Origin of the sequence: Endozoicomonas sp. SCSIO W0465 (assembly GCF_023716865.1) — a bacterium.
Taxonomy (GTDB): domain Bacteria; phylum Pseudomonadota; class Gammaproteobacteria; order Pseudomonadales; family Endozoicomonadaceae; genus Endozoicomonas.
The window spans coordinates 3153857-3208764 of the sequence record NZ_CP092417.1 but is presented as its reverse complement, the minus strand read 5'-3'; the positions used below and the strand labels follow the sequence as shown (position 1 = coordinate 3208764).

The 54908-nt window shown below is 48.7% G+C and carries 66 protein-coding genes, 4 tRNA genes and 4 pseudogenes (1 of these 74 cut by a window edge); 40 read left to right on the top strand and 34 right to left on the bottom strand.

Features of this window, described 5'->3' with window-relative positions; genetic code table 11:
- Together phhA and hppD are read right to left on the bottom strand one after the other, a co-directional pair.
- On the bottom strand, nt 1–516 hold the 5' portion of the coding sequence (gene phhA / locus MJO57_RS14155; protein WP_252026208.1) for a phenylalanine 4-monooxygenase. Its footprint begins 285 nt before the window's first position; the window shows 516 of its 801 coding nt (coding positions 1–516); its start codon is at nt 514–516; its stop codon lies beyond the left edge, outside the window.
- A 168-nt stretch (nt 517–684) separates the two neighbouring features.
- On the bottom strand, nt 685–1764 hold the full coding sequence (gene hppD, locus MJO57_RS14150) for a 4-hydroxyphenylpyruvate dioxygenase (protein ID WP_252026207.1): 1080 nt from the start codon (nt 1762–1764) through the stop codon (nt 685–687).
- 250 nt (nt 1765–2014) lie between these two features.
- On the opposite strand from hppD, the gene MJO57_RS14145 reads away from it, so the two are divergent.
- Nucleotides 2015–2491: an Lrp/AsnC family transcriptional regulator gene (locus tag MJO57_RS14145; protein ID WP_252026205.1), complete on the top strand. Its 477-nt coding sequence runs from the start codon at nt 2015–2017 to the stop codon at nt 2489–2491.
- Nucleotides 2492–2602: 111 nt separating this feature from the next.
- Here the strand turns inward: MJO57_RS14145 and MJO57_RS14140 are convergent, their stop codons facing one another.
- The 7 genes from MJO57_RS14140 to lon form a co-directional block, all read right to left on the bottom strand.
- Nucleotides 2603–3805: a hypothetical protein gene (locus tag MJO57_RS14140; RefSeq protein ID WP_252026203.1), complete on the bottom strand. Its 1203-nt coding sequence runs from the start codon at nt 3803–3805 to the stop codon at nt 2603–2605.
- Nucleotides 3806–3835: 30 nt separating this feature from the next.
- A complete protein-coding gene (locus MJO57_RS14135; RefSeq protein WP_252017330.1) occupies nt 3836–5350 on the bottom strand; it encodes an IS66 family transposase in 1515 nt (504 codons plus the stop codon).
- 157 nt (nt 5351–5507) lie between these two features.
- Entirely contained in the window at nt 5508–6347 is an 840-nt protein-coding gene (gene fghA, locus MJO57_RS14130) for an S-formylglutathione hydrolase (protein ID WP_305881918.1), read from the bottom strand.
- A gap of 75 nt (nt 6348–6422) precedes the next feature.
- The gene (locus MJO57_RS14125) at nt 6423–7553 is read right to left on the bottom strand and encodes an S-(hydroxymethyl)glutathione dehydrogenase/class III alcohol dehydrogenase (RefSeq protein WP_305881917.1); all 1131 of its coding nucleotides are present in this window, start codon (nt 7551–7553) and stop codon (nt 6423–6425) included.
- 233 nt (nt 7554–7786) lie between these two features.
- A complete protein-coding gene (locus MJO57_RS14120; protein ID WP_252026201.1) occupies nt 7787–9688 on the bottom strand; it encodes a SurA N-terminal domain-containing protein in 1902 nt (633 codons plus the stop codon).
- 231 nt (nt 9689–9919) lie between these two features.
- Nucleotides 9920–10192 (bottom strand): nucleoid-associated protein HU-beta, encoded by a 273-nt coding sequence (hupB, locus tag MJO57_RS14115; protein WP_020583377.1) that lies wholly within the window; start codon nt 10190–10192, stop codon nt 9920–9922.
- Between the two features lie 716 nt (nt 10193–10908).
- Nucleotides 10909–13332, bottom strand: a complete 2424-nt coding sequence (gene lon / locus MJO57_RS14110) for an endopeptidase La (RefSeq protein ID WP_252026199.1) — start codon at nt 13330–13332, stop codon at nt 10909–10911.
- A 446-nt stretch (nt 13333–13778) separates the two neighbouring features.
- On the opposite strand from lon, the gene MJO57_RS14105 reads away from it, so the two are divergent.
- A tRNA-Pro gene (locus MJO57_RS14105) sits at nt 13779–13855 on the top strand.
- A 171-nt stretch (nt 13856–14026) separates the two neighbouring features.
- Here MJO57_RS14105 and clpX read toward each other — a convergent pair.
- From clpX to MJO57_RS14065, 8 genes are all read right to left on the bottom strand, one after another.
- Complete coding sequence (clpX, locus tag MJO57_RS14100) at nt 14027–15325, bottom strand: ATP-dependent Clp protease ATP-binding subunit ClpX (RefSeq protein WP_252026197.1); 1299 nt, start codon at nt 15323–15325, stop codon at nt 14027–14029.
- A gap of 416 nt (nt 15326–15741) precedes the next feature.
- Nucleotides 15742–16392 (bottom strand): ATP-dependent Clp endopeptidase proteolytic subunit ClpP, encoded by a 651-nt coding sequence (gene clpP, locus MJO57_RS14095; RefSeq protein WP_252026195.1) that lies wholly within the window; start codon nt 16390–16392, stop codon nt 15742–15744.
- 191 nt (nt 16393–16583) lie between these two features.
- Nucleotides 16584–17927, bottom strand: a complete 1344-nt coding sequence (gene tig, locus MJO57_RS14090; RefSeq protein ID WP_252026193.1) for a trigger factor — start codon at nt 17925–17927, stop codon at nt 16584–16586.
- 393 nt (nt 17928–18320) lie between these two features.
- Nucleotides 18321–18405, bottom strand: a tRNA-Leu gene (locus MJO57_RS14085).
- 74 nt (nt 18406–18479) lie between these two features.
- Nucleotides 18480–18555: transfer RNA gene (locus MJO57_RS14080), tRNA-His, on the bottom strand.
- A gap of 179 nt (nt 18556–18734) precedes the next feature.
- A complete protein-coding gene (locus MJO57_RS14075; RefSeq protein ID WP_252026191.1) occupies nt 18735–19439 on the bottom strand; it encodes a site-specific integrase in 705 nt (234 codons plus the stop codon).
- Nucleotides 19440–19616: 177 nt separating this feature from the next.
- On the bottom strand, nt 19617–20153 hold the full coding sequence (locus MJO57_RS14070; RefSeq protein WP_252026189.1) for a hypothetical protein: 537 nt from the start codon (nt 20151–20153) through the stop codon (nt 19617–19619).
- Between the two features lie 16 nt (nt 20154–20169).
- Nucleotides 20170–20730 (bottom strand): XRE family transcriptional regulator, encoded by a 561-nt coding sequence (locus tag MJO57_RS14065; RefSeq protein ID WP_252026187.1) that lies wholly within the window; start codon nt 20728–20730, stop codon nt 20170–20172.
- A gap of 125 nt (nt 20731–20855) precedes the next feature.
- On the opposite strand from MJO57_RS14065, the gene MJO57_RS14060 reads away from it, so the two are divergent.
- The 4 genes from MJO57_RS14060 (at nt 20856) to MJO57_RS14045 (ending at nt 23913) form a co-directional block, all read left to right on the top strand.
- On the top strand, nt 20856–22370 hold the full coding sequence (locus tag MJO57_RS14060; RefSeq protein WP_252017330.1) for an IS66 family transposase: 1515 nt from the start codon (nt 20856–20858) through the stop codon (nt 22368–22370).
- Nucleotides 22371–22515: 145 nt separating this feature from the next.
- The gene (locus MJO57_RS14055) at nt 22516–22971 is read left to right on the top strand and encodes an AlpA family transcriptional regulator (protein WP_252026185.1); all 456 of its coding nucleotides are present in this window, start codon (nt 22516–22518) and stop codon (nt 22969–22971) included.
- Between the two features lie 2 nt (nt 22972–22973).
- Nucleotides 22974–23462, top strand: a complete 489-nt coding sequence (locus MJO57_RS14050; RefSeq protein WP_252018121.1) for a transposase — start codon at nt 22974–22976, stop codon at nt 23460–23462.
- Nucleotides 23431–23913, top strand: a complete 483-nt coding sequence (locus MJO57_RS14045; RefSeq protein WP_252026893.1) for an IS1595 family transposase — start codon at nt 23431–23433, stop codon at nt 23911–23913. Before MJO57_RS14050 ends, MJO57_RS14045 begins: the two co-directional genes overlap by 32 nt.
- Nucleotides 23914–23955: 42 nt before the next feature.
- On the opposite strand, the pseudogene MJO57_RS14040 reads toward MJO57_RS14045, so the two are convergent.
- From MJO57_RS14040 to MJO57_RS14025, 4 genes and pseudogenes are all read right to left on the bottom strand, one after another.
- Nucleotides 23956–24224 (bottom strand): annotated as a pseudogene (locus MJO57_RS14040) (type II toxin-antitoxin system YafQ family toxin).
- The gene (locus MJO57_RS14035) at nt 24224–24487 is read right to left on the bottom strand and encodes a type II toxin-antitoxin system RelB/DinJ family antitoxin (protein WP_252026181.1); all 264 of its coding nucleotides are present in this window, start codon (nt 24485–24487) and stop codon (nt 24224–24226) included. Before MJO57_RS14035 ends, MJO57_RS14040 begins: the two are co-directional and overlap by 1 nt.
- Nucleotides 24488–24526: 39 nt before the next feature.
- Entirely contained in the window at nt 24527–24817 is a 291-nt protein-coding gene (locus MJO57_RS14030; RefSeq protein ID WP_252026179.1) for a type II toxin-antitoxin system RelE/ParE family toxin, read from the bottom strand.
- Nucleotides 24810–25031: a ParD-like family protein gene (locus tag MJO57_RS14025; protein ID WP_252026177.1), complete on the bottom strand. Its 222-nt coding sequence runs from the start codon at nt 25029–25031 to the stop codon at nt 24810–24812. The genes MJO57_RS14030 and MJO57_RS14025 overlap by 8 nt, the downstream gene beginning before the upstream one ends.
- Before the next feature lie 431 nt (nt 25032–25462).
- Between MJO57_RS14025 and MJO57_RS14020 the strand changes: the two are divergent.
- From MJO57_RS14020 to MJO57_RS14000, 5 genes and pseudogenes are all read left to right on the top strand, one after another.
- Nucleotides 25463–25711: pseudogene (locus tag MJO57_RS14020) on the top strand (Rha family transcriptional regulator); the annotation flags it as partial.
- Between the two features lie 39 nt (nt 25712–25750).
- Entirely contained in the window at nt 25751–26383 is a 633-nt protein-coding gene (locus MJO57_RS14015) for a hypothetical protein (protein ID WP_252026176.1), read from the top strand.
- Nucleotides 26383–26709 (top strand): hypothetical protein, encoded by a 327-nt coding sequence (locus MJO57_RS14010; protein WP_252026174.1) that lies wholly within the window; start codon nt 26383–26385, stop codon nt 26707–26709. Before MJO57_RS14015 ends, MJO57_RS14010 begins: the two co-directional genes overlap by 1 nt.
- Nucleotides 26710–26769: 60 nt before the next feature.
- A complete protein-coding gene (locus MJO57_RS14005) occupies nt 26770–27696 on the top strand; it encodes a hypothetical protein (RefSeq protein ID WP_252026172.1) in 927 nt (308 codons plus the stop codon).
- A 71-nt stretch (nt 27697–27767) separates the two neighbouring features.
- Nucleotides 27768–28022, top strand: a complete 255-nt coding sequence (locus tag MJO57_RS14000) for a type II toxin-antitoxin system Phd/YefM family antitoxin (protein WP_252026170.1) — start codon at nt 27768–27770, stop codon at nt 28020–28022.
- 26 nt (nt 28023–28048) lie between these two features.
- Here MJO57_RS14000 and MJO57_RS32775 read toward each other — a convergent pair whose 3' ends face one another.
- Nucleotides 28049–28183, bottom strand: a complete 135-nt coding sequence (locus tag MJO57_RS32775; protein WP_256493296.1) for a hypothetical protein — start codon at nt 28181–28183, stop codon at nt 28049–28051.
- Between MJO57_RS32775 and MJO57_RS13995 the strand changes: the two genes are divergently transcribed.
- Together MJO57_RS13995 and MJO57_RS13990 are read left to right on the top strand one after the other, a co-directional pair.
- Nucleotides 28182–28337, top strand: a complete 156-nt coding sequence (locus MJO57_RS13995) for a hypothetical protein (RefSeq protein ID WP_252026168.1) — start codon at nt 28182–28184, stop codon at nt 28335–28337. The genes MJO57_RS32775 and MJO57_RS13995 overlap by 2 nt on opposite strands.
- A gap of 115 nt (nt 28338–28452) precedes the next feature.
- Nucleotides 28453–29865 carry an IS66 family transposase gene (locus MJO57_RS13990; RefSeq protein ID WP_252026166.1) on the top strand — a complete coding sequence of 471 codons (1413 nt, stop codon included), beginning with the start codon at nt 28453–28455 and terminating at the stop codon, nt 29863–29865.
- Here MJO57_RS13990 and MJO57_RS13985 read toward each other — a convergent pair.
- From MJO57_RS13985 to MJO57_RS13975, 3 genes are all read right to left on the bottom strand, one after another.
- Nucleotides 29852–30124 carry a type II toxin-antitoxin system RelE/ParE family toxin gene (locus tag MJO57_RS13985; protein ID WP_252026164.1) on the bottom strand — a complete coding sequence of 91 codons (273 nt, stop codon included), beginning with the start codon at nt 30122–30124 and terminating at the stop codon, nt 29852–29854. The genes MJO57_RS13990 and MJO57_RS13985 overlap by 14 nt on opposite strands.
- Nucleotides 30114–30359, bottom strand: a complete 246-nt coding sequence (locus tag MJO57_RS13980) for a CopG family ribbon-helix-helix protein (protein WP_252026162.1) — start codon at nt 30357–30359, stop codon at nt 30114–30116. The genes MJO57_RS13985 and MJO57_RS13980 overlap by 11 nt, the downstream gene beginning before the upstream one ends.
- 103 nt (nt 30360–30462) lie before the next feature.
- The gene (locus tag MJO57_RS13975) at nt 30463–30816 is read right to left on the bottom strand and encodes an Arc family DNA-binding protein (protein ID WP_252026160.1); all 354 of its coding nucleotides are present in this window, start codon (nt 30814–30816) and stop codon (nt 30463–30465) included.
- Nucleotides 30817–31016: 200 nt separating this feature from the next.
- Here MJO57_RS13975 and MJO57_RS13970 point away from each other — a divergent pair, with 200 nt between their 5' ends.
- Nucleotides 31017–31274, top strand: coding sequence for a hypothetical protein (locus tag MJO57_RS13970; protein WP_252026158.1), 258 nt, complete (start codon nt 31017–31019; stop codon nt 31272–31274).
- Here the strand turns inward: MJO57_RS13970 and MJO57_RS13965 are convergent.
- Nucleotides 31252–31512 carry an ogr/Delta-like zinc finger family protein gene (locus tag MJO57_RS13965; RefSeq protein WP_252026156.1) on the bottom strand — a complete coding sequence of 87 codons (261 nt, stop codon included), beginning with the start codon at nt 31510–31512 and terminating at the stop codon, nt 31252–31254. The two genes, MJO57_RS13970 and MJO57_RS13965, sit on opposite strands and share 23 nt — an antisense overlap.
- Before the next feature lie 148 nt (nt 31513–31660).
- On the opposite strand from MJO57_RS13965, the gene MJO57_RS13960 reads away from it, so the two are divergent.
- Nucleotides 31661–31981, top strand: a complete 321-nt coding sequence (locus MJO57_RS13960; RefSeq protein WP_252026154.1) for a HigA family addiction module antitoxin — start codon at nt 31661–31663, stop codon at nt 31979–31981.
- A gap of 223 nt (nt 31982–32204) precedes the next feature.
- Here MJO57_RS13960 and MJO57_RS13955 read toward each other — a convergent pair.
- Nucleotides 32205–33246 (bottom strand): annotated as a pseudogene (locus MJO57_RS13955) (IS1595 family transposase).
- Between MJO57_RS13955 and MJO57_RS13950 the strand changes: the two are divergent.
- Together MJO57_RS13950 and MJO57_RS13945 are read left to right on the top strand one after the other, a co-directional pair.
- Entirely contained in the window at nt 33241–33432 is a 192-nt protein-coding gene (locus MJO57_RS13950) for a hypothetical protein (protein WP_252026152.1), read from the top strand. The pseudogene MJO57_RS13955 and the gene MJO57_RS13950 sit on opposite strands and share 6 nt — an antisense overlap.
- Before the next feature lie 24 nt (nt 33433–33456).
- Complete coding sequence (locus MJO57_RS13945) at nt 33457–33873, top strand: type II toxin-antitoxin system HicB family antitoxin (protein ID WP_252026150.1); 417 nt, start codon at nt 33457–33459, stop codon at nt 33871–33873.
- A gap of 55 nt (nt 33874–33928) precedes the next feature.
- Here the strand turns inward: MJO57_RS13945 and MJO57_RS13940 are convergent, their stop codons facing one another.
- The 4 genes from MJO57_RS13940 to MJO57_RS13925 form a co-directional block, all read right to left on the bottom strand.
- On the bottom strand, nt 33929–34156 hold the full coding sequence (locus MJO57_RS13940; RefSeq protein ID WP_252026148.1) for a type II toxin-antitoxin system RelE/ParE family toxin: 228 nt from the start codon (nt 34154–34156) through the stop codon (nt 33929–33931).
- Between the two features lie 51 nt (nt 34157–34207).
- A complete protein-coding gene (locus MJO57_RS13935; RefSeq protein ID WP_256493345.1) occupies nt 34208–34411 on the bottom strand; it encodes a type II toxin-antitoxin system prevent-host-death family antitoxin in 204 nt (67 codons plus the stop codon).
- A gap of 217 nt (nt 34412–34628) precedes the next feature.
- A complete protein-coding gene (locus tag MJO57_RS13930) occupies nt 34629–35606 on the bottom strand; it encodes a phage portal protein (RefSeq protein ID WP_252026144.1) in 978 nt (325 codons plus the stop codon).
- A gap of 53 nt (nt 35607–35659) precedes the next feature.
- Complete coding sequence (locus tag MJO57_RS13925; RefSeq protein ID WP_252026143.1) at nt 35660–37429, bottom strand: terminase large subunit domain-containing protein; 1770 nt, start codon at nt 37427–37429, stop codon at nt 35660–35662.
- A 160-nt stretch (nt 37430–37589) separates the two neighbouring features.
- Between MJO57_RS13925 and MJO57_RS13920 the strand changes: the two genes are divergently transcribed.
- From MJO57_RS13920 to MJO57_RS13845, 18 genes are all read left to right on the top strand, one after another.
- Entirely contained in the window at nt 37590–38480 is an 891-nt protein-coding gene (locus MJO57_RS13920) for a GPO family capsid scaffolding protein (RefSeq protein ID WP_252026141.1), read from the top strand.
- 31 nt (nt 38481–38511) lie between these two features.
- Entirely contained in the window at nt 38512–39576 is a 1065-nt protein-coding gene (locus MJO57_RS13915) for a phage major capsid protein, P2 family (RefSeq protein ID WP_252026139.1), read from the top strand.
- Between the two features lie 35 nt (nt 39577–39611).
- Nucleotides 39612–40277, top strand: coding sequence for a phage terminase small subunit (gpM, locus tag MJO57_RS13910; protein ID WP_252026137.1), 666 nt, complete (start codon nt 39612–39614; stop codon nt 40275–40277).
- Between the two features lie 105 nt (nt 40278–40382).
- On the top strand, nt 40383–40847 hold the full coding sequence (locus tag MJO57_RS13905; protein WP_252026135.1) for a head completion/stabilization protein: 465 nt from the start codon (nt 40383–40385) through the stop codon (nt 40845–40847).
- A complete protein-coding gene (locus MJO57_RS13900) occupies nt 40844–41362 on the top strand; it encodes a phage tail protein (RefSeq protein WP_252026133.1) in 519 nt (172 codons plus the stop codon). The genes MJO57_RS13905 and MJO57_RS13900 overlap by 4 nt, the downstream gene beginning before the upstream one ends.
- Entirely contained in the window at nt 41359–42045 is a 687-nt protein-coding gene (locus MJO57_RS13895) for a virion morphogenesis protein (protein ID WP_252026131.1), read from the top strand. Before MJO57_RS13900 ends, MJO57_RS13895 begins: the two co-directional genes overlap by 4 nt.
- Before the next feature lie 21 nt (nt 42046–42066).
- Nucleotides 42067–43194 (top strand): DUF2586 domain-containing protein, encoded by a 1128-nt coding sequence (locus MJO57_RS13890; protein WP_252026129.1) that lies wholly within the window; start codon nt 42067–42069, stop codon nt 43192–43194.
- Nucleotides 43195–43196: 2 nt separating this feature from the next.
- Nucleotides 43197–43649 (top strand): phage protein, encoded by a 453-nt coding sequence (locus MJO57_RS13885; protein WP_252026127.1) that lies wholly within the window; start codon nt 43197–43199, stop codon nt 43647–43649.
- Nucleotides 43649–44107, top strand: coding sequence for a hypothetical protein (locus MJO57_RS13880; RefSeq protein ID WP_252026125.1), 459 nt, complete (start codon nt 43649–43651; stop codon nt 44105–44107). The genes MJO57_RS13885 and MJO57_RS13880 overlap by 1 nt, the downstream gene beginning before the upstream one ends.
- Complete coding sequence (locus tag MJO57_RS13875) at nt 44065–44394, top strand: hypothetical protein (RefSeq protein WP_252026123.1); 330 nt, start codon at nt 44065–44067, stop codon at nt 44392–44394. Before MJO57_RS13880 ends, MJO57_RS13875 begins: the two co-directional genes overlap by 43 nt.
- A complete protein-coding gene (locus tag MJO57_RS32770) occupies nt 44381–44503 on the top strand; it encodes a hypothetical protein (protein ID WP_256493295.1) in 123 nt (40 codons plus the stop codon). Before MJO57_RS13875 ends, MJO57_RS32770 begins: the two co-directional genes overlap by 14 nt.
- A complete protein-coding gene (locus MJO57_RS13870; RefSeq protein WP_252026121.1) occupies nt 44488–44670 on the top strand; it encodes a putative phage tail assembly chaperone in 183 nt (60 codons plus the stop codon). Before MJO57_RS32770 ends, MJO57_RS13870 begins: the two co-directional genes overlap by 16 nt.
- On the top strand, nt 44631–44828 hold the full coding sequence (locus MJO57_RS33280) for a hypothetical protein (protein ID WP_371924878.1): 198 nt from the start codon (nt 44631–44633) through the stop codon (nt 44826–44828). The genes MJO57_RS13870 and MJO57_RS33280 overlap by 40 nt, the downstream gene beginning before the upstream one ends.
- A 91-nt stretch (nt 44829–44919) precedes the next feature.
- A complete protein-coding gene (locus tag MJO57_RS13865; protein WP_252026119.1) occupies nt 44920–46656 on the top strand; it encodes a phage tail tape measure protein in 1737 nt (578 codons plus the stop codon).
- Nucleotides 46653–47009, top strand: coding sequence for a DUF2590 family protein (locus MJO57_RS13860; protein ID WP_252026117.1), 357 nt, complete (start codon nt 46653–46655; stop codon nt 47007–47009). The genes MJO57_RS13865 and MJO57_RS13860 overlap by 4 nt, the downstream gene beginning before the upstream one ends.
- Nucleotides 47006–48202, top strand: coding sequence for a baseplate J/gp47 family protein (locus MJO57_RS13855; RefSeq protein WP_252026115.1), 1197 nt, complete (start codon nt 47006–47008; stop codon nt 48200–48202). The genes MJO57_RS13860 and MJO57_RS13855 overlap by 4 nt, the downstream gene beginning before the upstream one ends.
- Nucleotides 48199–48750 (top strand): phage tail protein, encoded by a 552-nt coding sequence (locus MJO57_RS13850; protein ID WP_252026113.1) that lies wholly within the window; start codon nt 48199–48201, stop codon nt 48748–48750. The genes MJO57_RS13855 and MJO57_RS13850 overlap by 4 nt, the downstream gene beginning before the upstream one ends.
- Nucleotides 48743–49966, top strand: a complete 1224-nt coding sequence (locus MJO57_RS13845; protein WP_252026111.1) for a phage tail protein — start codon at nt 48743–48745, stop codon at nt 49964–49966. Before MJO57_RS13850 ends, MJO57_RS13845 begins: the two co-directional genes overlap by 8 nt.
- On the opposite strand, the pseudogene MJO57_RS13840 reads toward MJO57_RS13845, so the two are convergent.
- Nucleotides 49945–50283: pseudogene (locus tag MJO57_RS13840) on the bottom strand (IS701 family transposase); the annotation flags it as partial. The gene MJO57_RS13845 and the pseudogene MJO57_RS13840 overlap by 22 nt on opposite strands.
- A 71-nt stretch (nt 50284–50354) precedes the next feature.
- Between MJO57_RS13840 and MJO57_RS13835 the strand changes: the two are divergent.
- Complete coding sequence (locus tag MJO57_RS13835) at nt 50355–51389, top strand: transposase (protein WP_252026884.1); 1035 nt, start codon at nt 50355–50357, stop codon at nt 51387–51389.
- 3 nt (nt 51390–51392) lie between these two features.
- Here the strand turns inward: MJO57_RS13835 and MJO57_RS13830 are convergent, their stop codons facing one another.
- The gene (locus MJO57_RS13830) at nt 51393–51674 is read right to left on the bottom strand and encodes a hypothetical protein (protein ID WP_252026109.1); all 282 of its coding nucleotides are present in this window, start codon (nt 51672–51674) and stop codon (nt 51393–51395) included.
- Between the two features lie 4 nt (nt 51675–51678).
- On the bottom strand, nt 51679–52131 hold the full coding sequence (locus tag MJO57_RS13825; protein WP_252026107.1) for a transposase: 453 nt from the start codon (nt 52129–52131) through the stop codon (nt 51679–51681).
- A 49-nt stretch (nt 52132–52180) separates the two neighbouring features.
- Between MJO57_RS13825 and MJO57_RS13820 the strand changes: the two genes are divergently transcribed.
- From MJO57_RS13820 to MJO57_RS13805, 4 genes are all read left to right on the top strand, one after another.
- Nucleotides 52181–52486 (top strand): hypothetical protein, encoded by a 306-nt coding sequence (locus tag MJO57_RS13820; RefSeq protein WP_252026105.1) that lies wholly within the window; start codon nt 52181–52183, stop codon nt 52484–52486.
- Nucleotides 52487–52529: 43 nt separating this feature from the next.
- Nucleotides 52530–52715, top strand: a complete 186-nt coding sequence (locus MJO57_RS13815) for a hypothetical protein (RefSeq protein WP_252026104.1) — start codon at nt 52530–52532, stop codon at nt 52713–52715.
- A gap of 474 nt (nt 52716–53189) precedes the next feature.
- On the top strand, nt 53190–54704 hold the full coding sequence (locus MJO57_RS13810) for an IS66 family transposase (protein WP_252017330.1): 1515 nt from the start codon (nt 53190–53192) through the stop codon (nt 54702–54704).
- A 111-nt stretch (nt 54705–54815) separates the two neighbouring features.
- Nucleotides 54816–54892 (top strand) — tRNA-Pro (locus tag MJO57_RS13805).
- Nucleotides 54893–54908: the final 16 nt, after the last annotated feature.

Below are 54908 nucleotides of genomic sequence, written 5' to 3'. Positions count from 1 at the left end.
GGTATTCAATAAGCCAAACTCAACAGTCATCCAGTAAAGCCTGGCAAGGTAAACCCTTTCTTCTTTGCTGGCAGCCAGACCAAGCCTGCCATAGGTTTCCGTAAAGTCGGCAAAATCCTGATTGGTCAGTAAAGGACAGTGACCAAATATTTCATGAAAAATATCCGGCTCCTGAAGATAATCCAACTCATCCCTGACCCGAATAAAGGTAGCAACCGGGAATTGTTTGTCGGCTAACAGCTGAAAAAACCGATCAAAGGAGATCAGCGCCGGTACCCTGGCAACGCCCCAGCCGGTTTTGTCCCTGAGCACCCTGCTTATTTCATCCAGCTGTGGGATACGCTCTGATGGCATGGCCAGCTCATTGATGCCATCCATGTATTCATCACATGCCCGGCCTTTCAATAGCTCAATCTGTCGGTGATACAGAATACTCCAGGTTTCATGCTCCTCTTCCGTATATTCAATAAAGCCCGACTCATCAGGTTTTCTTGCCTGATATTTGGATGACTTCATAAATACTCTCCCCGACCTTGTAGGCGAGGTAATGAATTACCCACTACCTCTCGAGATTGCAGGCTCATTCCCTGAAAAGCCCCGGAACAATGGGTCGGCAGCCCGTAATGCCGGGTCCCTGATTGAACCAGACTGATCGGTTATCAGCCATTAACTTCAAAGAAAAAACTACAACACTCCTCTTTTCATCTGATCCCTTTCCATGCTTTCAAACAGCGCAGTAAAGTTACCTTCACCAAACCCTTCATCCCCTTTGCGCTGGATAATTTCAAAAAATATCGGGCCAATAACAGTTTCTGTGAAAATCTGTAACAGTAATCCACCGTCCTCTGTAGGCGCCCCATCCATGAGAATGGCACTGGCCTTCAGCTTATCAACATCTTCACTGTGCCAAGGCAGTCTCTCTGCAAGCATTTCATAATACGTATCCGGAGGGGGCGTCAGGAAAGTAGTGCCATTGGACCTCATCTTTGGAATCGAGTGATAGATATCGTTGGAGTACAGAGCAATATGCTGGATGCCTTCACCATTATACTGGTGCAGGTACTCTTCAATCTGGCTCTTGTCATCAGAAGACTCATTGATAGGAATTTTGATCTTGCCACAGGGACTGGTCATTGCCCGGGATTTCAACCCCGTCAGCTTTCCTTCAATGTCAAAATAACGAATCTCGCGGAAGTTAAAAATGTCCTCGTAGTAAGATGCCCAGTTATCCATGTTACCACGCTGTACATTATGGGTAAGATGATCAATAAACGTCAGGTCAACACCGACAGGTTTCTGATCAACTCCCTCGATAGGTACGAAGTCCACATCATAAATCGAACCTTTGTCGCCATATCGGTCAACCAGATAAATAAGGCTGCCACCGATGCCCACAATGGACGGGATATTCAGCTCCATGGGACCACTCTGGGTTGGTCCAGGTTCACAGCCCAGTTGCATGGCTCTCTCAAAGGCAACAGCCGCATCTTCTACCCGAATGGCAAATGCACAGGCACAGGGACCATGCTCACGGGCAAATTTCTGGGCAAATGAGTCAGGCTCGCCATTAACGATAAAGTTAATTCCCCCCTGGCGATACAATGTCACCTCTTTGGATCGATGGCGCGCTACCGGAACAAAGCCAAATTGCTTGAAGAGGCTGTCCAGTGCCACCGGATCAGGCGCTGCGTATTCGACAAATTCAAACCCATCGGTTCCCATCGGGTTCGTGCTGGTAATCTTTGACATTTTGTTCGTTGTCATGCTTCGTCCTCTTTCACATTCCAGCCACAGTATAGAAAAGTATACGATTGCCCTGATGCAAAAGCCTTGCGATCTGCAGCCTTCTTAAGCAAGATGATACAAAAGGTTTGCATCAGATGAATTGGCAGAGCGATTTAACCGGGCTTACACTAGCTGACATAAGCCGCCAGACCACCTGTTTTTATGGTTTCTGCCAATAAATTTCTATGTTGAACAAAAGTGCAGCCAAACGGTAGTGAGGGATCAGTAGATGGGCAAAAATGTATTGGATACTTACGACATAAGGCTGTTATCTGCACTCCAGCAGGAGGATGCGCTATCCCTGCAATGTCTTGCAGAGCTGATCAGCCTCTCGGCATCACAATGCTCGCGCCGTATCAGCCGGCTGAAAGCAAAAGGCTATATTCAAAAACAGGTAACTCTACTGAACCCTCAGGCTGTTGGTCTGGATGTAGAAGCTTTTGTCACCGTTTCTCTGGATTATCATACCCCGGACTCTGCAAACCATTTCAAAGAGGCCATTCTGAAAATGTCTCCGGTCATGGAGTGTCACGCCATTACGGGCAGTGATGGCGATTACCTATTGAAAGTTGTTGCCAAAAATCAGCAGGCACTCTCTTTTTTTCTAATGGAAGAATTGATGAAAATCCCTGGTGTCAGCAAGATCAAAACCGCACTGGCACTCTCTGCCATTAAATCCACCACGGCACTACCGCTCAGTTTATAGAGGATTTTATATTGACTGTACAAGCTGTTAAACCGGATAATTTCTCAACATATACTGTAACGATATGCCTACTTTCACTTTATGTTAAGGCAAACACTGCTCAGGATTCCCTTAAACTTGCTCGAAACTCAAACTTGCACCAATGTCCATCCAGCTTTTAATTAAATGTGTACGATTATTAGTTATTGCTCTTAGTAATCCAGCATTCAGCTGAGCTTGAATATCAGAGCTAACCTCTGCACCTAATTCAAGGAAGAATCTTGCTAAAAAAGGTTGATCTTTCCGGACTTCCGTTTGGAACATTGTATTAAGTTCATCCTGACTGTATGGACTGTTTGCGCCTAAATCTACCCATGCTTTTACACGATAAGCATTACTTTGATCAGCACAGCGTTGAGCTGCAAGATTTATTAATCGTTTGGCCTCATCCGTTTGGTTTGCACCCAGTTCCAGCCAACACTCAAACTGCAAAACATTATTTTCTCTGGCAACCCTTTCCAAATTCGAATCAAGAATAGTTTGAAACTCAGGTTTGATATTTGCACCTAATTCTTTCCAGGTAACAAGATCCCCTGAATCAGGTTTATTTTCAAGAAGCATGCTGGTCATACAATCATCAAGCTGTTGCTGAAGGTTTTCTGTTGTTGCCCCCATTGACAAACACGCCCTTACTCCCAACCCATCTCTTTTCTCCAGGTAACCTTTTAACCATTCATTTAATTTCAGTTGAACGTTATTATTAATTGGTGCCCCCAGATCGTGCCATTCCCTAACCCTGAATACTGTTCTGGCTTGCTGTAAACCCTGATCAATTTTATGCTGAAAGTCGGGTATCATACCTCCCATTGATAACCAGGCTTTTGCAAAAATAGGCTTATTATCCTCTATCGTTCTTTTCAAAGCTGAATCTATTATACTTTTACCTTCAGTGTCTATTTTTGCCCCCATATCCAGCCATACTTTTACTTCAAATGGATTTAAATCATCTTTACCCAACTCTCTTCTCAAGGCGTTATTCAGCTTAAACTGAATATCAAAACCATAAAAACCTGAAATATTAAGATCCATTTTTAATATATTGGGTAATTCCAGACGATCTATGTGAGGATTATTGATATAACGACAGTCGGCAACAGCGGCAACGCTTTGATTAATACATTTAATTGAATACTCCCGAAGAGATTTAACCTGTGATCTTTCTATTTTCTCAGAGAGATACTTAACAAATTCTGGAATTACGTGATTGCTATCCTTATCAATCTCTTTATTCAACATTTCCAAAATATAATCTCGAGAAGCTAAATTATTCAGCATAGCGATTCCCTCTAAATACTTTTTTTGTAACTATTCAGCACTGAGCAAAGGCATATTACAGTAATTCCGAACAGCTCTATGAAGTGATTGATATATGTCCATTCCCTGTTTTCTGGCAGACGACAAATAGCTGCGAATCCGTGCAAACATAGAACCACCGTCTGCACTCCTGAAGCAGCCTGAGATTTTCTGCTTTAACTTGGCCATTCGAACATCCCGCTCACTGCCATTGTTATCGAAGGGAATGGTAAAATCTGACATGAAGCGCAGTGTCTCAGCCTTGAACTCAGTGAGTCGTTTGAAGAGATTGTAAGCTTTAGTATTCTTGACTTTCTTGCGCTTAAGCTCCTCTCGTTGCTTCTCCATATAGACGACTTCTTTCATTAGAGCCCGCTGAAGCAACCGGTCATAAATCTTCTCGATTCGTTCACAGACAACACTTGGCATCTGTAGCATACCTATGGTCTTAAAGCCCTTGCAGTAATGCCAGGAAAGCCTCAGTAGCTTCATCAATCGCAACGCCAGTTGATTGCTGTCCCTATCAACAACACCCAAAAGCTCCCTCAGGTGATGGGCATTGCAAAGTACGTGAGTTGCCGCATATGCAAAATAGGATTTCCAATGATCATGAACCAGAACGCCTGCAAATGTTAGCAGTATGCCCATCGTGTCCATGGCCTCACGACCTCGCTTTTCAGACAAGTAGTAGAGCGTCCATTGTTCATCCCGCATAACGTGTAGCCAGTGCAAAGAGCCCTCGGCCCGCATACCCGTTTCATCGGCTCCGGCAACAGACGATTCCCGCAAGGCGTCACGAATAACCTCTTCAGTAGAAGCCAGATTTTCATAGGTTCTGGCCACAAAATTGGCGACAGTGCCTGCACTTACACTCATTTTATAGAGAGTATTAAAATACTCTGACACGCGCTTAAAAGGCAGGAAATGGTATTGGTTAAGATAGACGGCCATAGCCTGTGTGGCTGAGCCATATTGTGCGGCAGCGGTAACACCTTCCGGGAATTCAGCCTGATTCCGACAACCACAAGTGCAGATTTTTACTTCAGCTCTATGGGCCGTTACTTCAAATTCACCCGGTCTCCCTGGTTCAAACACCTGTCGTTCAATATATTTGACCGGCTCACTATCAAGAAGAGACGCCTGACATTTATTGCATTCTTTAACCGGAAGGTACTCAATATAGTCAGGGATATCGACCTGTTTAAGACAAGTGCCCTGATGCCCTTTCTTTCCACCGGCTTTATTACCAGAAGACTGTCTCAGACTTTTAGGATTGGGTTTTTCATCCGATGGATCGGTACCTTTATCTGCGGAAAGGTCGTCAGAATGATCTGGAGAATTACTGTTTTTACAAGGTTTTTGATAACCATCAGACGATGGCGGCTTGCTGCTGTTTTGACTGTTCTTGCCAACCTTTTCTTCCAATTCTCGACATCGCTCTTCCAGACAGGCAACTCTCATCCGCAGCTCTGCATTCTCTTTCAAGAGAATCTCAGCCGACATAGTTGCGGGTAGTTCTGGAATCATGCTGGCGAATATTGTGGAAAAATGGTGCTTAAGAGGATGGTATAAAAATCAGAAAATTCCAGATTTATGTGGGGGTGCTGAACAGTTACCTTTTTTTATTAACAATTGATATAGATAATTTAATTTAAATGCAGTCTGCGGCTGCTTTTTCAGTCAGTTATAGAAGACTTTCTGAGTGAAACCTTAACTGATCTTCAATAAACGTGGCAATAAAATAATAGGAATGATCATATCCTCCCTGCATCCTTATCATCATGGGATATCCTGTGTCTTCAACCACTTTTTTTAACGCATCCAGGTGCAACTGTTCGTACAAAAAAGCATCCTGACTGCCCTGATCGACCAACGCCGGAACCGGTTCAAGCGACATTTTCAGCAACTCACTGGCATCATAGCTTTTCCATTGCTCACGATCATTGCCAAGATAGCCCATAAAAGCTTTTTGTCCCCATGGACTCTTTATCGGATTACAGATCGGGCTGAAAGCAGAAACCGATGAGTAACGATCCGGGTTTTTCAAAGCCATCACCAGCGCACCATGCCCTCCCATGGAGTGACCGGCAATACTGCGTTTATCATTAACCGTAAAATAGTGTTCAATGAGTTCTGGTAGTTCAGAAACCACATAATCATACATTTGATAGTGCTGACTCCATGGCTGCTGCGTGGCATTCACATAAAACCCGGCACCGAGCCCAAAGTCATAGGCAGAATCAGGATCATCCGGAACCAGATCCCCCCTGGGACTGGTATCCGGCGCAACAATGGCAATTCCCAGCTCTGAAGCAACACGCTGAGCGCCTGATTTCTGCATAAAATTCTCATCCGTACAGGCAAGCCCGGACAACCAGTACAGAGTAGGAACTGCTTTATTCTGGCTTTGAGGAGGCAGGTAGATGGAAAAACGCATGTTACAGTTAAGGGTTTCTGAGTCGTGGGTGTATTGCTCATGCCAGCCACCAAACAGTTTATTGCTGCTGATATTCTCCAGAGACATAGTTCTTGCTCAATACAATAGGGACCGACTGAAAAAAGTAATACCCCAGTGAAAAGAAAATAACCGATGGCGCAGTTATTGCGGGTAATGGATCACAGAGCGAATACTTTCCCCTTTATGCATCAGATCAAACGCCTTATTGATCTCCTCTAATGCCATGGTATGGGTGATAAAATCGTCGAGCCGGAATTTACCCGCCAAATATTGCTCAACAATGCCCGGCAGCTCAGAGCGACCTTTCACTCCTCCAAATGCTGATCCACGCCATACACGCCCGGTCACCAGCTGGACTGGACGAGTGGCTATTTCCTCACCAGCCCCAGCGACTCCGATGATAACCGACTCCCCCCAGCCTTTGTGACAGCACTCAAGTGCAGAGCGCATGACATTAACATTTCCGATACACTCAAATGAAAAGTCAACACCTCCCCCGGTCATCTCAACGATCACGTCCTGAATTGGCTTATCAAACAACGTTGGATTGACACAATCAGTTGCTCCCAACTTTCTGGCCAGCGCGAATTTTGTCTTATTTATATCAATCCCAACGATTCTGCCAGCACCAGCCATCCTGGCCCCCAGGATGGCTGATAGACCAATAGCACCAAGACCAAAAACCGCAACTGTGTCCCCTGTCTGCACTTTTGCTGTGTTTAATACAGCCCCTATACCGGTAGTCACCCCGCAACCGAGAAGACAGACTTCTTCCAATGGTGCACCACTGCTCACTTTTGCCAGTGAAATCTCGGGCAACACTGTATATTCGGAAAACGTTGAACAGCCCATATAGTGATAAATTGGCTGACCATCCTGATAAAATCGTGTCGTGCCATCCGGCATCAGCCCTCTTCCCTGCGTTTCTCGTATTTTCTGACACAGGTTGGTTTTACCCGAATGACAAAACGTGCAGTCACCACACTCCGGCGTATAAAGGGGGATGACATGATCGCCAACGGCTACACTGGCCACGCCTTCACCCACTTGCTCCACAATGCCTCCGCCCTCATGACCAAGAATGGCAGGAAATACACCCTCCGGATCATTACCCGACAGGGTAAATGCATCGGTGTGACAGACTCCAGTAGCAATGATGCGGACCAGCACCTCTCCCGCCCTTGGTAACATGACATCGACTGCTTCTATCGACAGGGGTTGACCAGGTCCCCAGGCAATGGCGGCTTTTGATTTGATAAACTGATCTGACATCAATACGCCTCAACTTAAAATCATTTCTGACTGAGTGCAATCTGGAAGGTATTACCGATGTGGTAACCGTAGCTGAAACCGGCAGTTTGACAATGGCAGGGAATAACGCAGGAAATGAGAGTCTTATGATTGTCCGGATATTATGCTGACAATCCTGTATGCTCCGCTCTCCCTGAAAGAAAAAGGCCACCTTTCGGTAGCCTTACAGAAGTTAACATCCAATGTTCAAATAATTATTCACTGTCGAGCAGAACTTTCACCTCACCACGTTCTTTAAGACTGGCAAGGTACTCATCAAACGTAACACGCCCATTACTGCTTGCAATAAACTGACCCAGTCCTTTGAGCCGCTCGTTATTGGCGATAGCCTCACCCGGATTGATGGCGCTCAGACCAACAACAGCATAATCACCGTTTGCCAACATGACTGAGCGATAGGAGACACTATTTCCCGGATGTGGCATTTTAAATGCTTCCTGCAAGAGTTGAGCAGGCACATCTGCCATATTTCTACTGGTTTCAGGGCTCTCAACCACATCCAGCTGCTGTTCATCTGCCAGTAGGTTCAGTGTTTTTCCAGACTGCAGCATCGTTACCATTTCTTCCGCACGGTTGGCCAGCTGTTGCTGTGCACGGCTGTTTTTCAGGGCAGTAACAATGGCATCTTGCACATCAGCCAGAGGTATTGGCTCTGGTTTTTTATGCTCTTTAACCCGGACAACAACAGCCTGTTCAGGTGTAACCTCTATCAGCTCACTGTTGGCACCCAGATTCAGTACATCATCACTAAAGGCCGCTGCCGGTATTCGAGCGTCTGCGGCAATACCCGATGCAGTACCCTTGCGTCCAAATGGCTCGCTGGTCATCACTGTCAAACCCAGCTGCTCGGCAGGCTGATCCAGATCAGAAGCCTCAAAGCTGATATCAGCAAGCTGCCTTGACTGCTCAATAAACAGCGAGTCGACTTCATTCTGTTTCAATGCCGCTGCAATGTCCGCTCGCATCTCACTCAACGTTGGCAAATCTGCCTCGTCACGGGAAGTCACTTTCAGGATCTGTACACCAAAGTCAGTTTCCATAGGGTCAGAGACCTCGCCAACTTCAAGACCTGCAACCGTCTGGTCAAAATCGTCCCCAAAGAAGCCGGGTTCAACCACACCCAGGTCACCACCTTTCTCAGCAGTCATGGGGTCATCAGAATAGGATTTGGCCAATTCGGCAAAACTCGTTCCAGCTTTCAGCTGCGAGACAACGTCACTTGCACGTGCTTTCGCCTCATCAAGGGTGCGATCCTCACCTGCCTGAATCAATATGACGGAGACCTGGGCATTATTGCCAGACTGTCGCTTTAACTGCTCTACACGATACTGGTATTCAGCTTCGATATCCTCAGCAGAGACTTCGATATCCCTGGCAATATCGCCCTTATTCAAAACCAGGTAGTTGATGACAACCTGTTCAGGCGTCATAAATTGATCCGAGTTAGCCTGGTAATAATTGGTAATCTCTTCATCGGACGGCGTAATTGCTTTACGAACCGGTTCCGCCGGCAGCACAACCCAGGCAAGGTCACGAGTCTGGCCTTCAAGGCTCTGCAGTCGCTTGAGCTCCTCCATAGTAACAAACTCGGTATTGGCAACCCCGGCACGTAACTGCAGCAAGAGTGTTTCTTCACGGATGGCAGCACGGAACTGCAATGGTGTCATACCGTAACTGCGCACCATCATTTGAAAACGATCGGCATCAAAGCGACCGTTTTGCTGGAACTGTGGCATGGAGACAATCAGTTTATCGACCTGGGCTTCGCCAATACCCATTTTCTGATCTTCTGCACTCTGAAGCAGCAGCTGGCGATCAATCAGCGCGTCAAGAACCGAGCTTTGTAATAACTGGTCGTCCAGCATAGAGGGGTCAAACTGTCCACCCATCTGCTGAATTAAAACGCGCCTCTGCTGATCTACAGCCTGAGCCAACTCTGCCCGAGTTATTTCCTTGCCATTGACTGACGCCACTTCCGGGTTGTTTGGATTGGGCGCCAGCGTTTCCAGGCCAGTGATGGCCATCATAAAAGCGATGATGCCGACGACAACAAATGTCACCCAGCTCTTCGCTTTGTCCCTCATCGATTGCAGCATAAAAACCTCAGGGCTGAGACAGCAGAGTATATCCCTTGCTCTTCGCACCCAGTCTTCTCATCAACTCTCATCAAAAGCGAAGACCGGGTTTAAAAAAAAAGCGCATCATCGGATGCGCTTTCTGGTGAACCGGCAGACAACTCCCCTGGAATAATTCATGTGGAACCCTGCCTTGTCCACCTGATGAAATAGAACCGATTAAAGCACTAAATAACAGTGAACCGCACCAAATCAGTTCACGGCATCCTTAAGAGCCTTACCCGCTTTAAAACTTGGGATTCTGGCAGCAGCGATTTCAATCGGCTCACCTGTCTGCGGGTTGCGGCCGGTACGGGCAGCCCGCTCTTTCACAGAAAAGGTGCCAAAACCTACCAAGACAACCTGCTCACCATCTTTCAATGCACCAGTGACAGAGTTAATCACGGCGTCCAGGGCTCGACCAGCGGCAGCCTTAGAAATGTCGGCAGATGCAGCGATAGCATCAATAAGCTCGGACTTGTTCACTCTATTCCCCTTCTAAGTAGGATGCGTTTTCAATCATTAACAGAGGATAGACACAGAAAGCGTGCTGGCAACTGAGTAATTTGCCGGTCTTCTATCATCTACCCAAAAAGATGCGAACGATATGCTGCTGCATTTTCATGTGAAAAACAAGCACTAAACAAGCACCTTCGTACTTAATAGCCTGCAAACCAGTCAATTTGATCTATGACTACTACAAAGAATTACCAGAATTCAATTTGCCGATAAAAATAGCCCTATCGAACACTTAAAGCGAGCGATAACGCCGAGGCAGTATGATGTCTGATAACCTGCCGTCACACAAATTGTCCGGCGAAATTCAAGAAGTCTGGCGATAAAACCGCCCTCCCCGGGAATGACTGAAAAAGGCACAGTATTCCTGAAGGCTGTTCAAATCGGGGAAGCAGAGCAATTCCTGCGTTTCCTATCTGGAGGGTCATAACAAGGCAAATCACCGGTTACAGCCTTAACCGTTCGATCATTCCGGCAAAAGAAGTCTACTTTTATCCGCATTAGCAAAAGGCTGTCTATCAATTGACCTGACAACCCTGACGCTATGACCTCGACCTAACTCCTGATCCGAAGTAGCGGCAATTTATACCAACCGTCCGACTGTCATGTCAACTGAAGAATCCACCGGAAAGCCCCGCCATTACTGAACGACCTCCCAACCCAGGGAGGTCGTTCACATTCGGCGATCAGTGCGTATTGACGCGCTCATCATTTTTCTGAACGATTTTTTGTTCGGATTCGGCAACTTCCAGCACTTTTTCTGGCAGGGCTTCAGGCATATAAGACAGAGCCACCTCCAGAACTTCATCGATCCACTGAACGGGAATAATCTCCAGGTCATCCTTGATATTATCAGGAATTTCCTTCAGATCACGGCGGTTCTCCTCAGGAATCAGAACCTTCTTGATACCACCACGATGCGCTGCCAGAAGCTTTTCTTTCAGGCCTCCGATGGCGAGAACCTGTCCCCTGAGGGTAATTTCACCAGTCATGGCAACATCCGCCCGGACCGGAATCCCTGTCAGAATGGAGACAAGGGCGGTACACATACCAATACCCGCACTGGGACCATCTTTTGGTGTCGCGCCTTCGGGAACGTGAATATGCAGATCGTTCTTCTGATGAAAGTCAGGCTCAATGCCCATAGCGGCGGCACGAGAGCGAACCACCGTCAATGCTGCCTGAATCGACTCCTGCATGACATCGCCCAGAGAACCGGTTTTGATAATCTGCCCTTTACCGGGAACCGCTACCGACTCGATGGTCAGTAACTCGCCACCAACCGATGTCCAGGCAAGCCCGGTTACCTGACCAATCTGATCCTGTTCCTCAGCTCGCCCATAGGTAAACTTGCGAACCCCCAGGAAGTCTTCAAGCACTTCTGTGGTAACTGCACTCTTACGGTCCTTTTCAGACAGCGCTTCCTGTTTTACCGCCCGGCGGCAGACCTTGGCAATTTCCCGCTCAAGTCCACGAACCCCTGCTTCTTTGGTGTAGTAACGGATAATATCCAGGACTGCATCATCTTCAAAGGAGAGCTCGTCCTTGCGAAGCCCGCTGCGCTTGACTTGCTTGGGTATCAGATAACGTTTGGCAATATTAAGTTTTTCATCCTCGGTGTAACCCGGTATGCGAATCACTTCCATACGGTCCAGCAACGGACCGGGTATATCCATTGAGTTGGATGTACAAACAAACATGACATCTGAAAGATCGTAATCCACTTCCAAATAGTGGTCATTGAATGAGTTGTTCTGCTCAGGATCAAGCACCTCCAGCAATGCTGAAGCCGGATCACCGCGCATATCAGAACCCATTTTGTCGATCTCATCCAGCAGAATAAGCGGGTTTTTCACTTCAACCTTGGCCATCTTCTGAATCAGTTTACCCGGCATGGAGCCGATGTAAGTCCGGCGGTGACCACGGATCTCAGCCTCATCACGAACACCACCCAGCGCCATACGGACAAACTTGCGATTCGTAGCCCTGGCCAGCGACTCACCCAGTGACGTTTTACCAACCCCGGGCGGGCCAACCAGACAGAGAACGGGGCCCTTCAGTTTACGAACACGCCTCTGCACAGCAAGATACTCAAGGATACGCTCCTTGACCTCCTCCAGCCCATAATGATCAGCCTCCAGAATATCCTGGGCACGCTTCATATCATGACGGACTTTACTGCGCTTTTTCCAGGGGACACTGAGCATCCAGTCAATATATCCCCTGACAACCGTAGCCTCTGCAGACATTGGCGACATCATTTTCAGCTTGGCCAGTTCCGCCAAAGTCTTATCCCTGGCTTCCAGGGTCATCCCCGCCTGATCAATTTTTGCTTTCAGCTCTTCCAGCTCATTAGGGGCATCATCCATATCCCCCAACTCTTTCTGAATGGCTTTCATCTGTTCATTCAGATAATACTCACGCTGGCTGCGTTCCATCTGTTTCTTGACGCGACCCCGAATTTTCTTTTCGACCTGCAGAAAATCCATCTCGCCCTGCATAATGCCAATCAGATACTCCAACCGGTCTCCCAGATCTTCGATCTCAAGCATCTTCTGCTTGTCTTCAATTTTCATCGGCATATGGGCACTGATGGTATCCACCAGCTTGGCAGGATCCTTGATACCGGATAATGAGCTGAGTACCTCATTCGGTACTTTCTTACTCAATTGAACATACTGCTCAAACTGAGACATGACAGAACGTACCAGCAGCTCACCTTCCCTATCACTGATCTGCTCGGACAGCTGTTCATGCACTTTCGCCTTAACCAGCCCATCGTCTTCAAAGATTGAGTCAATCGTTACCCGAGTCTCACCTTCAACCAGAACTTTTACCGTTCCGTCTGGCAACTTCAATAATTGCAGAATACTGGCAACAGTACCCACAGAAAACAGGTCCTCTACCTGGGGATCATCGGTCTGTGCACTTTTCTGAGCTACCAGCAGAATTCGCTTATCACCTGACATTGCCAGGTCCAGCGCCTGGATGGATTTTTCCCGACCAACAAACAGCGGGATCACCATATGCGGATAGACCACCACATCACGGAGGGGCAACAACGGCAGCTCATAGTGCTCAGATGGTTGCAGGGTATCTTTATTATCCATAGCTCAGCCCCTATACGTTCAATATCAATAAAACCTGCCATCCGCCAGCCTGTTAGCTGGCTGAAAAGAGAAGGGTGAAAACCTGGCAGGTATTCAGGACACGATCTATTACGTGCTTAATCCATAGTCAGCTCACAGCAGAATATACCTGAATACTGTCTCAAGCATCTGTAAAACTGGCCATGGTTTCTAAGATGGGGCTTTTCCGGCTAAATTACAATAGCCACGTCTTTTCATCCTGTGTAAACCGATAATGCCACGCGCTAATACCGGTTATAACATAACCAGAGAAGCGCTTGCCAATGCCAAGTCCACGAATGCATAACGGGCTTTCGACATACAGGAGTGCATAAACGACATAAACTATCAAGTACTTGTAAAAAATCAGCTTTAAGGTAACATGCCATTCGTTGAGAAGAGACGTTGCATCGACTCTTCAGGCGAGTCGGAGCGTAGCGCAGCCTGGTAGCGCACCACAATGGGGTTGTGGGGGTCGGAGGTTCAAATCCTCTCGCTCCGACCATAAACTTTTTCCCCACCTTTTTACTTCCCCTAAAGTCTATTACAATCATTCTCCTGACTGTTTAACAGACAAACTTAGCCAGAGATCTGATTTTTTATCCATAACAGGGTAAAATTGCAGCACATAGAAAAAACCCTGCCAAGCAGGGTTCTTATTGAAAACAACAATACATCACTTTTCAGAAAGTATCGCCTTTGGAGTTTCAGAATTCTCGTAAATCAATAGCGGCTCAGAGTCGCCATTGATAACTGAGGCATCAATCACCACCTTGGAAATGCTCTCATCGGAAGGAATCTCATACATTGAGTCAAGTAATACCGCCTCAAGTATTGAGCGCAAGCCACGGGCACCAGTTTTACGATCCATTGCTTTTTTGGCAACCGCACGAAGCGCATCCTGACGAAAGTCGACCTCCACCTCTTCCATATCGAAGAGTTTACTGTACTGCTTAGTCAGCGCATTCCTGGGTTCCACGAGAATGCGCACCAACGCCTCTTCATCCAGCTCTTCAAGGGTGGCAATGACAGGCAGACGGCCAACAAACTCAGGGATAAGACCGAATTTCACCAAATCTTCCGGCTCAACCTCTTTAAAGGTTTCACCCAGATCCTTCTTGTCATCCTTACTGCTGACCTCTGCAGAGAAGCCAATACCAGACTTGTCAGTACGCCCACGAATCACTTTATCCAGGCCGGCGAAAGCACCGCCACAGATAAAAAGAATATTGGAGGTATCAACCTGCAGGAACTCCTGCTGAGGATGCTTGCGTCCACCCTGGGGTGGAACGGATGCTACCGTACCCTCAATCAACTTAAGCAGAGCCTGCTGAACGCCCTCACCAGAAACATCACGGGTGATGGATGGGTTATCAGACTTACGGGAAATCTTGTCGATTTCATCAATGTAGACAATACCCATCTGGGCTTTTTCTACATCGTAGTCGCACTTCTGCAGCAGTTTTTGAATAATATTTTCAACGTCTTCACCAACATAACCCGCTTCCGTCAGAGTAGTGGCATCAGCAATGGTGAACGGCACATTGAGCATGCGCGCCAGCGTTTCAGCCAGCAACGTCTTGCCACTTCCGGTGGGACCAATCAGAAGGATATTACTTTTACCCAGTTCGACGTCATCTTTTTTGTCGCCTTTGGTATCACCAAAACGCAGACGCTTGTAGTGGTTGTATACCGCTACAGATAAGACTTTTTTTGCACGGGGTTGGCCAATTACATACTCGTCGAGAGTTTCCTTGATCTCGCGAGGGATCGGCAGCTTATCAGAAGACTCTTCACCACTGCTGTCCTGAATTTCTTCACGGATGATATCGTTGCATAAATCAACACATTCATCACATATAAATACGGAAGGGCCGGCAATCAGCTTGCGCACTTCATGCTGACTCTTTCCGCAGAAAGAGCAGTACAACAACTTGTTGCTGTCTTCACCCTTGCCGCTTGTTTCGTCGGTCATTCGATTACCCTGTTATACGGACAATGCCTGCCCTGCACTCTCCAGTGAAAATAGACAATGAAAGCAGACCTGAGAATCAAACTGATCAAAGCCCATTTCATGATTCACTTATACATGCCTGGATAAGATGTAGCCATCAAGGCATGTTTTCAAGTGCTTGATCCGCGTAATACCAGAATTCATGCCCTGACCATCCGGGATCATGCATGTTTCTGGAAAGCTATTCTGATAGGGTCCTCCATCTCAAGAGAACCCAGACAATAAGTTAGTGTTCAACGACTTCGGATAAAAATCAACCTGCAGTAATCATTTAACAATGAAAATAGCACACAGGACAGAGGCTATTTTCATTGATTGCAGGATGGCATTTCGCTGGAGATCACAAAGAGCCCTCAGCTCATTACCAGCCGTCCGGTTTATTCTTTGTCTTTCTTACCGCCTTCACCGCGACGATTCATGACCTTATCAATCAGGCCATACTCAACCGCCTCATCGCCATTCATAAAGTTATCGCGATCCGTATCACGCTCAATAACCTCCAGCGGCTGGCCGGTATGATGAGCAAGAACCTGGTTCAGCTTACTCCGGATACTCAGGATTTCCTTGGCATGAATTTCGATATCCGATGCCTGACCCTGAAAGCCACCCAGCGGTTGATGAATCATCACCCTGGAGTGCGGCAGACAGTAACGCTTACCTGCTGCACCACCAGCCAGAAGCAACGCCCCCATACTGGCAGCCTGGCCAATACACATGGTTGAAACATCTGGCTTGATAAATTGCATGGTATCATAAATTGACATCCCGGCAGTTACCGACCCGCCCGGTGAGTTGATGTACAGGTGAATATCCTTGTCCGGATTTTCGGATTCAAGGAACAACAGCTGAGCAACTACCAGATTTGCCATATGATCTTCAACCTGGCCAACCAGAAAAATCACTCGCTCTTTAAGGAGGCGGGAATAGATATCGTAAGAGCGCTCACCTCTGGCTGATTGTTCAACAACAATAGGCACCAGTCCTGAGCTGGTGATCGCGACGGCGTGCGGGTCTATCAGATTGGACATATCCTGTCTTAACTCCTTGCCAAGTCGAAGAAAAGCGACTGCTCTGCCAGTCATATAAACAGACAGATTAGCCGCTTGCATACCAGATTAAAACGACCGGAGCCGGTAAAACCTTAGCTGCCTGTCAGGGTAACTGGCGAACCAGCCACCCATTCCCACGCTCTTCATAAAGAGCTCTTCTACAAGCGAAATCAGGCAGTCTCTTCCTGCTCTGTCTCTTCTGCTTCAGTTACACGCTCAGCAGGCTTGATGGCGTCCTGATAGCTGCATACTTTTTCTGAAACCTGAGCCGCTTCCAGAATAGTATCTACTACCTGCTCTTCCAGAACAACATACTTGATTTGAGACAGCTGCTCATCATTGCTGTAGTACCAGTCGATCACCTGTTGCGGCTCCTGGTAAGCGGATGCCATTTCCTCGATCATGGCGCGCACACGTTCATCATCAACCTTGATTTCACGCTGCTTAACCACTTCACTGATCAACAGCCCCAGCGCAACACGCTTTTTGGCATCGGCTTCAAAGAGCTCTGCTGGCAGCTGCTTTGGATCAAAACCGCCTTTCATACCGCCGAACTGCTGCACGGCCTGTTCGCGCATACGATCAATTTCCTGAGCAGTCAGAGCAGAAGGCACTTCCACTTCATGAATCTTCAGCAGGCCATCCATTACCTGATTCTTGACCTTGTTCTTAACCGCCTGACGCAGTTCACGCTCCATGTTTTTGGAAACTTCCGTACGGAAACCTTCCAGACCACCTTCACTTACGCCAAACCGAGCAAAGAATGCATCATTCAGTTCTGGCAATGCAGGTGCGGCAACCTTGTGAACCTTGCAGGCAAACTCAACAGACTGACCAGCCAGATCTTTCGCCTGATAATCTTCCGGAAACGTCAGGGAAAGCACTTTCTCTTCACCGGCAGAGACACCCACCAGGCCGTCTTCAAAACCGGGAATCATTCGACCAGATCCCAGTTCCAGAGTAGAGTTTTCTGCACTGCCACCTTCGAAAGCTTCTCCGTCCCTGGTGCCAACATAATCAAAGGTCACGCGGTCACCCGACTCGGCAGCACGCTCAACCTCTGCAAACGTTGTGCTCTGCTTACGCAGGGTTTCGATCATTTCATCAACATCAGATTCCTGAACCTCAGCAACCGGACGTTCAACGGAAATGCCGCTGAACTCATTGAGAGCAATTTCAGGATAGATTTCAAAGGTAGCAACGAAAGTGAAACCTTCCTCATTATCAGACTGAGCTTCAACGGATGGCGCACCAGCAGGGTTCAATTTCTGTTCCACAATGGCGTCAACAAAGGAAGACTGCATCATCTCACCGAGCACTTCCTGCCTGGCGCCCGCACCATAACGGCGCTTGACCACTTTCATTGGAACCTTTCCTGGACGAAAGCCATCCAGACGAACACGTCGGGACAGATCTTGCAGACGCTTATTCACTTCACCATCGATGTCAGCAGCCGGGATAGTGATCGTCAGCTTGCGCTCAATACCGGAAGTCGTTTCAAGTGAGACTTGCATTTTTGTTCCTCAACACCAAACCTGTGTAAACAATGGGCCAAAAGGCGCACAGACTAGCAAAGTACCCAGAAAATGATGAACACTTTTCTGTTACACTGGATCCAGGCAAGGCAAAGGAACAGTTTTTATTAAAACGTTCCAGATCCCTACAGGACTTGCACCACTCTCACTTCTCAACGGTATAAACCAATGATTAGAACAGACCTTTAATGAAAAGCATATTTAAAAGACCCGAAACACAGCAGCCCTGGCTCAGCCTTTCATATCCGTAATATTCATACATGTTTCCCCGAAGCTAAGGACTAGCGGGTCTATACACCCCCCATCAGGGCAGTTTTTCTTTGGATGAAACGTACAAAAACGGGGATAAGCATGCTTATCCCCGTTAATGACTGGTGCGGAAGGAGAGACTCGAACTCTCACGCCTTGCGGCACTGGAACCTAAATCCAGCGTGTCTACCAATTTCACCACTTCCGCTCACAGTGCTTCTACGAAGCACGCAAAACACTGTATTTTTCAGGGCACTTTATAATCGAGACAACCCTTTAAACTGGGGTGGGCGAAGGGGCTCGAACCCTCGACCGCCGGAATCACAATCCGGAGCTCTGCCAACTGAGCTACGCCCACCATTAACTGCTATAAAGCCTATTCAAATTAGGCCAGTGAAGCAAGGCCTAAAAAAATCAACAGACATCTGAATATGCCGCACCCGGCAGGATTCGAACCTGCGACCATCCGCTTAGAATAGAAGCATTTCAGGGTACTGTCTTTCTAGGCCGCACACTATAAGGATTTATAAAATCCTGTCAAGCCTCTGAACGCCGATGATACACAAAACGGGACACTTTCGGGTCTGATTGAGGCCGATTTTTCCGGAGTTCCGAGATGCTGTCAACAGCATTTTTTTGCTGAATTTTTCGCCGGTTCAGATAGAGCATGGTGGTCTCAATATTATCATGATCGGCTAATTCCTGGACAGCATATGGGTTGCAACCGGATAACAAAAGCTCGGTTATCATTGTCGCTCTCATTCCCCAGTGAAAAGGTTTTACCGAAGGCAAATTTAATTCCCGAAAAATTTTAGTGGCCAGCTTTGATATTTCCCCCTGATCATAGAACCATGGTTTTCCATTACCCTTATCCAGATAGCACCTCTCTTTAGACTTACGTTCTGATAGATCCTTTTGTAAAAAATCATATAACTCCTTGTTGATTGGTTTGTCCGGCGTCTTGTAAAATTTGTTTTTCCATTTCAGTTCCTTATTATCACGGATGTAAATCAACCCGGAAGCTAGATCAATATTCTCCAGCTTCAAAGACCAGATTACTCCCAATCGGGCGACAATTTGAGTTGCCATCATGTAAGCTCGCAACATATTTTTCATATTACGAATAGCTCTTGAATCACGTTCCCGCTCCGCTATTTCCAGATTATTCAACAAATACCGTTCCAACCGGTCCAGGTCATCCAACGTCAAAGTTCGCATATCCTTTTTGGGCAGCTTTGGCATTTTAATCCGGTGCAGTGAATCAATAATCTGCTTGTCACGACAAAACAATAAGAAATTTGGCTCTTGTAGGATTTCAGACTGCTACTGGGTTGAACATTGCTGAAGCCCTTTATCTACAAAGGTTGTCAGCATATTGTCCGGTAATGTTGCTCAATCCTTGTTTTTCGTGACCTACAGTCAGTTTTCACTGTAGAGCAGTTCGTAATCAAAATAGAGCCAGAAATTTTTCAGATGGCGGGTATGAGTGTGTTTTGTCGTATCAGCCAACAACCGCCCCCGGTATTTTGCCTGCGTGTTGAGATACCTCTGAAACGCATTGTATTTTGTCTCATCATAATCCTGCATTTCATGATTACCACAAGCCGTAATGTACAAATCCAGGCTACGTCCATACATAATGGCGGTCTTTTCTGCACAGGTGGAACGGACTGAATCCAGCCAGAACGCTTTAGCCTGCTTTACCGTCCACAATTTACGTTGCTTTTTCTTCTTACGCTCAATCTCTTTCTGGTGATTCTCGTCAGTGATCTCCCTGGCTTTCCTGGAATACAGCTCGGTTAACCGGATATTCCTTTCCAGTTCAGAGAGGTGTTCCATCTCTGCAATGGAACAAAGTGTTCGCCGAATCCCCCTCCGCCCATTCTGCCAGCCGCCTTCAGGGGCAAACAGGCCAACGTAGTTCCCCCGGTATTTCTCATACAGTCTTCTTGCCATGCGTCAATCCCTGTCATTACTGCCTGATACCAGCCCAAACCACCCGGCCAATAATATTCAGATCTGCCACCGGAATTTTATTGGCACCATAATTATCACTGATGACATCCACCAACCCACCGGGCAGCCAGGCCAAACGACGCACGGAAGGACCACCGCCAAAGTCAACCAGATAGACCCCATCCCCCATGTGACACTTCAGGTGGATCAGCAGCAAATCCCTGGGCTGATATACTGTCAAGGCATCATTCTGCACGGTAAAAGTACGGCATTCAGAAGCCTCAACCCCCAGACCGACCAACAGGGCACGGTCAAAATAGAGCGAGCTCAATCCATTGAGATCCGATACCGAATCCGCCAAACGCTCCTCCGCACCGGTTCCGGTCAGTAGATAGTCCACCGAAACATTCCCGGCTTCAGCGATGCGTACCAGCTGAAGGCTACCGGGGTTATCAATCACCCCATTCATTAACCGGGACAAATAACTCTGACTGATCCCGGTGGCTTCCGCCAATAGCCGGGTGCCACCCAGCTGGTCACGTACTTTGCAGATCCGCAAAGCTAGACCTTTCTGCATACTTTTGTTCATATCTGCATTAACCTAAAAACAAACGTAACTGTTCAGCACCCCCACATAAATCTGGAATTTTCTGATTTTTATACCATCCTCTTAAGCACCATTTTTCCACAATATTCGCCAGCATGATTCCAGAACTACCCGCAACTATGTCGGCTGAGATTCTCTTGAAAGAGAATGCAGAGCTGCGGATGAGAGTTGCCTGTCTGGAAGAGCGATGTCGAGAATTGGAAGAAAAGGTTGGCAAGAACAGTCAAAACAGCAGCAAGCCGCCATCGTCTGATGGTTATCAAAAACCTTGTAAAAACAGTAATTCTCCAGATCATTCTGACGACCTTTCCGCAGATAAAGGTACCGATCCATCGGATGAAAAACCCAATCCTAAAAGTCTGAGACAGTCTTCTGGTAATAAAGCCGGTGGAAAGAAAGGGCATCAGGGCACTTGTCTTAAACAGGTCGATATCCCTGACTATATTGAGTACCTTCCGGTTAAAGAATGCAATAAATGTCAGGCGTCTCTTCTTGATAGTGAGCCGGTCAAATATATTGAACGACAGGTGTTTGAACCAGGGAGACCGGGTGAATTTGAAGTAACGGCCCATAGAGCTGAAGTAAAAATCTGCACTTGTGGTTGTCGGAATCAGGCTGAATTCCCGGAAGGTGTTACCGCTGCCGCACAATATGGCTCAGCCACACAGGCTATGGCCGTCTATCTTAACCAATACCATTTCCTGCCTTTTAAGCGCGTGTCAGAGTATTTTAATACTCTCTATAAAATGAGTGTAAGTGCAGGCACTGTCGCCAATTTTGTGGCCAGAACCTATGAAAATCTGGCTTCTACTGAAGAGGTTATTCGTGACGCCTTGCGGGAATCGTCTGTTGCCGGAGCCGATGAAACGGGTATGCGGGCCGAGGGCTCTTTGCACTGGCTACACGTTATGCGGGATGAACAATGGACGCTCTACTACTTGTCTGAAAAGCGAGGTCGTGAGGCCATGGACACGATGGGCATACTGCTAACATTTGCAGGCGTTCTGGTTCATGATCATTGGAAATCCTATTTTGCATATGCGGCAACTCACGTACTTTGCAATGCCCATCACCTGAGGGAGCTTTTGGGTGTTGTTGATAGGGACAGCAATCAACTGGCGTTGCGATTGATGAAGCTACTGAGGCTTTCCTGGCATTACTGCAAGGGCTTTAAGACCATAGGTATGCTACAGATGCCAAGTGTTGTCTGTGAACGAATCGAGAAGATTTATGACCGGTTGCTTCAGCGGGCTCTAATGAAAGAAGTCGTCTATATGGAGAAGCAACGAGAGGAGCTTAAGCGCAAGAAAGTCAAGAATACTAAAGCTTACAATCTCTTCAAACGACTCACTGAGTTCAAGGCTGAGACACTGCGCTTCATGTCAGATTTTACCATTCCCTTCGATAACAATGGCAGTGAGCGGGATGTTCGAATGGCCAAGTTAAAGCAGAAAATCTCAGGCTGCTTCAGGAGTGCAGACGGTGGTTCTATGTTTGCACGGATTCGCAGCTATTTGTCGTCTGCCAGAAAACAGGGAATGGACATATATCAATCACTTCATAGAGCTGTTCGGAATTACTGTAATATGCCTTTGCTCAGTGCTGAATAGTTACAAACAAACAATCAATATTATGCACAAACGCACATCAATAGCGTCAATTGATGTCACTAGCGCAAAATATTAAGCATTTGCGCATATTTTTTAAAGTTATTAATCACTATCGGAATATTTTATTAGACTAAGGTGCAAAAAAATGAGCCGCCATGCAATAGGTGAAATTCTCAATGATCTGTTCCAGGCCATCGGGCAACTGGCCGAACCCACATCGTCCTTTGACATCAACCGTGACGAATTGTTAAGCACAGAGGAAGTCTGCCAGCGATTCCGAATCACCCGCAACACCCTCAACAAATGGATCAAAAAAGGTGAATTTCCGGAACCCATAAATATTGGCAAAGTGAAACTTTGGCCAACGTCCATCATTAACGCCCGCATCTATGAGGACAACCCACAATTGAGAGCCCGTGAAAACCTGATGCTTCAGGCCAGACGGGTAGCCGGTTCCGACGCCACCAAAACCAAAGGGCAACTTGATCATGAGCGACTGCTGGCCGAAGCCCGACGCATTGCCAAATCTGAGAAGGCTCTTTTCGAATTCCGAACTGCTGAACTATCCTTGGTGGATATAATTAGCCATCGCCAGCATTGACCATGAATATAGGCCGAATCTCAGATCTCATCAGTAATGACACCTGCTTTGAGATGATCCGTGAGAACCGCTGGCCAGATGGCACTGTTCTCTGTCCGCACTGTGATTCTGAGAATGTCAAAAAGAATGGACACGACAATGTGCAGGTAGAGTGCCAGCACTATTACTGTAAGTCCTGTAAGCGCTACTTCGATGACCTGACAAATACGGTTTTCGCAGGACACCACCGACCACTCAAAGTCTGGATTGCCTGTCTCTATTTAATGGGGCTGAACGTCTCCAACAGCCAGATAGCTCAGGAACTTGATCTGTGTGTCAGTGATGCACACCATATGACCACAGTCTTACGAAATGGTGTTGTTGACCGAAAGCCTGAAGTGATTCTTGATGGCGAAGTTGAATTCGACGAGGTCTACATTGTAGCTGGTCACAAGGGACACCCTGAAGCATTAAAAAAATCTGGATCGTCCACCGAGAAAAAGAAGGCTTAAAGGCGCTCCGGGCCGTGGGACTCTTGAAAAAGACAAACCGCCGGTATTGGGAATGATTCAAAGGGGAGGTCAGGTCATTATCAACATGCTGTCGAACGTTAAGAAGGCGACAATCGAACCATTTATCAAGAAACACGTAGCCCCACAGAGCCAGATTTATACCGATGAATACAACATCTATGATGACCTTGAAAGCTGGGGCTTCAGACATAAAACGGTCTGTCACGGCAAAGGTGAGTATGCCCGTGATGATGACAAAGACGGTATTTACGAGGTGCATGTTAATACTATGGAGGGGTTTTGGTCACTTCTACGCTCGTGGCTAAGGCCTCACAGGGGAATATCCCAAGAGGCTTTACCCCTTTACCTTGGCTTTTTTGAGTTTTTGCATAATATTGGCCGAAGAGGCAAAAGTCTTCTTCAGCCCTTAGTCAACTTGCTGGTTACATAGCAGTCTGGAATTGGAAAAGAGCCACTCATGAAATGCACTCAATCACCTGAACAAAGCAGAATACGATCCTGTTCTTTCAAAAAAATCTCATCTCCGACCACTTGATAAATTAATAACCAATCCGGTTCTATGTGGCATTCCCTGCGCCCTTTATAGTTTCCGGCCAGTACGTGGTCTTTATGCTTGAAGTCAAGCGGCTCATTTTGAGCGAGCTGAATCATGACCTTTTTGAGCTTTTTTAAATCTTTTCCCTGACGTTCAACTCTTTTGTAATCTTTTTTAAACTGGGTTGTTCGTACTGGAGCAAGCATTAATCACTATCCAGATCATCAAACATTTCATCCATTGTCCCATAGCGGGTCAGCCCCATACCCTTGTCTGTAGCTTCAAATGTCTGACGGGTTTCTTCGTTAGGCAAACGAACATCAAAAGGCAACCCCTTACAAATGCCGACATACTGGTAAAACAACGTGATGGCCTCTGTAGGATTAAGACCCAGCTCCCTGAATATCACTTCGGCATGCTCTTTAACGTCTGGCTCTATTCTGGCCCGAATCATCGCACTTTTACTCATTCACATGACCTCTCTCAATTTTTTCACTCATTGCTGTCATTAAAAAATCCGCTTAATGTCCCGGTAGAAGTTCTCATGGCTGCCCACAGTGATCAGCTCGAGGATGAGCCGGTGATCGTCATAGCTATAGGCCAGCAAGGTCAGTTGTTTGGCCATTTTGAACTTGAACACCCGCATAAAAGAAAGGTCACCTTTTTTCTGTTCCCCCAACAGCGGATCGCCCATTAACTCACGGATGGCCGCATTCAAATCCGCTTTCTGACTGGGCTTCAGCTTTTTAACGGCCTTGCGAAAGGTTGGAGTGGTGACCACTTCAATGGCTTTAGTCAAAGTGATAGGGCTCCAGTTTTCCCGCTTCCAGCTCGGCTTTGGCAATCAGTGCCTGTTTGACAAACTCATAGGGTAAATCCGGGTTATCTTCCATAATTTCACCGATCTTTGCCCAGTGCTCAATCTGCTTGGGGGTGGTGCGGTTCAATGCCTTGGCAATAATGGTGGCACGTTCCATCAGGGAAGGGTCAAGCCGTACGCTTTGGTTACTCATGACAGGGTTCCTTTACGTTTTTTTAAAATGTAGCAAGTTGCCGAAAATGTCGCAACTTGCAATATTTTAGCGTAAAATTAATGCACATCCGCATAATATCATGCATATAAGCAAGTGGTTGACAGGACGACCGACCATCTTCAATATGCATCTCGCAACGGCAAAATCCGTTGCCGGGCCTGGAAACCCGATTCTCACACAGAGCACTAAAGGCGCTCTTTAAATTTGCGCTTTTTTTGTGCTATCGCTCAGCACCTCTTTTATGGCGGGCTGGGTGGGGACGGCTTAGGCCGTGCCGATTTCTGTGTGATCGGTTTTCCAGCCCCATTCAGTTCGCCACCAATAAAGTCTGGAAACTTCTGGTGGCGATTAAAATCGCACATAGGAGGCTCTATGACTGCCTTAGTGGAAACTTTTCCAACCCCTGAAAACTGCTGACTGAGCTGAAATTTGAAAATCAGCAGATCACCTGCAGCTCTCTCGACGTTGCTAACCATTTTGATAAACAGCACAAGAACGTCTTACAGTCCATTCGCAATCTGGAATGCTCTCAAGAATTCACTGAGCTGAATTTTCAGCCCAGTGAATACACCGACCCAACCGGGAGAAAACTCGAAAGCTACAAAATCACCCGTGACGGTTTTGCTTTTCTGGCCATGGGTTTCACCGGCAAAAAAGCCGCCGCCTGGAAAGAGGCCTACATCAATGCCTTTAACCAGATGGAAAAACGGCTCCAGCATATCTTTGACCCGATGGTGATCGAATACCGCAAGGTACAGATCGGCCAGATCGAACAGCTGGTCAAGCGCATCGAGAACACCGTAAACCCCAGCCACTGGGAAATCAGCGAAATCCTCAAAGTGATGGTGCTGCAATTCTCCCGTGAGTTGCTGCTGGCCTGCCAGGACAAATTGATGCTGGAAGACCGCACCAGAGCCCTGCAGGAAGTGGGCATCTCCATTGCCCAAAAAAAGGTGGACCACCCCTCCGTGATCCTGTTCTGGGACCAGATCCGCAAGATTGGCCTGCCCCTGGTTGATCGCTCCGTGGAAAATGGCCTGATGTGCATCAGCCCCCGCTGGTATTTCCACTGGTGCAAAACCCTGGGCATGAAGCCGGTGGCCAGTGAACAGGAGCTGAATGAGACGTTTCGCCACAGTGTTGACCTGTGTTACCTGGGCAAAAAGTTCCGCAGGGGCAAAAAGCCGGAGATCTGCTGGTACTTTGCCCACTCCCTGCAATGTCAGTGGATTGCTGAACACAGGAGTCTGGGAGCTGACCATTTCAAAGCGCTATCCCGCCAGCCGGTAAAAGACAATATTGCCGAACTGCTTAACGGGGAGGACGCCTGATGCATCCGGTCAATAATGAACGCCAGGAAACGGCCAATAAAAGCACCATCACCCTGCCCCTGCACAACCTGGGGGATGAACCCATGCTGCGGGTCAGCCACAAGCATCAGGAACATGGCCAGATGGTGGTTCATGTGGAGACGCCCAAGCCGCTGTTTTTCAGCGGCCAGTGTTACGCCTACCACTGGGACTACAAAATAAGCCAGATGTTTTGTGGGGAACATTTGGATGAGTGCCTGCATCGGGCCAGGGAGTGGGCCAACTATTTGTTGACCTATGAGGAAGATCGCTGCTATTCCGTTACCGGTCCATTGATCCAGCACTAAAAGGAGCCAGGCTGCCACCGCCATGGTAGTGGCAGCCTACGCCGAGGATGGAAACGCATCATGGAAAAACACCCTCAACGCCTGATCCAGTATACCAGCCGGAACGATCTTCAGAAACTGATGGGGCTGATGCTGGCCGCTGCCAGCACCGGGGCTTTGGTGATTACCCTGCAGGATCTGGTCAGCGGACTGACTGCCACCATTCTGGCCACCGGTTCCGGTCTGGCCCTGCAGGTTTGTCTCTATCTCTTTGCCCGTCATCACAATCACCGGGTCCGTTGGTTTGCCCATGGCCTGCTGGGACTTTCGGTGCTGGTTACCGCCTGGTATATGGAAGCCACCTGGCAACAGCACCAGAGCGAACAGCTGACCCGGCAACAACAATTGGCCGGAGACCGCTTCCTGGTTAAACAGCAACAGCAACAACTGAACCAGCTGAACCAGCTGAACCAGCAAATTGAGATTCTGCTGGCCAACGCCGAACAGGACACCGGCAACCAGTACCGGGCCCGGGGGCTCAATACCCTGGATAACCTGGAAGATCTCTATCAGCGCCGAGATGCCCTGCTGGCCAATCTGCAACAACAGAACCAGGGCACTGCCACGGAGTTGAATGGCCAGCCTTTGTTTGTCCAGAATGATACGCTCCGGTTATCGCTGTTTTTGGTTTTGGCCCTGATGATCGACTTGGCCGCCATTATCGCTTTGCAGCCAGAGCCGGTTTCCCGGGAATCCCGCCCATCACTGCCGGAACCGGCAGAAAGCAGCACCGATCCGGAGCCATCCATTCTGGAGGTGATTATGGAACGGATCAGAAATGGGGATTACGGAGAGTATGTTCCGGTGAAGCAGATTGTGGAAAGTGAGCCTATCCGCCATCCGGAGCTGAAATCCGGTCTGGAGCAATTGCTGGATGAGGGAGTGATCAGCAAGGTGGGGAACCGGTATCGACACCTGGGGGTTGAACGACAGGGTGAGCTTTATTAATAGTATTTTTAAAAGTACTTTTAGGAGTACTATTATTAATTTTCAATAAACCACCACAAAAGGAGCCGCTCATGGCCAATGTTCACCCTATTCTGGCGGATTTGAGTGCAGGCATATCGGAACTGAAGCGAGATCCCATGGGCGTCATTAACGCCGGTCACGGTGAAGCGATTGCCATTCTGAACCGTAACGAACCGGTGTTTTATGCCGTACCGGCCAAACTTTACGAGGCATTGCTGGACATTGCCGATGATCTTGCGCTGGCAAAAATTGTAGAGGAACGTCAAGGGCAGAAAGAGATTCCGGTAAATATTGATGATTTATAAGAATCGGCTTGAAGAGTGAAATCAGCTTACCACTGCTCCGGCAGTTTTCTGGTGGTGTGAAACACCCGTAGTAACTGTTCAGCACCCCCACATAAATCTGGAATTTTCTGATTTTTATACCATCCTCTTAAGCACCATTTTTCCACAATATTCGCCAGCATGATTCCAGAACTACCCGCAACTATGTCGGCTGAGATTCTCTTGAAAGAGAATGCAGAGCTGCGGATGAGAGTTGCCTGTCTGGAAGAGCGATGTCGAGAATTGGAAGAAGGCTCTTATTGGATTACAGACTGTTCCCAGATTGAACCTGGCTGAAGCACTTATCATTAAAGGCTCTCAGAGCTTTGCTCGGCAATTTGCCCTCAAGCCTTACATTGCGTGGTCCACATCCAATTTTCACTGCAGAGCAGTTCGGAAATCAAATAGAGCCTTGGAAGAAAAGGTTGGCAAGAACAGTCAAAACAGCAGCAAGCCGCCATCGTCTGATGGTTATCAAAAACCTTGTAAAAACAGTAATTCTCCAGATCATTCTGACGACCTTTCCGCAGATAAAGGTACCGATCCATCGGATGAAAAACCCAATCCTAAAAGTCTGAGACAGTCTTCTGGTAATAAAGCCGGTGGAAAGAAAGGGCATCAGGGCACTTGTCTTAAACAGGTCGATATCCCTGACTATATTGAGTACCTTCCGGTTAAAGAATGCAATAAATGTCAGGCGTCTCTTCTTGATAGTGAGCCGGTCAAATATATTGAACGACAGGTGTTTGAACCAGGGAGACCGGGTGAATTTGAAGTAACGGCCCATAGAGCTGAAGTAAAAATCTGCACTTGTGGTTGTCGGAATCAGGCTGAATTCCCGGAAGGTGTTACCGCTGCCGCACAATATGGCTCAGCCACACAGGCTATGGCCGTCTATCTTAACCAATACCATTTCCTGCCTTTTAAGCGCGTGTCAGAGTATTTTAATACTCTCTATAAAATGAGTGTAAGTGCAGGCACTGTCGCCAATTTTGTGGCCAGAACCTATGAAAATCTGGCTTCTACTGAAGAGGTTATTCGTGACGCCTTGCGGGAATCGTCTGTTGCCGGAGCCGATGAAACGGGTATGCGGGCCGAGGGCTCTTTGCACTGGCTACACGTTATGCGGGATGAACAATGGACGCTCTACTACTTGTCTGAAAAGCGAGGTCGTGAGGCCATGGACACGATGGGCATACTGCTAACATTTGCAGGCGTTCTGGTTCATGATCATTGGAAATCCTATTTTGCATATGCGGCAACTCACGTACTTTGCAATGCCCATCACCTGAGGGAGCTTTTGGGTGTTGTTGATAGGGACAGCAATCAACTGGCGTTGCGATTGATGAAGCTACTGAGGCTTTCCTGGCATTACTGCAAGGGCTTTAAGACCATAGGTATGCTACAGATGCCAAGTGTTGTCTGTGAACGAATCGAGAAGATTTATGACCGGTTGCTTCAGCGGGCTCTAATGAAAGAAGTCGTCTATATGGAGAAGCAACGAGAGGAGCTTAAGCGCAAGAAAGTCAAGAATACTAAAGCTTACAATCTCTTCAAACGACTCACTGAGTTCAAGGCTGAGACACTGCGCTTCATGTCAGATTTTACCATTCCCTTCGATAACAATGGCAGTGAGCGGGATGTTCGAATGGCCAAGTTAAAGCAGAAAATCTCAGGCTGCTTCAGGAGTGCAGACGGTGGTTCTATGTTTGCACGGATTCGCAGCTATTTGTCGTCTGCCAGAAAACAGGGAATGGACATATATCAATCACTTCATAGAGCTGTTCGGAATTACTGTAATATGCCTTTGCTCAGTGCTGAATAGTTACCACCCGTAAAATCTCTATTCGCTGTTGTGTTGGTTTAACCCGATAAGGAATGATGTAACGGGTATCAGCTATCACCAGTTCACGAATGCCTGCAATGCGACCGGGCCGACCGGCAGAAGGGTTATCAGCCAATTGCATAACGGCTCTATGAATTCGCTGAACCATTTGCCGGGCTGCCTGCGGGCTTTCCCTGGCGATGTATTTTGCTTCATGATCCAGATTTGCCAGTGCCGTTTTCAGCCACTTAATTTCCACTATTAACGCCCCAGCGCCCCATGACCTCTTTCACTTCCTGATCCGTGGCAAAATCTCCATCATCAGCTTCCCTGATGGATTGTTGCAATTGAGCAACCTGCCATTCATTCAGTTCGACAAATTCCCTTATGGCCTCGGCAGCCAGAAATGACTTGGACCGGTGTGTAGCTTCGGCCAGTTTATCCAAACGTTGTTTCAAATGTTCTTCTAGCCTGACCGTCATTGTGGTTGTCATGCTGCAGCCTGTATTGTGTGATTATGTACACAATATATCACATTGCAAAAAAATAGACAGATCTGAGAACGATCACAGCATTAAGGCAGGGAAAAGCAACGTGTTAATGATTGGGTAACTTTCGGGAAAGGTAATTAACCAGGTTAACCAGAGAGTTCCTGGAGTAGCTCTCGCTGGTGATGTAATCCAGTTTCTGATTGATGGTGTTCAATGTGTTGAGAATCCGGTCATTGGTTTGATCGTCAATATCCGCAAACAGATTCAGCGGTTTTTCATTGGTGGGACCTGGGAAATCCATGGAAACATTATCCATATCCAGTGTATGCATCAATCGTCTGACAATTTCCGAATTCAGTGATCGGCCATTAGCTTTTGCCACCTTTTGCAACTCTTGTCGTAAATCCCAAGAAATCCGGATAGAGAGCTGCTTGGGTTCCAATGAGTTGTCTTTGCCCATAATAAAACCATTGTATGCAAAGTGAATTTTTTAGGTTCCTGTTAAACACTTTGTAATTTATTAGAACTATTTATAATTTTCATGGACACAAAAAAACGGCAAACATTACAAATAACTACTAAAATATACGACAGTTCATATTTTTGGGTTGGATCATCATGTTTTGTCACAAATTGGACTTCTGCCCACTGGATAAACTGATGACAGTGGTCAATGTACTGGAAATCAATGCAACCGGGTCTGGAGTCCAGATCCGCTTTACCTATCCCCAGATTTTGCTCTGGAGCGGTGATTTTTTTGGGTATGACGACCGGATTCGGATCACTGACCTGGTAGATGGTAATTCAGAGAATGTGGCTTTGGAAAACATCAAGCATAAGCTATCGACCATATACGCCTGGGAGCAAAGAAAAGCTTTTGATGGCATTGCACCAGTTATCCCGGATAATTATTCGTAATAATGGACAACAGTTGTTTTTTATCATCAGGTGACAGACACCGCACCAGTTCAACCACCGCCTTTTCCATCAGTTCTTTTGGTGGTCGTGTGTCGTGTTGATAGGCCAGACTCATGACAAAACCGGCATCACACAGCGGATTATCACAATGGCAATACAGCTCCCGTGGCGATTGGGTGATTTTTTTACTGCTGCTGATGCCGGATTTTGCACCACAATGCGGGCAGGTGATTTTCACCTGGTTCTCCCATGAATAGGCTGAACACTTAGTATAAACCGGAGATTATAATGAACAACCGTAATGATAACTGTCCAGATGAACTGGATTCAGCTTTCAAGGAAATAAACCAAATCCTTGAAAAGGATGATTTATGAAAGGAAGATAAATGAGAAAACAAGCCAGAGCACCAACACACCCCGGCATCATATTGAAAGAGATTCTGGATGAAACTGGCTGCTCCCTGGTCGATGCCGCCAGAGAAATGTCCGTTGATGCCACCGTTCTGGAACAGTTCATTCAGGGAAAAATTGACTGCACTCCAGAGCTTGCCAAAAAACTGGCAGAGCTTACCAAGACCAGTGCGGAGAGCTGGCAGAATATGCAGGATCGTTTGATTGAACATCAGAAAATGAAACAGTCTGCGGATTCATTAAATCAGTTCACGGAGGAACATGGGCTCTTTTCCGATGAATTCCGGAAATTCTGACTCTGATTTACATCCAGAAAAAACTGCTTAGTTGTTTAAATACGCTCAAATAGGGTAAATTAATCCGTTTAAAACCTTGAAACGGATAATAAAAGCCGTATACTATTCATATGAACGGAAGAGAACTTCTTAAAAAGTTAGAGAAGCTGGCAAGGTTGAGAAATGAGCAACTGCAATTACTTAAATCAAGGGGCAAGGGTTCACATGGAACGCTTTATTTCGGCTAAGTTACCGTTAATGGTTGGAAGCACCAATGTTCAGTAATTCTGCTGATCAACCGGCCAACAGTTAATTTTTTTGCTGCCGTCAGTTCTCGCCTCCAGGCCAGATAATGGGGAAGGTAACGAGTTGCAACCCCTTGGAATACGCCGCCAATCCAGCGTTTTAAATGACTGTGATAAGAATTTACAGTCTGGATGTGGTAGATGCCTTCAACAACATGTTGACCTGCTGATGTCACCAGCTCCTTGAAGACAAATCCAAGCTTGTCAGCAAGTTTTTCGTGAGCGAGGTGTGCATCCGCACAGACCGTGGCCTGTATCGATATGCGGCCATTTAAATGCCTGCACAATTCATTAGCACTTTCGTTTTCTAATACACCCGTCAACGGTATTTCGATTACGGTCCCGAGCCACCATTACCGGGACTTTTCGGGCTTTGTTGGGATCATTACCCCGCTTTCGGGTTGGCCGTGGAAGGCCTTCTCTTTGCCCTTTGAAGGATTCACGGAAAAATGTTTCATCAAGCTCAGTAATGCCACAAAGCTCTTCTGCTTGATCATTATTAATCACTTCAAGAAAGCGGTGACGCCAGCGGAACGCAGTTTTCAAGTCAATGGCATTCTCAGCAGCAGCTGGTCGCAAGACCATAGAGTGAGTCATACCTGCGAGGTACTTGTTCCATTTTTCAGGGTGCCTGAGCCTTGCCAAAGGCGTTCCACTAAAGGCGTTAAACGTTGAGTCGCAAGTCTTGCAGTGGTAGCGCTGTCGGCCATTTCGTATGCCCCAGCGACCAACGCTATGGCTTTTGCATTTGGGGCACCTGGGGTTTTCGGCAAATTGGGCAAGTATGCTCTTTTCTACGTCAGGTGTTGCATTATCGTTATTGGGTATAGATTCACTGTAAACAGGTTCAGAGTCAGTGGTTTCTACTACCTCGGTAACCTCTATTTGAGTACTAAGGAGCGAGTTGTTAAGAATGTCTCGCTGTTCACTGGTTAATGTTGAAATGGAATCAATAAAATTCTGGAAGAGTTCAGATTGCATATCACTCCCCTACAACGTAGATTTTATGGGAGTTTAGCTGATTCAACCATTAACGGTAACTTAGCCCTTTATTTCGGAGACAAGCGGACCATCATAAAAGATCTGAAAAAAGAGATTGGAAAAGGGCTTCTGGATAGCATGTTAGAAGACCTTGAAATCAATAAAGATGAGATAGAGGGGCTTTAAGCCCCTGGGAATGCAATGATGAGAATGCAATATCCGGCAACCGTAAGCCGTGATGAAGATGGCCGCTATTTAGTAAGGTTTATGGATTTTGGCTGGGGTGGAACGGATGGTGAAACCATAGATGAAGCTTTGTCAGAATCTGTGGATTGTCTTGATGAATTGATTTCCACGACCATGGAGAATAATGAATTATTACCGGTTCCCGGTGATATGCTGGCGGTAAACACCTATCCGGTAGCACCGTCTGCGCTCATTGCTGCAAAGGCAGCCATTTATTCAGAACAGAAAAGAAAACATCATAAGAAAAAGGACCTGGCCGCCCTGGTCGGCAAGGATGAAAAGTTTATCCGGACATTGCTTGATCCCCATAGTGGTTCAAAAATCCAGAGCATTGAAGCGGTTCTTAAATGCCCTGGGAAAGCGATTGGTTATCAGCATTGAGGATAATCCCGGTATCCGCCATCGTTGATAACGACTCCTATGGGAATCCATGTCATTACTGTTTGTCGGCTTCCCCACGGGAAACCGACCGACGCCGGGCAAACTCAGACTCTATCTGATGATTAGACTTGCCATGGCCAGATTTCAGTGATTCTCCTACTCGAATCCTGCGACAACCGGATAAAGTGCCTTTTAATGTTTTACCGGACTTATCCGGCTCACCCTTCTCAATTCTTGATTTTATCGCTTTAAGGATTCTACTGGCTTCAGAACTACCCAGCATTTTCAGATCATCTCTAACCTGGGGTAGATACTCTATTTCCCAGCCCACGGATTAATCCTCAAATTCTTTTAACATATCATCATGGCTAATGGTTGTTTTGCCATCAAAAGCCGTTAACCGATCCTTGGCAATGGCTTCAATCCTCAAATCTTCCAGTTCGTTTACCATGGCTTCAAACTGTTCCACACTGAGCAATACCGCTGCCGGTTCATTGTTCCGCATGACAACATATTTGTCTTGCTCACGATTACAGATCTTATCCAGGTAAAAGTTTAAATTGACGAGCCAACTGAGTGACCGGAAGTGCCTGATCAGCGGTTTCCAATAATGCAGCCATAATTTACAGCTCCTTATATCTGTTTATAATCTGATAATAGTCTGTTTTTTATCTGCTGTCATTAGCTCCCACGAAAGCTCCCACGAAAACCGTGGCAATTAGACTTACTTCAGAAAAAAAAGGGGGGGAGAAGATTCAAACCGCCGCCGGAGTCTCACCAATCAGCGCCGATTCAAAAAACGGCAGGTTAAAATCAAACTGAAACACCTCCGCCCCTAATTGCCGGTTCAGTTCCAGAAAAGGCTGAACCATGGATTTAACATCGGTTTCCAGGTAAACCTTCAGGATCTTTTCAATATCCCCAAAGCTCTGGTTCCCCTCTGGCCGGATGCCTGCAAGGGCTGGCTGCATCCCATGGCCCACAATCACATCATCCGCCGAAATATTTTTAATCCGCTGGAACTCATCCCGCTGACTGATATCACCCACCGGGATCACCTGCACCGCCTTTTCCTTACCGCCGGGAATATTGATAAACAGGGAGCGAAAGTTTCCCGCTGCCTTGCCCTCTTTCATCTTATTGATCAGCATGGCCTCGGTTTTCGGGTCCAGGTTCGGATCAGTGGTATAGAGGATATAACCGATATGACAGCCATTATGGAAATAACGCCGCCGGAACAGAGTGGCATCCTCATTCAATAGCAGTGCCTGCATGGCGCATAGCCAGTCAGGAATGCCATAAATCTGCTGTAACGTGTCATATTCCACGGTTTGCACCACTTCACCAGGCTCAAAATTCAGCGGAGAAAGCCGGTCCGGCCCCAGCCAGCAATACTGGGTCTGGCCGTTTTCCATATCGGCTTTGCGCCGCATATTGAGGGTGGGAAGATGTTGCAACCGTTGCAACCCGCCAAAACGGTTCCGAAACAACTGGAAATAACTCATGCCGAAACACTGATGTTCATAGCAGGCCGCCCGGAAATCTTTCATGCCGATGATCTCATTGGGCACAAAAAACCGGCTGATAATATTTCGCTTAAAGGTCAGGCAGCGCCCATGCTGGGCATTGGCATGGCGCATTCTGGAAAGCCCGATCAGGGAGATCGGCGGTTCATAGTAACCGGCCAGCGGGGTCATAAAGATCCCGAGATAATCCAGCAGATGGGTCAGCACCGGTTCCGGATCACCGAAGGAAAATTCCTGGGTGGTTACGGACTGCTGTTTTTTTACGCCGCTTGCTCATGGTCATCCCCGAAAACATAGCGGGACGGTCTCAGATTGCGGTAATTCAACCCTTCATTGATCAGCGTGTGCATAATGGCCCAGGCACTGTCCGCATGACCTGTCCTTTGGGATCGGTCCGCCACGTAGGTGATCTGCCCGCTGTTTGTGGTGGTGCGGTGGATCTGCATAAATCCCGCCGCTATATCACTCCAGGCACTGTCCCAGAGTATCCGACCCTGGCCGATCACTTCCTGGGCTTTCAGGACCAGCCGGGTTTTGGATTCGAGAGTGTAGTGGATCGGGGTTGCTCTTGGGTAGAATTGCTGAACCTGCTCAAAGACACCCGAGCCGGGGCCGGTCAGGTCTATCCCGATATAGTCCACCGTGTATTTTTCCGTCAGGCTGCGGATTTTCTCTGCCTGATAGAACCAGCTCTGGCCATGCATCCGGATTCGTTCCAATATCCGGAACTGCCCTCCCAGCCGTTTCGGCGGTGCAACCACCACAATACAGGCCCCGTCACGGGTTCGGGAGGGGTCATAGCCAAGCCAGACCGGTTTGCTCAGGTACGGTCTGCCGTTGTCCGGACTGAAATCCCGCCAGTCACCAATGTCAGCCAGACAAGGCTGAAGGGTGGCCAGCTGAAACAAGCTGTTACTGTCATCAATAAACTGACAGCGAAACAGCTGGTCAAACTCCTCATCGGGGTATTCCAGCTCCAGCTCCTCCAGGTCAAACAGATCACAACCGCCCGCCATGGCATCATGGAGGGTGATGATCTTACGGAATGCACCATCCGGACATATTTCACCGTTGCGGAGCTGTTTCTCCGTGGGAAACTCCGGAACTTCCTGATTCCGTTTTCTGAAACGCTCTTTGTAACGCTCACCACTCCAGAGATCATAGGCCGGATGGCTCATGGCGGACGGGGTGGAGAAATAGGTTTTCCGAAACCGTTTCTGGCTGGCCATGGCGGCAGCCACCTTGTTCAGTTTGTCAAAATCCCGGACCCAGAAATATTCATCAAAGTAAAAATTCCCGTTGTAACTCTGGGCTGTCATGGAATTGGTACTGAGAAAGTAGAGGCAGACCAGCCCGTTATCGGTCATCAGCTCGATTTTATCCCGACCCTTTAGCTCCTTATCCAACCAATCCAGAACAAACCCTTTGATATAATCCCGGAACACCTCGGCCTGGGCTCTGGAGGCAGAGATAAAAATCTGGTTCTGCCCGGTCAGCAGGGCATCCACCAACGCCTCCGCCGAAAAATAGCGGGTAAACCCGATCTGGCGGGATTTCAGCAGGTTCCGGACCCTGGAATCTCTGAAACCATAGAGATCAAACTGGTAATCAAACTGGCTATTGCGAAACGCCTCCATCAGCAGTCCCTCATCCAATCCGGTGAAATCATTGGCGGATTTTCGCTGGGTTTTGCGGGGACGTTTCTTTGTTTCATCCTTTGCAACCGCTGCAACCTGCCGGTTCTGCTCCCGTTGTTCCAGTTTTTCCAGCCGCTCCAGGACACCGGTCAGCAGTTCAATTTCTGCCAGCTCCTCCGCTGTTTTACTCCCTTTTACCAACAGAGCGGTAAGCCGCTGTTCCGTCACTTCCCTGGGACTGCCCTCAGTGCGGAGGCGATCCCAACCGAACTGGTCAATCCAGCGATAAACCGTGGCCCTGGTGATGTCCAGTTCCCGGGCAATATCGGTCACAGTGCGCCGCTGAATATAGAGCGCCCTTGCCTGTTCAATGGAGGTTTTGTCGTTTGCCATAAACGCAGAGAGTAATGGACAGCCATTGACTGCCCCGCATTATCGATCCTGAACATTCCTGAAATGGCGTTTCAGGAATGTTCAGGAACAAAACCCGCCGAAACTCTCCCGGATTTGAGCTAATACAGGCTTATTCCATTTTTTTCCATGGGGTTTTCCTATGGCCGCACCCATGCAACTGACCACCGACTGGATCACCATCGGCACCTCCGGCCCCACTGTGGACGGACGGAACATCAGTGAACAGATGCTGCTGGATGCCGCTGAGAGCTATGATCCGGAGGAGTACACCGCCGTGATCAGTTCTGACCATATGCTCTGGTGGTTTGGCAATTTCGGGGAGGTCTGCAAAGTCAGAACCACCACGGACAAGAAAGGCCGGACTGCCCTGCAGGCCCAGATCCATCCTAACCGACGACTGATTGAGATGAACGCCCAGGGTCAGAGGCTGCATACCTCTATGGAGCTGGACACCAATTTTGCCGGAACCGGCAAAACCTATCTGATGGGGCTGGCGGTGACCGATGAACCCGCCAGCCTGGGCACCAGTGCCCTGAAGTTCTCACGCAAAGATGACAGTAACCCGCTGATGATCGGTGAGTCTGTGGAGCAGGAGACCTTTAAATTTTCCAGGGCCGGGGAGCATGAGCAAACCGGGGCCAGAGATCCCTCCGAATCTTTTTTTAAAACCCTGTTTCAGAGGCTCGGTTCTGAACTGAAAAGCTCTGAAACCTCACCACAAGAGGTGGAAGAAATGACAGACGAACAGTTCAAGGCCCTGAAAGAGCTGCAGGAAAAACAGCTGGCCGCCACTGAAAACCTGGCCTCACTGCTGCAAAAATCCGGTGGTAATGAGGAGCAGGAACACGAGAAAAAAGAGTCACAGGAACAGAGTGGAGATGGCAACGAGGACGAGATTCGCAATTTTATGAACACCGTCACCGAACAGCTGACAACATTTGGGGAACAACTGGAAAAAGCCACCGCCGGGCAGCCGGGCACAAAGGTTCCAGCCAATACCGGGGCCGGTGCTGAGGCCACCTTTGTGTAATGAGTTTTCAGACTCACTGGAGTGAAACACCATGAAAGAGATCACCCGGCAGAAATTCTCCAAACTTCAGGAAGCCATGGGCAAAGCCTACGGAGTGAAATCCACCCGGAACGGTTTTGCGGTTTCCGAACCCATGGAGACCCGGCTCAATACCGCTATTCAGGACTCCAGTGAATTTCTGCAACGTATTTCCATGATCCCGGTCACTGACCGTAAAGGGCAAGCGGTAAAAATCGGGATTTACAGCCCACTGGCCAAGCGCACCAATGTTAGCAACAAGGACCGCACCACAACCCCCATGAGCCCACCGGATGGTCTGGAGTATGAATGCAAGCTGACGGAGTTTGATGTCTCTTTCAGCTATGACCTGCTCGACGCCTGGGCCCGCTACGACAATTTTATGGAACTGTATATGCAGCAGGTTTACCGCCGGATCGCCCTGGACCGGATTCTGGTAGGCTGGCATGGTGACGCCATCGCTCCGGAGACGAATTCCACAACCAATCCTAACCTGGAGGACGTGAACAAAGGCTGGCTCCATCTGCTGAAAGCCAATAAGGCAGAACATTATCTGACCGAATCCAGCACCGGTTCCGGCAAAATCACCCTGGGAGAAAGCGGTGATTATAAGAACCTCGATGCCCTGGTTTATGACGTTTACAACCTGATCGACGACGCCCAGCGCACCGGGAGCGAGGTGGCCATTGTGGGCCGCCATCTGATCGCCAACGATATGGGCAAAGCCCTGGCAAAATTTGCCCAGCAGCCCACCGAAAAAGCCCAGGTGATGGTTCTGGATAAAGCCTATGGCGGTTTACCCTCCATCACGGTTCCCGGTTTCCCGGATAACGGGGTATTGGTTACCGATACCGAAAACCTCTCTCTGTATTACCAGGAAGGCAAAACCCGGAGACAGATGGCGGACTATCCCAAGCGGAACCGGGTGGAAGATTTTATCAGCTCAAATGATGCCTACATGATTGCAAACTTTGATGGCATCGCCGGAATTGAGGCGGCCAATGTGGAACTGGTAAACGGTACTCCAAAAGCAAAGGCCGAAGTTCCCACCAAGCCTGAAGCCCATCCCGGAGCCTGACAATGACCTCCATAGCCCTCCAGTTCAAGGAGACCATGAAGGCCAAACAGGCCACAGCACAACAGGACAAACTGGCAGAAAGTTACGAAGCCGAGAGCATCCGCCAGACTGCGGAAGATTATGAGCAGTTCCAGCTATTGGTCAACGCCCTGGAACAGGATCAGAAAAAGCTCTCTGGCCTGGCTCCCGGCGACAAAGACAAACTCCGGGAAAAAGAGCTGATCCCCAAATACCTTCCCATTGCCGAGGATTATCTGGCCTCCGGTGACAGTTACCGCAATCCGATTCTGGTGGAAGTGATTATTATGCTGATGGACGTCGGCAATATACCCAAAGCCCTGGAGTTGGCTTACCCGGCTTTGGAACAGAAACAGCCCATGCCCCAGCGGTTCAAAAAGGTCAATCTGCCCACCTTTGTCTGTGACAACGTGCTGGTCTGGGCCAATGCTGAGCTGGCCAGAGGGAAAGAAGTTGAACCCTGGTTCAGCAAGACCTTTGAAACCTTGCTGGAAGATAACTGGAAAGTTCCCCGGGAAGTAGTGGCGAAATTTCATAAGGTTTCCGGGGATATTGAGATGAAAAACAACCGGCTGGAACACGCTCTGGAGCATTTTGTCCGGGCTACCGAGATCGACCCTGCCGGGGCCAAATGTTCCACCAAAATCAACCAGCTGAGAAAGAAACTGGATAAACAGGATTAAGGCTTCTCAGCAACCGCACTCCGGGCAGGCTGAAGAAATAACAGTTTTCTTGCATGGTCTGTTTTTCTTCAGTCCTGACCCGGTTCTAAATTAACGGGAACGGTTATGACCACATTTTCCGGAAAATCCACCTACCCACCCGAGGGGCTGATCTCAAACCAGCCATTCTGGCCGGAGCTTAATCTGCAAGATTTTGTGGTGAATTACCGGGTTCCCAATGATATGAACGTGAAGACGGTCCGGGAACATTTGATCCAGGCCATGACGGATATTAATCTGCGCTTGTCTGAATTCCGGTCTGAATACACTGAAATGGATGTTGTCGATCTGGCAAATGTGCCAGCGGAAGCAATAGACGGAGAATCCATCCTGGTCATTCTCTACCGCCGGGCTGTTTTCTGCCGGGCCAAGGCCAGTATCTGCCGGGATTTCCCCACCATTGACCGGAGAGAACCGGCAGACAATCAGGCCAAAAGTGCCCCGGAAACCGAGGCGGTTTATTTACGGTTTGCCGATGAGGCTATCCGCCAGATGCTCAATCTATCCGATATTACGGTGGAACTGATATGAGCGCCAAGCTGCAGGGACTGACGGATTATCTGATTGACCTGGATTTTATTCCCCGGGAGAACATTGATGCCTGGGTGGATCTTTGCACCGTGATTCCCGCCAGCTTCAACCATGGACAATATTTTGAACTCTGCCGACTGCATCACCGGTGCTCCCTGGTTATTGAACGGTACACCGGGGACTCCCGGCTGATTACCGCCTGGATCGCCGCCTGGCTGAAAGACCATGACGGGGAACGGGATGATGACCGGCTACCGGACCCGGATATTGATATTGAAGCCCTGGACGCCTCCGGCACCCAGTGGGATGTGGATGTTTCCATTGAGTTTATTGATCCGGTTCTGATTGAAGCGGATGAACTCAATGGCAATATTCAATGGCATGGCCGGAAATGGCGACTGATTGACCAGCCGGTGATTGATATCGCCGAACAGCTGGACCGGCTCGATCCGGCAGATGATGGAGAGCAGATGCCAGTCAATGGCCGGATCAGAAAAGCAGGAGCGTTACCATGAGCCTGACGATTCGCTATGACTCCCGCCATGCTGCCCGGATTAATCAGGATATTGGCCTGCTGGCCCTGCCAGCTGCCAGCCGGAAACGGATATTTAACCATGCCGGACGGGCTTATCTGAAAGCCAGCCGGGAGAATATCCGCCAACAGCGCACTATTTACGGGAATCCTTTTGAAAAGCGCAAATATGGCAAAGGAAAACTTCTGAAAAACATGGGGAGAAGCTTGAAATTTTTCTCGACGCCCAACTATGTGAAAGTCACCTGGCCCAATAAATCCGTGGCCAAACTGGGCTATAAGCACCAGTTTGGCATAGACGAAGTGATGACCGCTGCCCGGATGGTGAAGATCCATGGACAGCCGGACTATGAAGCCAACGCCACCAAAAAGCAGGCTAAGGCATTGCTGGAAGCAGGGTTCACCATCAGCACCGGTAAAACGTTCAAGTCAGGCCCCAACAAGGGCAAAACCCGCCGCAAGCGCCCCAGCCAGCGGTGGATTATGGAGAACATGAAGCTGGGTCAGGCCGGATTGATTATCCGCACACTGAGAAACAATACCAATCCGCCCAAAAGCTGGAAAATCCCGGTTCCGGAACGGCCATTTCTGGGCATGGCCGGAGGTGATGCCACCCAGATTTTAACCCGTGAAATTGAGCAGGAACGGCAACGCCGGGCCCGTTAATCTTTGTAAGGGAGACCGTTCATGTCATTAGGTTCCGTTACCGTCAACAACCTGGATCTGGCCCAGGGGACACCCAGTGAGGTGGAATGTCTCGACCTGTTTACCGGAGTGGTTCCCACGGCTTCGGAAACTAACCAGGTGCACGCCATCAATATGAGTACTGACCTGGAGGCAGTGCTGGGCTCTGGCGTTTCCAACCTGAAAACCCAGGTGGAAGCCGCCCGCTCCAACGGGGGCCAGAACTGGTTCGCCTATCTCCTGCCCCTGACTGCCGAAGCCAAGTTGCTGGAGATGGTGGACCAGGCCGTGGGCAGTGTCAGCGTGGAATCCGTGGTGAATTGTGATCCGGTGGCCAGTAAATCCGACCTGGAAAATATGCAGGCCACCGCCATGGAGCTGATCGGCAAGTATCAGCGCCGGGTGTTTTTCCAGAGTGCTTTCCGTGGCCCATCGGCGGAAGAGAGCTGGAGCGATTATAGCGCCCTGGCCAAAGCGGTGACTGAGAATGTCAGTGCGGATCGGGTAATGACCGTTCCTTTGCTCTATCCGGATTTTCTCGGAGCCATGGCGGGCCGACTGGCCAATAAATCCGTCAGTGTGGCAGACAGCCCCATGCGGGTGGCCACCGGAACTCTGCTGGGTAACTATGCACAGCGCCCCACCGATACCAACGGGCTGGAGCTGGATAAATCGGTGCTGCTGGATATGCACAACAATGGTCGTTTTTCTGTTCCTACCTGGTATGAGGACTATGACGGTACCTATACCTCTGACGGTTTTACCCTCGCCCCTGAAACCAGTGATTACCGGGTAATTGAAAATCTGAGGGTGGCAGACAAAGCCGCGAGACGTATCTATCTGCTGGCGGTGGCCCGGATCGGCAACCGGCTGCTCAACAGCACTCCGCAATCCATCGCTTTCAACAGCACCTATTTTATGAAACCCCTGCGGGAGATGGCCCATGGGGTGGAGATCAACGGAATCCCGTTCCCCGGTGAGATTGATCCACCGAAAGCCGGGGATATTGTCATCAGCTGGCCGACTAAATACGCCGTGGAGATCTATTTCACCCTGCGCCCGCTGAACTGCCCCAAGGAGATCACCGCCAACATCACGCTGGATCTCAACAACTACGCCGAGGCCGCCTGACCATGAGAATTTCCGGAAAGAGTTTCACTATCCATCTTGGGGATCTGCTGGTTTTCGTCAACACCATGACCGCTGATATTGAGGACAACCGGGCAGCGGTCAAGGACCGGGGCATTCCCAACGGTTATGTGGACGGAGAGGTGGCCTGCAGCGGAGAGATGGAAGTAGACGCCGCCAACCTGAAACTGATTATGGATGCCGCCAACCGGGCAGGCTCATTCCGTGATCTGGAACCGTTCGACATTAACACCTATGCCGACACCGGCAACGAATCCATGAAAGTGGAGCTGTTTGGGTGTTTGCTGAAAATCTCTTCACTACTGGATATTGATTCCGCTGGCGGTGAGAAACACGCCACCACCCTCCCCTTTGAGGTGACCAGCCCGGATTTTGTCCGGATCAATGACACGCCCTATCTCTCCAGAGTGGACACCGATGATTTGAGGGTGGCCTGATGACCACCATGGGCAAACTGTGCCATGACCTGGTTATCCGGGCTATGGACTGGTATGAACTGCCCATCAATAACGGCAGTGCTATTCAACTGCTTTGCATGATTGCCGCCCATGAAAGCGGTGATTTTCACTATATCAAACAGGTAAAGGGCCCCGCTTTAAGCATTTTCCAGATGGAGCCCAACACCTATAACGATGTGGTGGAGTACATCAAACGAAGTCAGGAGCGGTTCCCTTTGCTGATCCACGATATGCCGAAACCAGCGGAATATATGGCCTTTGACCCAATCTACGCCGCTGCCATTGGCCGGGTGTTTTTACTGAGAGTTCCCAAACCACTACCGCAAACGGATGATATTGACGGTCTGGCCAAATACGCCAAAGACCACTGGAACACCTATCTGGGAGCCGCCAAATGGGAGGACTACCGGAACGCCTGGCAAAGACATTTTCCCTGATTCTTTTGTTGCTGCTGATCGGCTGCACACTGACCGGCTGCATCCACAGCGGAGGAAGTATTATGGCGGCTGAAAACCTGCGGGCCGCCCTGGATGAGTGCCATGAACTGAAACTCTGGGTTTTGGTTTACCAGAGGCCGGACCGTTCGGTGATGGATATTCGCTGTATTCCGAACCCGGACCAGGTAAATGAGATCATCACCCTGCGGCCCAAAATGCCCATGAGGCTAATCCGCCCATTTTTTGAAAGCCAACCGATTCCCAAGGGGTACTATGAACAACAGTAAAACCATCACCGTGATGATGGGAGACAAAGAGCTGAGCTTTCAGGTCTCCCTGGATGACTGGAACCGCTGCGTCAACGCCCTGCAGCCGGATACATGCATAACTTTCTGATCAATGTCTCCGCTAATGATGAAACCAAAGAGCTGGTAAAACAGGCCTATGACGATGCACTGACAACAGATCTGTTCGGGGTGGTCAGCAATGAGTTCAAACCGAACGTGGAAATCACGGTAAAAAAATACAAAGGCGGGCCCATGAAATTGACCAAGACGGGCTGACCCAGCTGGCCACCCTGGCCGGGCACTGGCTGCCTAACTTCCCGCCGGATGAGGAGACCATGGCCCGGGCCCTCTGGCTGGAAAAAGAGTACTGGCAGCGAATGCGGGTTTGTGTGGCCAATGGGGTGGCAAGGGCATTCAGTGGGAAAAAACGGTAACCGTTCAAAACTCAGGCAACGGAGATTTCATGAAATGAAAGTTTACGGGGCTAACTGCTGTTCTATTCACGTAGCACACGATTGAAACACCATGAATGACTCCCTCAGACCGCTAATGTTTACCGTGGGACTGATCGACCGGATCAGCGGCCCTGCTGCCCGGGCTACCCGCAGTTTTGACGGTCTGATTGATTCAGCTAAAGCCGGTTTTGAGGATATGAGATCCGGGGCCATGGGGTTGGCCGCCACCGGGTTTATGATTTATGAAAGCCTGACCCCGGCTATTGAGATGAACCGGGCCCTGGCAGAAACCCGCAGTATCGGAGTTCAGGAAACCGCCCTGAAACAGCTGAACGACACTGCCCTGGAATTGTCCGCCACTTATGGCGTGGTGGCTGCTGAGGTAGTGGGTTCCGGTTCCCAAATCAGCAAGGCCCTCAAAGGTCTGACCGGTGATGAGCTTGCCACCTTTACCAGTGCCTCCGCTGTATTGGCCGCTACCACCAAGGCCGGGATGGATGAAACCAGCCTGTATATTACCCAGATGTATGAACGGTTTAAGGACACAGCAGACGCCATGGGCAAAGCTCAATGGGTGGAGCAAATGATGGGACAAACCAGCTATCTGAAAAAGGAGCTGGGCACCAATACCGCCGATATAGCCGACGCCATGCAGGGATTGAACAATCTGGGCTTTGGTTTGGGAGTGGCTATGGAAGAGCAACTGGCGGTAATCGCCACCCTGAGCAAATCCACCGGGATCAGCGATGCCGAGCAGCAATACACCGCCTTTCTGGAATATGCCGTGGCTGCCCAGGATAAGCTGGGAATGTCGTTTACCGACAGCAACGGGAAATTGCTCCCGATGCTGGATATTCTGGGAAAACTTCAAACCGAGTTTGGCGACCTCAGTGGAGCCGAAAACTGGGCCATGCTGGATGAGGCTTTCGGGGATGGTTCCAAACTGATCCAGCAACTGAGCAAAGACACCGCAGGGCTGGGCAAAACCATCAACGATCTGGGCAAGGTCAACGGCATGACTAAAGCCGCCGAAGCAGCGGAAGCCATGACCGATCCCTGGCAGCAACTGGCCAGCGGGGTAAATGCGGTACGGATTGCCATGGGTCAGGCTTTGCTCCCGGTTATTGAACCGGTGATCCAGTGGTTTGCCGATATGTCCAGGGAAATTCTGCTACTGATCAAACTGTTCCCCAATATCGCCAAAGTCATTGGTATTACTGCCCTGACTATTCTCGGGCTGGCCTCGGGAATGGCCTTGCTGACCATTGCCGTCGGTATCGGCAAAGCCGCCTGGGCAGGCTGGCTGATGGTGATGAATCTGGCTAAAATTGCCACTGCCGCCTATACCGCCGTTCAATGGCTGCTTAATGCCGCTTTTACCGCTTCTCCCATCGGTCTGATTGTGCTGGGTTTCACCGCCCTGGTGGCTGGGCTTTATGCCGCCTGGCAGGGCATCAAACTGCTCTGGAACCTGTTCAAAGAGAGCAGCGCCGGACAGTTCCTGATGGCCACCGTGGCCGGAATCGTCAACTGGTTTAAATCCCTGGGAGGGATGGTGGACTGGGTGATAGACAAACTCAATATGATCCCCGGGGTCAACATTGGCACCGATAGCGCCAATCTGACCACTGAACTCCCTTACCGCAAGGAGGGGATGGCCAGCGATGTTCCCCCCGGTGGTGTCACCAGCCAGATCAGTAAATCCATTGCGGATAATTCCAGCAGTCACACCACCATCAATATTGAGACCACCGAGCCCGTTTCACCTCAGTATGTTCAGGATCAACTGTGGCAGGCCGCACCATGATCGGATCTATACGACAGTATAAAGATATTTTGATTACCCATCGGGACATCACCCTGGACCCGGCAGGCATTCCCGATTACGTCATCCAGCGCCCTTCCATCACCCAGGATATTGTCCATATGATTCTGGAAAGCGGGCTGCTGATCGAACTGGTGGGGGAACGCTCCCGGGGAAAATGGACCGGCAATATGACCCGTATTGAGATGCTGGTAGAAGATGACCAACGCATTATCCCCGGCACCGTGGTGATTGACTGGGACGATCCGGAACAGATCCTGCTGTTTGCCCAGAGCGTGGTGGGTGAGGTCGTGGTCACTTTGTCCGTTCCGGGCAATCCGGAGGTTCTGGCATGATTGACAACCATCAGGATGACTTTGAGAAAATCGTCAAAGACGCCGGAATCCCTACTACTCCGGAAGCGATGAAAACCGTCTGGGATCATTGCAACACCGACCAGGGGAGCCTGATCAGCAATGATTCCAACTGGAGTCCATTCTGGCGGTTGATCTCGGCCATCGTCACCACCCCATCCCAGTGGGTGGTCAATTTCCTGATTAATCAATTACTACCCAACAGTTTTGTCAAAACCGCCAACGGGTGCTTTCTGGATATTCTCGCCTGGGGCTTATATCTAGAGCGGAAGCAGGGTAAAGCCGCCACCGGAACCCTTACTTTCAGCCGGGTGAACGTCACCAAGGCGATGACCATTCCGGCAGGCACCCGGGTTCGCTCCCCCGCCATTAATGGCACTGTTTACGAGTTGAAAACCCTGGCAGATGCCACCTTTGCCGATAATCAGACCGAGCTGAAAACCAGCGCCCGGGCTGTGGCCATTGGCTCCGCCTTTAACCTGGCTCCCGGCTATTACAGCTTCCTCCCGGAACCGGTGGAGGGCGTGGTCTCCGTCACCAATGGAACCGAATGGCTGCAACTGCCGGGAACCGATGATGAAGACGATGACTCCCTGCGGCTCCGCTGCCGGAACCAGTTCACCGCCGTGGGCCAGTTCCACCATGACGCTGCCTATAAAGCCATCATTACCGATTACGCCGGGCTCCGGGCTGATTACATCTGGTTTCAACACGGAGCGCCCCGAGGGCCCGGTACTGCTAACGCTTATTTGATGCTGGCCTCCGGGCCTGCGCCGGAGGATCTGGTCAATGACATCAACCGCCATATCAATGATCAGGGTTATCACGGCCATGGTGATGATCTCCAGTGTTTTCCCATGCCTACCTTCAGTGTGGATCTCGGGGCTGTGCTGATTCCCGTGGATGGTTTGACACAGGCGCAGCAGCTGGAGCAGAACACTGGCTGTGAACAGATGATCCGTTGCGCCTTCCGGGAGAACCAGGATTACACCATGACCCGGACCTGGCCGTTTAACCGCTTCAGCATCAGCCGATTAGGGCAGGAGCTCCATGATTTTTTTCCGAATCTGGATTCTGTCGAGTTTGACCGGGACGATATTGAGAGCCTGATGGAGCTGCCAATACTGGGTTCTCTTACCGTAACCGCTCCGGCATTCAGTGAGGCCAAGGCATGAACCTGAAACTCCCCTGGTGGATGTCCGGCCCAGAACTGACCAAGCTGAAAACCGCTGCCCAACAGTTTTTTCAGGATCTGCTCAAGGTGGCCCATTGGCCTCTGGATCAGCTGGACGTTAGACAGGCCGATGAAGGCATAGTCCGCCTGATCGCCTGGCAACGGGGCATTGATCGCTTCACCGATGAAGGGCTGGATATGTTCCGGCTGCGGGTGTTTCATGCCTACGCCAACGCCAGAGACGCCGGATCAGTGATCGGTTTTGAGCGCATATTCCAGCGCCTGGAGCTGGGCTATCTGGAGCAAAAGGAACGCCTGCCGGATAAGGACTGGGATGTGATTGTGCTCAATGTCAGCAACTCCGCCACCGCTCAAAACCCGGAGTTTATGAACTGGCTGATCCAGACCTATGGCCGCACCTGCCGCCGTTATGAGTGGAATGTGTTTACGGTGCTGACGGTATCGGTAAAACCGGCCACCCTTGACTGGGACCAGCAGACCCATATTGCCTCATCGGAGGCAACACCGGGGGGAATAGCTTATGGCTGAGATCATCACCCTCAAGGGTGAAAACCGCATCGCAGAATGTCAGGGCACCGGACAGGTTCTGACCATTGACCGGTTTATTCTCTCCTACGATCCGGCCATTGATCCCGCTGCGCCTATTGACCGGAACACCCCGCTACCGGCAGCGGATAAGATTGTCTATGAAGATTCCGTAACCCAGACCGGCTATGTCAACCCCAATCAGGTGGTTTACAGCCTGTTTATGGACAGCACCGTGGGGCCGTTTGAGTTTAACCGGATGGACCTGGTGGAATCCGCCACGGACACCAATGTGGCCATCACCACCCTGCCCACCCAGAACAAAATTGCCGATGATCCGGGGGCTGGCATCCGTGGCCAGAGCATGACCCGCAATTTCATGACCATCTATGACGGGGCCGCCACCATCACCAATATCACCATGGAGGCCGCCACCTGGCAGATTGATTTTATGGCCCGGCTCCATGCCTCCGATGAGTTGGAGCGGTTAAGCAGCCGGGACACCTGGGGCCGAAGCTGTTTCTGGCGGGATGGCTTTTTGGTGCAGAAAGTAGACAACGGGTTTCAGCTGGTTGCTGGGTTGGGTTATGTGGAAGGTATTCGCATTCAGGCCAGTGTGAATCAGACCATTTCGCCGGATATGTTACCTACGGATGTTTGGCTGGATGTTTGCCGCCGGGGCAATCTGAACGGAGTGAAACCGGAATTTACTGCCGTTTTTTACATCAGTGACCAGCATAATTACACCGACAAGCATCAGGTGGACCATTATCTGGAGCGGATCGCCAGCATCAACAGCGCCGGAACCGTGACAGATCGCCGCACCGTTCACCCCATTGATGACGCCTTGCTCAATTACCTGGTTCCGGAAGCGCCGGAAGATGGCAAGCAGTATGTAAGGATGGATGGCCAATGGGTTGAAGTACTGACGGATAATGAATGGCGTCCTGGTGATATCAAAATGTTTGCGGGCAGTGAAAGCCAGATTCAGGTTGGCTGGCAGTTATGTAATGGAGTTGGGCAGACCAGTAACGGGATAAATATTCCGGATTTGAGAAGCCGGTTTATTATTGGTTCAGGTGGGTCTTATTCAACAAGTAGCATAGGGGGTTCTACATCTAGCACTACAAGTACATCAGGTAGTCATAGTCATACAGTATCTATTGATGGTCATACCTTATCAGAATCTCACTCATGTTACGCACCTGCTAACCGCTGAAGCTCTTGGAACGAAGATCTCAATGCAGACAGGTACAGCTTCGCCCTCAGCTCAAAATGGTTCAACTTGAGCTTACTGGCCAAGACTTCAAGGCGAAATACTGAATAGATTGACATAAACAGATGATTACTTTGGGTTAACACTGTGTGACTGGGCGACTTTGCCATGGAGGCATTCGATTTCAGCGTTTTATGAAAGACTTCGACTTTCCACCGTTTCTTGTAGATTGTCTCTAAAGCCTCGGCGTCACACTCCAGATCGCTGCACAACAGATAGAGAATACCTTTATTGCCATCTTTGTTCGTAAAGACTTGCCTTAGGACTTACGCATTGACAACAGGCTCTAAAATTTGATAATGCCAAAAAACAGATGTCTTCAGGGATGAAAGTGAGAACTACCACTCGACCGACCACTGCACGATGCACTCTTGCAAAATACATTGGCTTTTTGATTAGTGAGCCAAAATCATCAACATGCACAAGACTGGCCGAGGTTACCGACTTTTCTCACGATAGCGCAAACCGCTTTCTTAAGCGTGAAAACTATCAGCCCAAAGATATGTACGATGAAGCAGTCAAAAGTTTAAACCCTATTGGCGGCACCCTGAGCGTTGATGACAGCGTGCTCGACAAACCTTATAGCTACTCCGTGGCACTGGTTGGCCACTTTTGGTCGGGTAAACATCACCGAGTGGTTAAGGGAGTTAACCTCATCACCCTTTATTACACCGACGTATCCGGGCGCCATATGCCGGTGAATTACAGGATATACGACAAATCGGAAGACAAGACAAAAAACGACTACTTCCGTGAAATGTTGATTGAAGTGCTGGTATGGGGGCTGAAGCCAGCGTTCGTTACCGGTGACTCCTGGTACAGCTGCACGACTAACCTGAAGACGATTAAAAACCATCAGACTGGGTTTATGTTTGCCGTTGAGAAAAACAGGACAGTATCACTGGAAAAAGGTAAATGGCAGCAGGTTCAACACCTCGACATCCCCGACAATGGTCTGGATGTATGGCTCAAAGACTTCGGTAAGATCCGGTTGTTCAGGACGATGCTAAAAGACCAGCGTCGCCACTACGTGGTTTACTTGCCAGAGGAAGTCCCTTTTGAACGCAATGACTTCAAGCAGATCCATGACCAGCACTGGCAGATCGAACAGTTTCACAGGGCGATCAAGCAGGTTTGCCATATTGAGCACTTTCAGGTTCGCAGCGAACGACCCGTCAGAAACCATATATTTGCTGCAATTTTAGCTTTTGTTTATCTCCAGAAAATGCAGATAGAGCAGGAGTTTACGAATATTTATCAGCACCAACGGGGGCTGTTTAAAGAGACAATAGGCGCTTTCATTGAGAGTTTTGCAAAGGGGAAGGATCACCTCCTACCAAAATTTATCGGTGTCATCAATGCGTAAGTCCTATTGCCTGTAGATAAGCACGGGAAAATCCACACCTGCTAACCAGGCCTTGATTGGCTTTTCTTCTGAAAAATCAACGGAATCTATGCGCTGCGAACGCCCTTGTTTTTTCTCTTCCTCGCTTAATGAAACCTTTCTATTGGACTTGCAGGCCATGACAAAATGCTTGTCGCAATCGTGTCGTATATACATCATATTTTCATTTGAACTGAACCAGCTATCAGTGAGGACATACTTGAATTGTAGTTGGTTGTTACAGCTAACCTTCAACATCTCACGCATATACTCATTCTTGGTTTTTCTTGGTTTTTTCAGCTTTACGCTTAACCTTTTTGGCCTTTAAATCAGTGTACTGTATTGGCTTTTCTATCAGTTGATAGGCAACAGGCAGAGAGATATCACCAACATGGTAAACGAGGTTGAGTAGGTTAATTCCTTTAACCGATCGACCAAATACGTGATCAAAGTGCCAGGCTATGAGGTCATTTTCGTCGCTATATTGTTTCTCCTGTATGGTGTCATCAACAATAAGTACACCGTCGTTCTTTTCTACTTGTCTTACGACAGGTTTTACATATTGCCAGAGCGTTTTGCTATCAAAATGGTTGCGAGATAGCAGGCGGGTTATTTGATCATGACTGTACGCCCCGTCCACAAGTGATGACAATTGAGTTGCTGTCGTTTTGCCAAAGGAAGACAGAAGATAATCACTATAGAGTTCAAACAGTTCTTTTTTCACGCGTTACAGCATGGCAGATTTTGTCAAGTGCGTAACATGAGTGAAAGTTATGAATGACTTGAACAATATGGTTTTTGATGATCAGGATTCCCGCTGTTTTTTACGGGTTCATCATTGCCAGGGACAGAACTTCGCTTTTGTGGTTTGTCTGGATCTGGGCTGTCCAGATTGCAGGCTTCAGGAACCCATTCCCAAACGATACTGGGGGAAATTCAGCTGGGATGATAAAGAGGAATCTATTAAGCAAATCATGCGCTCCGGGGCTAAATGGGATGATCTGCATGGGATGATCTGCAAGGGGCTGGTTTATGATGACGGACAAAGAAAAGTTTTACAGTGTCGTCAATCAGTTTGATTATTTGAAACCTTTATGGGATCAAGTAAACCATGAAATCCGGTTGGAAGCATTTGAAACCCGGCTAGGCACCATGAGCACTGGTGAGATGTATCTGGCCAAGTTTATGGCAAATATCTGGTTCTATGATGACCGCTACCCTTTCAGCCTGATTGATGCCATGGGTACTTTGTACGATCAATTCAAAATACCGATTGAGGACTGGGTAAAAAATCCTTATTGGCCGTGATTAGCAAAAACAAAAAACTCCCGAAATAAGGGATTTTTTTTGAATTTCAGGCAATAAACTATTGATATTACGCCTTAAGGGCGCATAATGACAACCATCCAAGGCGGCAACCTTGGACGCCGGCTCCGGTCAACAGGGGCGCTGGCCAGAAGGGCTAATCCTATATGAGAGACGATAGGTTAGCGAGGTTAGGCAGGATTGGCAAGGTGATCATTGCATTAGCACTAATCGCCGCCCTCAGTGACTCGGACTTGTCACTGAGTATCAAGGTGAAGGATATGGAAATTAACCTTGATATGACCGGCCAATAACCTCAAGGGCAAGGATGCCCTGCTCTGGTTAAGGAGGATATGATGAAATCGTTTTTATGGGTTGTTCTCGGCTTGTAACTGTTCAGCACCCCCACATAAATCTGGAATTTTCTGATTTTTATACCATCCTCTTAAGCACCATTTTTCCACAATATTCGCCAGCATGATTCCAGAACTACCCGCAACTATGTCGGCTGAGATTCTCTTGAAAGAGAATGCAGAGCTGCGGATGAGAGTTGCCTGTCTGGAAGAGCGATGTCGAGAATTGGAAGAAAAGGTTGGCAAGAACAGTCAAAACAGCAGCAAGCCGCCATCGTCTGATGGTTATCAAAAACCTTGTAAAAACAGTAATTCTCCAGATCATTCTGACGACCTTTCCGCAGATAAAGGTACCGATCCATCGGATGAAAAACCCAATCCTAAAAGTCTGAGACAGTCTTCTGGTAATAAAGCCGGTGGAAAGAAAGGGCATCAGGGCACTTGTCTTAAACAGGTCGATATCCCTGACTATATTGAGTACCTTCCGGTTAAAGAATGCAATAAATGTCAGGCGTCTCTTCTTGATAGTGAGCCGGTCAAATATATTGAACGACAGGTGTTTGAACCAGGGAGACCGGGTGAATTTGAAGTAACGGCCCATAGAGCTGAAGTAAAAATCTGCACTTGTGGTTGTCGGAATCAGGCTGAATTCCCGGAAGGTGTTACCGCTGCCGCACAATATGGCTCAGCCACACAGGCTATGGCCGTCTATCTTAACCAATACCATTTCCTGCCTTTTAAGCGCGTGTCAGAGTATTTTAATACTCTCTATAAAATGAGTGTAAGTGCAGGCACTGTCGCCAATTTTGTGGCCAGAACCTATGAAAATCTGGCTTCTACTGAAGAGGTTATTCGTGACGCCTTGCGGGAATCGTCTGTTGCCGGAGCCGATGAAACGGGTATGCGGGCCGAGGGCTCTTTGCACTGGCTACACGTTATGCGGGATGAACAATGGACGCTCTACTACTTGTCTGAAAAGCGAGGTCGTGAGGCCATGGACACGATGGGCATACTGCTAACATTTGCAGGCGTTCTGGTTCATGATCATTGGAAATCCTATTTTGCATATGCGGCAACTCACGTACTTTGCAATGCCCATCACCTGAGGGAGCTTTTGGGTGTTGTTGATAGGGACAGCAATCAACTGGCGTTGCGATTGATGAAGCTACTGAGGCTTTCCTGGCATTACTGCAAGGGCTTTAAGACCATAGGTATGCTACAGATGCCAAGTGTTGTCTGTGAACGAATCGAGAAGATTTATGACCGGTTGCTTCAGCGGGCTCTAATGAAAGAAGTCGTCTATATGGAGAAGCAACGAGAGGAGCTTAAGCGCAAGAAAGTCAAGAATACTAAAGCTTACAATCTCTTCAAACGACTCACTGAGTTCAAGGCTGAGACACTGCGCTTCATGTCAGATTTTACCATTCCCTTCGATAACAATGGCAGTGAGCGGGATGTTCGAATGGCCAAGTTAAAGCAGAAAATCTCAGGCTGCTTCAGGAGTGCAGACGGTGGTTCTATGTTTGCACGGATTCGCAGCTATTTGTCGTCTGCCAGAAAACAGGGAATGGACATATATCAATCACTTCATAGAGCTGTTCGGAATTACTGTAATATGCCTTTGCTCAGTGCTGAATAGTTACCATTAAGCGGGACTTAAGGAATTGACGAGAGCCATACATGTGAGTAGTATTCGTCGACATCGACCAGCAGAACGCTTTGGGCTTTTCCGGAAGTGGATGGAAGATTTCGGGGTATAGCGCAGTCTGGTAGCGCGCCTGCTTTGGGAGCAGGATGTCGGGAGTTCGAATCTCTCTACCCCGACCAGACAGTAAGATAATTA

Excerpts from the sequence above, each read along its gene's own strand:
- hppD (WP_252026207.1), bottom strand. The coding sequence starts at position 1,764 with ATGACAACGAACAAAATGTCAAAGATTACCAGCACGAACCCGATGGGA.
- MJO57_RS14145 (WP_252026205.1), top strand. The coding sequence starts at position 2,015 with ATGGGCAAAAATGTATTGGATACTTACGACATAAGGCTGTTATCTGCA.
- MJO57_RS14140 (WP_252026203.1), bottom strand. The coding sequence starts at position 3,805 with ATGCTGAATAATTTAGCTTCTCGAGATTATATTTTGGAAATGTTGAAT.
- MJO57_RS14135 (WP_252017330.1), bottom strand. The coding sequence starts at position 5,350 with ATGATTCCAGAACTACCCGCAACTATGTCGGCTGAGATTCTCTTGAAA.
- fghA (WP_305881918.1), bottom strand. The coding sequence starts at position 6,347 with ATGTCTCTGGAGAATATCAGCAGCAATAAACTGTTTGGTGGCTGGCAT.
- MJO57_RS14125 (WP_305881917.1), bottom strand. The coding sequence starts at position 7,553 with ATGTCAGATCAGTTTATCAAATCAAAAGCCGCCATTGCCTGGGGACCT.
- MJO57_RS14120 (WP_252026201.1), bottom strand. The coding sequence starts at position 9,688 with ATGCTGCAATCGATGAGGGACAAAGCGAAGAGCTGGGTGACATTTGTT.
- lon (WP_252026199.1), bottom strand. The coding sequence starts at position 13,332 with ATGGATAATAAAGATACCCTGCAACCATCTGAGCACTATGAGCTGCCG.
- clpX (WP_252026197.1), bottom strand. The coding sequence starts at position 15,325 with ATGACCGACGAAACAAGCGGCAAGGGTGAAGACAGCAACAAGTTGTTG.
- clpP (WP_252026195.1), bottom strand. The coding sequence starts at position 16,392 with ATGTCCAATCTGATAGACCCGCACGCCGTCGCGATCACCAGCTCAGGA.
- tig (WP_252026193.1), bottom strand. The coding sequence starts at position 17,927 with ATGCAAGTCTCACTTGAAACGACTTCCGGTATTGAGCGCAAGCTGACG.
- MJO57_RS14075 (WP_252026191.1), bottom strand. The coding sequence starts at position 19,439 with ATGCCAAAGCTGCCCAAAAAGGATATGCGAACTTTGACGTTGGATGAC.
- MJO57_RS14070 (WP_252026189.1), bottom strand. The coding sequence starts at position 20,153 with ATGGCAAGAAGACTGTATGAGAAATACCGGGGGAACTACGTTGGCCTG.
- MJO57_RS14065 (WP_252026187.1), bottom strand. The coding sequence starts at position 20,730 with ATGCAGAAAGGTCTAGCTTTGCGGATCTGCAAAGTACGTGACCAGCTG.
- MJO57_RS14060 (WP_252017330.1), top strand. The coding sequence starts at position 20,856 with ATGATTCCAGAACTACCCGCAACTATGTCGGCTGAGATTCTCTTGAAA.
- MJO57_RS14055 (WP_252026185.1), top strand. The coding sequence starts at position 22,516 with ATGAGCCGCCATGCAATAGGTGAAATTCTCAATGATCTGTTCCAGGCC.
- MJO57_RS14050 (WP_252018121.1), top strand. The coding sequence starts at position 22,974 with ATGAATATAGGCCGAATCTCAGATCTCATCAGTAATGACACCTGCTTT.
- MJO57_RS14035 (WP_252026181.1), bottom strand. The coding sequence starts at position 24,487 with ATGAGTAAAAGTGCGATGATTCGGGCCAGAATAGAGCCAGACGTTAAA.
- MJO57_RS14025 (WP_252026177.1), bottom strand. The coding sequence starts at position 25,031 with ATGAGTAACCAAAGCGTACGGCTTGACCCTTCCCTGATGGAACGTGCC.
- MJO57_RS14015 (WP_252026176.1), top strand. The coding sequence starts at position 25,751 with ATGGAAAAACGGCTCCAGCATATCTTTGACCCGATGGTGATCGAATAC.
- MJO57_RS14010 (WP_252026174.1), top strand. The coding sequence starts at position 26,383 with ATGCATCCGGTCAATAATGAACGCCAGGAAACGGCCAATAAAAGCACC.
- MJO57_RS14005 (WP_252026172.1), top strand. The coding sequence starts at position 26,770 with ATGGAAAAACACCCTCAACGCCTGATCCAGTATACCAGCCGGAACGAT.
- MJO57_RS14000 (WP_252026170.1), top strand. The coding sequence starts at position 27,768 with ATGGCCAATGTTCACCCTATTCTGGCGGATTTGAGTGCAGGCATATCG.
- MJO57_RS13995 (WP_252026168.1), top strand. The coding sequence starts at position 28,182 with ATGATTCCAGAACTACCCGCAACTATGTCGGCTGAGATTCTCTTGAAA.
- MJO57_RS32775 (WP_256493296.1), bottom strand. The coding sequence starts at position 28,183 with ATGCTGGCGAATATTGTGGAAAAATGGTGCTTAAGAGGATGGTATAAA.
- MJO57_RS13980 (WP_252026162.1), bottom strand. The coding sequence starts at position 30,359 with ATGACAACCACAATGACGGTCAGGCTAGAAGAACATTTGAAACAACGT.
- MJO57_RS13975 (WP_252026160.1), bottom strand. The coding sequence starts at position 30,816 with ATGGGCAAAGACAACTCATTGGAACCCAAGCAGCTCTCTATCCGGATT.
- MJO57_RS13970 (WP_252026158.1), top strand. The coding sequence starts at position 31,017 with ATGACAGTGGTCAATGTACTGGAAATCAATGCAACCGGGTCTGGAGTC.
- MJO57_RS13960 (WP_252026154.1), top strand. The coding sequence starts at position 31,661 with ATGAGAAAACAAGCCAGAGCACCAACACACCCCGGCATCATATTGAAA.
- MJO57_RS13945 (WP_252026150.1), top strand. The coding sequence starts at position 33,457 with ATGCAATATCCGGCAACCGTAAGCCGTGATGAAGATGGCCGCTATTTA.
- MJO57_RS13940 (WP_252026148.1), bottom strand. The coding sequence starts at position 34,156 with ATGCTGGGTAGTTCTGAAGCCAGTAGAATCCTTAAAGCGATAAAATCA.
- MJO57_RS13925 (WP_252026143.1), bottom strand. The coding sequence starts at position 37,429 with ATGGCAAACGACAAAACCTCCATTGAACAGGCAAGGGCGCTCTATATT.
- MJO57_RS13920 (WP_252026141.1), top strand. The coding sequence starts at position 37,590 with ATGGCCGCACCCATGCAACTGACCACCGACTGGATCACCATCGGCACC.
- MJO57_RS13915 (WP_252026139.1), top strand. The coding sequence starts at position 38,512 with ATGAAAGAGATCACCCGGCAGAAATTCTCCAAACTTCAGGAAGCCATG.
- gpM (WP_252026137.1), top strand. The coding sequence starts at position 39,612 with ATGAAGGCCAAACAGGCCACAGCACAACAGGACAAACTGGCAGAAAGT.
- MJO57_RS13905 (WP_252026135.1), top strand. The coding sequence starts at position 40,383 with ATGACCACATTTTCCGGAAAATCCACCTACCCACCCGAGGGGCTGATC.
- MJO57_RS13900 (WP_252026133.1), top strand. The coding sequence starts at position 40,844 with ATGAGCGCCAAGCTGCAGGGACTGACGGATTATCTGATTGACCTGGAT.
- MJO57_RS13895 (WP_252026131.1), top strand. The coding sequence starts at position 41,359 with ATGAGCCTGACGATTCGCTATGACTCCCGCCATGCTGCCCGGATTAAT.
- MJO57_RS13890 (WP_252026129.1), top strand. The coding sequence starts at position 42,067 with ATGTCATTAGGTTCCGTTACCGTCAACAACCTGGATCTGGCCCAGGGG.
- MJO57_RS13885 (WP_252026127.1), top strand. The coding sequence starts at position 43,197 with ATGAGAATTTCCGGAAAGAGTTTCACTATCCATCTTGGGGATCTGCTG.
- MJO57_RS13880 (WP_252026125.1), top strand. The coding sequence starts at position 43,649 with ATGACCACCATGGGCAAACTGTGCCATGACCTGGTTATCCGGGCTATG.
- MJO57_RS13875 (WP_252026123.1), top strand. The coding sequence starts at position 44,065 with ATGGGAGGACTACCGGAACGCCTGGCAAAGACATTTTCCCTGATTCTT.
- MJO57_RS32770 (WP_256493295.1), top strand. The coding sequence starts at position 44,381 with ATGAACAACAGTAAAACCATCACCGTGATGATGGGAGACAAAGAGCTG.
- MJO57_RS13870 (WP_252026121.1), top strand. The coding sequence starts at position 44,488 with ATGCATAACTTTCTGATCAATGTCTCCGCTAATGATGAAACCAAAGAG.
- MJO57_RS13865 (WP_252026119.1), top strand. The coding sequence starts at position 44,920 with ATGAATGACTCCCTCAGACCGCTAATGTTTACCGTGGGACTGATCGAC.
- MJO57_RS13860 (WP_252026117.1), top strand. The coding sequence starts at position 46,653 with ATGATCGGATCTATACGACAGTATAAAGATATTTTGATTACCCATCGG.
- MJO57_RS13855 (WP_252026115.1), top strand. The coding sequence starts at position 47,006 with ATGATTGACAACCATCAGGATGACTTTGAGAAAATCGTCAAAGACGCC.
- MJO57_RS13850 (WP_252026113.1), top strand. The coding sequence starts at position 48,199 with ATGAACCTGAAACTCCCCTGGTGGATGTCCGGCCCAGAACTGACCAAG.
- MJO57_RS13845 (WP_252026111.1), top strand. The coding sequence starts at position 48,743 with ATGGCTGAGATCATCACCCTCAAGGGTGAAAACCGCATCGCAGAATGT.
- MJO57_RS13830 (WP_252026109.1), bottom strand. The coding sequence starts at position 51,674 with ATGCGTGAGATGTTGAAGGTTAGCTGTAACAACCAACTACAATTCAAG.
- MJO57_RS13820 (WP_252026105.1), top strand. The coding sequence starts at position 52,181 with ATGAATGACTTGAACAATATGGTTTTTGATGATCAGGATTCCCGCTGT.
- MJO57_RS13810 (WP_252017330.1), top strand. The coding sequence starts at position 53,190 with ATGATTCCAGAACTACCCGCAACTATGTCGGCTGAGATTCTCTTGAAA.